This window comes from Streptomyces sp. G-G2, assembly GCF_030063135.1.
Classification (GTDB): domain Bacteria; phylum Actinomycetota; class Actinomycetes; order Streptomycetales; family Streptomycetaceae; genus Streptomyces.
On the sequence record NZ_JASISO010000050.1, the window covers coordinates 1 to 56,144 of the forward strand.

The following is a 56,144-nucleotide window of genomic DNA, read 5'->3' on the forward strand; positions in this document are numbered from 1 at the left end:
CGTCCTGTGCCGGATCCTCGCACTCACGGCGGCGATCTGGCACAACGACAAGACTGGGCAGCCGGTCAAGCGGTCACTGATCGCCTACGACCACTGACCGCAACGACACCCCTTGGACTCATTCATCAAGACGGCCCGGGTGCCGGGCGTCGTCCGCCGTGCGGGGCGACCCGGCGTACTCCCGGGGGAGTACGCCGGGTCAGGACGGTCCGGTCAGCAGCCGAAGTCGACCAGACGGAAGCTCGCGTAGTGGTCGGCGGTGTAGTAGTCCTCGCGCGCCTGCTGACCCGTGATGATCCGGCGGGCGCCACGGGTCGGCGAACCCGGGGTCACGACGGTGTACTCGTGGTAGTAGCCCGTGGTGTGGCTCGGCAGCACCTTCTCGCGGTTCTGGAAGACCACACCGTCCTGCGAGTACGGGAACGGCCCGCCCGAAGCGATCAGATCGAGGGTGTGGTGCGCCTGGGACGGCAGGGCGGAGTAACAGATCGTGCCGACGGCCTTCACGGAGACGGCTGTGGTGACCGGTGCGGCCGATGCGGCGGGCGCGGCCGTGGCGGCGGGCGCGACGAGGAGGGCGAGGGAGACGGCGGCGACGCCACCGAGGGCGGCCATGCGCGGGGGGATTCTCATACGTCCATGTGACGCGCGTAGCTCGGGCACCGTCAACGCCAACCGCGTTGATTTCCACGCCTGTTCACCACAGGTGCGGCTTCTGCGACGCGAGCGCCGCCAGAGGTTCAGCGGGACGCAACCCGGCGCAGGATCTCCGCCCGCTGGGCGGCCCGCAGTGGTCCGGGACACGAATGCGCCCCCCAGTCCTGGCCGCCCATCGCATGGGTGCCGAACCCCGGGGTGGCGGGGCTGTCCGAAAGTGCCCGCGCCCAGCCGTGTTCCGCCGCGCCCCACGTGTAGATCCGCGCTATCGCGTCGACTTGGGCCTCGGTCAGCGGCTTGGTGGCGAACCCGGAAGTCTCCACCGACGTCCAGAAGGGATTGCCGGCGGCCTGCGTCCACGCCCGGTCGAACACGGACACGTACTGCTCCGTGAAACCGTCCAGCCCGACCCAGAAGTGCGCGGAGCTGCGGAACGTGGGATCGCAGAACCGCTCGTACAGCGAGTTCTCCCCCTCCTGCACGTGCAGGACGAGCCCCCGTTGCGCGTCCCGGCCGGCGACGGTCCGGTTGACCTCCAGCGGTTTGCACTCCACCCCGGGCATCCAGCCCGAGGGCGCGCGCACGGGTGTGGCCTGCAGCGGCCCCCCGGCACGCGAGGCCGTGCCGGGGCCCGCGGCGGGCTCCGGCCCCGCCGGGTCCGATTCCGCGAGGGACCCGATGGCGGCGGCGCAGAGCGCGACCGCCCCGGCGACCAGCACGTGGCGCCTGCCGACGGCCCGGGCACGGGCTTCCGGTCCGGCCCCGCCTCCAGACTGGTTCTTGCGCGCCCTGGGCGCCATCAGGCCTCCTGCGTGATCACTGCTCGCGACAGCCAGATCGTCGCGGCGCGAGATGATGGGACCTTCATCGGACGATGACCGTTTGACGACACCGCTCGACGACACCTCGCCCGCATCCGAGGCGGCCCGTTCCGCCGAAGAACCCGAGGGGACCAGCGGTACGGCGTACGGAGGTACTCATGAGCAGTGGTGCGGACAGGCGCGGCCCCGTCATCGTGGTCGGCGCCGGCGCGGCCGGGCTGGGCTGCGCACTCGACCTGGTACGGGCCGGACTGACCGTCTCCGTGCTGGAAGCGGCCGACGAGGTCGGCGGCCGGATGCGCACGGACCACCACCAAGGGTTCCTGCTCGACCGCGGGTTCCAGGTGTTCAACACTTCCTATCCGCAGGTCAAACGCCGCCTCTCACTCGCCCGGCTGCGCCTTCGGCCCTTCACCCCCGGCGTACTCGTCCACACCGACGGCGGCGGCCGTGCCCGGTTCGCCGACCCGACCCGCAGGCCCGCCGACGCCCTGCGGTCCCTCACCGGGGGCCGGGTGCCCCCGCGCGGCCTCGCGGCGGTCGCCGCGCTCAGCGCCGCCGACACCCTCCTGCCCGCCCGCGTCCTCAAACGGCTCCCGGAGCGCACGACCCGGGCGGAACTCGCGCGCTGGGGAGTCCCGGCCGCCGTCGTCGACGGTCTGCTGCGGCCCTTCCTCGCCGGGGTCTTCCTGGAGGACGAGCTGGAGACGTCCAGCCGGATGTTCCACCTCACGTGGCGCAGCATGGTCCGGGGCACCCTCACCCTGCCCGCCGAGGGGATCGGCGCCGTCCCCCGGCAGCTCGCGGCCGCACTGCCACCGGGCCGGGTCGAACTCGGCACCCGGGTGACGGCCCTCTCGCCCACCGGGGTCACCTTGGCCGACGGAACCTTCCGCGACGCCTCGGCGGTCGTCGTCGCCACCGACACGGACACCGCGGGCGCGCTCGTCCCCGGCGCGGCGCCCGTCCCGACGCGGACGGTCACCACCTACCACCACGCCACCGCGCGGTCCCCGCTGCGCGAGCCGACCCTGCTCGTGGACGCACGGCGCCGCTTCCTCAACACCTGCGTACTGACCGAGGTCGCGTCCACCTACTCCACCGACGGCCGGGCCCTGGTCTCGACCTCGGTGCTGGGCGCGGACGGTCCCGGCCGGGAGGCCGCGCTGCGGCCGGTGCTCGCCGAGGTCTACGGAACGGACACCGCCGACTGGGAACGCGTCGGCGCCCTGACGGTCCCCGGCGCGCTGCCCGCGATGACGGCGCCCTGGACCCTCAGCCGGACCAGCCGTACCGCCACCCCCGGGGTGTACGTGTGCGGGGACCACCGGGCCACCGGGTCCCTCCAGGGCGCCCTGGCGTCGGGTGCCCGCGCCGCGCGGGAGGTCCTCGCGGACCGGAGCCGGGAGTGAACGGGGGACCGGGCGCGGGGCGGGGCGCGGGGCCGGGCGGATGGCGGGTGGCCCCGGACGCGGGGCGGGCGAGGGAGGCGAACTGCGGCCACCTCGCCGCGCTGCCCGCCGAGCCGCCCGCCGAGCCCGCAGGGGGCTGCGCGGAGTGCCTGGCCTCCGGCGGCGCCTGGGTGCACCTGCGCGCGTGCCTGCTGTGCGGGCACCTCGGCTGCTGCGACAGCTCGCCGGGCCGACACGCGTGGGCGCACGCCGACACCTCCGGCCACGCCCTGGCCCGCTCGGCCGAGCCGGGCGAGAGCTGGGCGTGGTGCTACGCGGACGAGTTGTTCCTCGTACCCGACTCCGGGGGCGTCACGGACATCGGGTGATCATCCGGAAGGGCGCGTCGCGCCGAGGCGTGCGCGGGGCCGCGCCTGCAGGAACATCAGCCCCTCGCCGGGGAGTGCGGCCCGCCGTCGGTTCCTCTCGCCCGCCGGCCTTTCCCGGCGCGGGAGGCCGCGTGCGGGACGCGGGGGAGACAGTGGGGTGCACAAGCGTTTACCGTGGGGGTGAACGCTTGGACACCCCTCTGCGGGTCCCGCACCCGCCTCCCGCGTCTGGAGCCGCATGACCGCCGCGAAGTCCGCCCCGACCCCCGCGCCGATACCCGGACCGGGCGCTGCCCGGGCGCCGCGCCCGATCGTCCCCGTCCTCGCGTTCTGCGGCGCGGTCGTCGCCGTCATGCAGACCCTGGTCGTCCCGCTCCTCCCGCACATCCCGGACCTCACCGGCGGCAGCCGGGGCGCGGCGGGCTGGCTCGTCACCATCACCCTGCTCACCGGCGCGGTCTTCACGCCCGTGCTCGGCCGGGCGGGCGACATGTACGGCAAGCGGCGCGTGCTCCTCGCCTCGCTCGGCGTGCTCACCGCGGGGTCCGTGCTGTGCGCGGTCACCTCCGACATCGGCGTCCTGATCGCGGGCCGGGCCCTGCAGGGCGCCGCGCTCGCCGTCATCCCGCTCGGCATCAGCATCATCCGGGACGAACTCCCGCCCGAGCGGATCCTGCCGTCCATCGCCCTGATGAGTTCCACCCTCGGCATCGGCGCCGCGATCGGTCTGCCCGTGGCCGCCGTGGTCGTCGAGAACTTCGACTGGCACGTCATGTTCTGGGCCTCCGCCGCCCTCGGCGTGCTCGACATCGTGCTCGTGCTGTGGATCGTCCCGGAATCCCCGCTGCGCACCCCCGGCCGCTTCGACGTCGTCGGCACCCTCGGCCTCGCCGCCACCCTGGTCGGCCTGCTGCTCGCGATCACCCAGGGCGCGGACTGGGGCTGGGGCTCGGCGTCCACCCTCGGCCTGCTCGGCGGCTCGCTCGTCATCGGTCTGCTCTGGGGCCGCTACGAGCTGCGCACCGCCTCCCCGATGGTGGACCTGCGGGTTTCGGCCCGCCCGGCCGTCCTGCTGACGAATGTCGCCGGTCTGCTCATCGGTTTCGCCTTCTACGCGAACTCCCTGGTCACCGCGCAGATGGTGCAGGAGCCGACGAGTACGGGTTACGGACTCGGCGCCTCCATCGTGGTCAGCGGCCTGTGCCTGCTGCCCGGCGGCCTGGCCATGGTGGCGCTGTCCCCGGTCTCGGCGCGGATCTCCGCGGCCTACGGGCCCCGGACGGCGCTCGCCCTCGCCGCGGCCGTCATGGCGGTGGGCTACGTCGTCCGCTTCTTCACCAGCCACAGCCTCTGGCTGATCGTGGCGGGCGCCACGGTGGTCGCCTCCGGCACCGCCATCGCCTACTCGGCGCTGCCCGCGCTCGTGATGCGGGCCGTGCCGGTCACCGAGACCGGGGCCGCGAACGGCCTGAACACCCTGATGCGTTCCGTGGGCCAAGCCTGCTGCAGCGCGGTGGTGGCCGCCGTACTCGCGAACGTCACCTTCATGGCGGGCGGGCGCAGCGTCCCCACCCTGCACGCCTACCTGCTGATCTTCCTGATCGCGGCCGGGGCGGCGCTCGCCGCCCTGGTCGTCACGCTCTTCCTGCCGTCGGTGCGGGTGCCGGTGACGAGCGGCCCGGCGGGTACCGTCGCGATGACGACGTCCGCCGCCCGGGAGAACACATGACCACCGCCGAGGACTCCGGTACGGAGACGGAACCCGAAGCCGCGATCGACCGCGACAGCGACCGCGACAGCGACAGAGGCGCCGGCGACGTCGACGGCGGCGCCGTCACCGGGGGGACCGGCAGGGACGCCATCGTGCGCGCGGCCCGCCGGGCCTTCACCCTGCGCCCGTACGCCGAGGTCACGATGCGCGGCATCGCCGCCGACGCGGGCGTCAGCCCGTCGCTGATCGTGAAACGGTTCGGCAGCAAGGAACAGCTGTTCAACACCGTCGCGGACTTCCGCCCGGCCGCCGACGCCCTCTTCGCGGCGGCGCCGGACGCCCTCGGCCGCCACCTCGTCCTGACCATGGTCCGGCTCCGGGACGAGCTGCGCGGGGACCCGCTGCTGCGGGTCGTCTTCTCCCTGGGCAACGACGACGAGCGCACCCTGCTGCGCGACCGGTTCCGTGAGCAGGTCACCGGGCGGCTGGCCGGATCCCTGACCGGCCGGGACCGGGAGCTGCGGGCCGAGCTGATCACAGGTCAGCTGCTGGGGCTGGGGGCGACCCTCAGCCTGCACCGCCCGGACGGCGCGGGCGTCCGTACGCCGCCCGAGCGGCTCGCGGACCTGTACGCTCCCGGGCTCCAGCGGCTGCTCGACGGCGACGGGTCGTAGTCAGGTCGTTCGCGTCACTCGAACCGGCTGGGGTCGCCCGCTCCGCGGCGTACGATCTCGGCCTCGCCACTGGAGAAGTCGATCACCGTGGTGGGCTGGGTCCCGCAGTCACCGGAGTCGACGACGATGTCCAGGACGTGGTCCAGCCGGTCCTTGATCTCCCAGCCCTGGGTCATCGGTTCCGGCTCGTCCGGCAGCAGCAGTGTGCTGGACAGCAGCGGTTCGCCGAGTTCCGCGAGCAGGGCCTGGGTGACGACGTGGTCGGGGATGCGGACACCGACGGTCTTCTTCTTCGGGTGCTGGAGCTGGCGCGGCACCTCCTTCGTCGCCGGGAGGATGAAGGTGTAGCTGCCGGGGGTGGCCGCCTTGATCGCGCGGAAGACGTCGTTGTCGACGTAGACGAACTGACCCAGCTGCGCGAAGTTCTGGCACACCAGGGTGAAGTGATGACGGTCGTCGAGCCCGCGGATCGAGCGGATCCGGCTGACGCCGTCCGTATTGCCCAGCTGGCAGCCCAGCGCGTAACAGGAGTCCGTGGGGTACGCGACGAGCGAGCCCCCGCGGATGCTGTCGGCGATGCTGCCGATCGTGCGCTGCTGGGGGTTCTCGGGGTGCACATCGAAATACTTCGCCATCCGCCGAGCGTACGTGATCGCGAGGCTGCTCACCCCGCCAGGGGCAGTCCCTCCCCCGTCCGGGGGAGGGACTGCCCCTGGCGGGGGATGTGGCCGGTCTCCGAGGTCCCGAGGATGGAATTCCTGCTGATGGAAGGGGAATTCGGGTGGATGGGGCGGGGCGGTGGGACCGGGTCGGGCGGAGAGCGGCTTACGGGGCGGCGTGGGTACTGCTGCCGTACTTGCTGATCAAGGTCTCGTGGGTGATCGGCTCGCTGGTGGGGGTGCTGCCGGTCGGCGCCGGGTTCGGCATGGCCGAATGGGTGGTGCTCAACACCGTCACGGTCGGGATGGCCGCGATCGGGACCGCGTTGGCGCTGGCGCTGGTGCGGCCGTGGGGGATGCGCATACCGGGGGCGCTGGTCGCGTTCTGCGCCTGGGTGGGGTCGGGGTTCCTCGTCTCGATCCTGCCGTTCGCCGGACTCGGCCTGGTCGACGTGCTCCGGGACGCGGGCGGCGGCTCGGGCGGCGGCGGTGCGGACCCGGCCATGCCGGTCTGGGAGGGCGTACTGGTCCAGTTCAGCTTCCTGGGGATGGGGCTGGGGCTGGCCCTGGCGGTCCCCGCCCACATGCGGCGGCGGTGGCCGGAAGCGTTCACCGGGAGGGTCGGCGACGGCGGCCCGCGCGCGGCGCCGCCGTGGGAGGCCGTCGTCGGGGCGGCGCTCGGGGTGGTCTGGCTCCTCTGGGGGCTCGGGGGTGCGAGGGGAATCGCGCACCCGGCCGAGCGGAACACCGACTGGTACGTGCTGGAAGCCATCTCGGGATGCTGGGCGCTCGCCGGATCCGCCGCCGTCTGGGCGGTCGCCCGGGCGCGGCCCGCCCGGCTGCCCCGCTGGCTGCCGCTGGTGTTCGGGTGGGTCGGGTCGGGCTCGCTGTTCGCGTGGAGCGGCTGGAAGCTGCCGCTCACCCTGTACCTGGCGTGGGCGCGGCCCGCGGGCATCCGCCTGCCCGAGAACCTCGCCGTCGCGTCGGCGCTGCATGTCTGCGCGGTGGTGGCGGGCGCGGCGATGCTGCGGACGCTCGTCCGGACGCGCGTCGGCGCTCCGGCCGGGCGGAGCGCCACTTAGGGAGATGCCGAGGTGGTGGCGGTAATCGAGCAGGTGTTCGGATAGCGGGGTAGGCTGGTGTGCATGCACGCCCTCCAGGGATCCCTGTTCGACCAGACCGACGAGAGCGCGCTCGGACCGCTCGTCGGGCTGCGGCGCACCTCGCTCGGCGCCGGAGCCTGGGCCGATCACCTGCCCGGCTGGCTGACCGGGGCGGACGCCCTCTTCGAGCGCCTGGCCGCCGACGTGCCGTGGCGGGCCGAGCGCCGTCAGATGTACGAGCGTGAGGTGGAGGTCCCCCGGCTGCTCGCCTTCTACCGGCCCGAGGACTCCCTGCCGGACCCCGTCCTCACCGAGGCGCGGGCCGCCCTGACCCGGCACTACGCCCCCGAACTGGGCGAACCCTTCGTCACGGCCGGGCTGTGCCTCTACCGCGACGGCCGGGACAGCGTCGCCTGGCACGGGGACCGCACGGGCCGCAGTGCCACCGAGGACACCATGGTGGCCATCCTCTCGGTCGGGGACCCGCGCGACCTCGCGATCCGCCCGCGCGCGGGCGGCCCCACGCTGCTGCGGCTTCCGCTGGGGCACGGGGACCTCGTGGTGATGGGCGGCTCCTGCCAGCGGACCATGGAGCACGCGGTTCCGAAGACCGTGCGCGCCGTCGGCCCCCGGATCAGCGTCCAGTTCCGTACCCGCGGGGTGATGTGAACGCGACGGCGCGCACGGTGGATCGGCAGCGCCCGGGGCGTCGCGACGGGGCGAACGTTGCCTGACGCGGCACTAGTTGATGAAGAAACCCGGGGACGGGCGGTCGCGGTGGAAGATCAGCCGGTCCCAGGTGGGGTAGGCCAGGTCGGTGACGGTCAGCAGCCGTCCGGCGGGGTCGTGCAGGGTGCGGCGCACGGACAGCCCGCAGGCCAGGGCCGGGGCCGACGGCTGGGTGGTGCGGGTCATGGTGATCGTCTCGGCGGTCCGGGCGGTCGCCGACACGTGCTCCAGCCACTGGTGCAGGGGCCGCAGGTCCTCGTCGCGGACCATGGTGGCCGCACGCTCGCGGTAGCCCGCCAGCTCGGGCGTCCCGTCGACCACGGCCGGGCTGAGGTAGGTCACGGCGTGCTGCTGCACCGCGCCCGTGGGGGCGAGGGCGCGGTGGTGGTGGACCAGGGTGCGGTCACCGCCGCGCAGTGAGAGCAGGGCGGCGAGGGAAGGGGCCACGGTGACGTACGTCAGCCAGTTCTGGCCGGACCCGGCCCCCGGCCCGGCCCCCGGCCCGGCGTCGGGGCCTGCCGCGGGCCCCGGCGCGGGACGCGTTCGGGGCGGGTGGGCCGCCGGGCGGGTGCCGCGGCGGCCGGTCACGACGAGGCCGTCCTCCCGCAGGTGCTGGAGGGCGGCCCGAATGGTCTGCCGGTTGACCTGGTAGCGGGCGGCCAGGGTGCGTTCGGAGGGCAGTCGGGCGCCGGGGGCGTGGGCGGTGCGCTCCAGTTCGTGCCGCAGCGCTGCCGCGATCCGCTGGTACTTGGGCGTGACGGCCGGGCCGCCACCCCGCGAAGGGGAGGACATGGCTTCTCCTCGGACGGGTGGTCAAGGACTGCGCGGTCTGCCGAGTCAACGTAGCAGTGGTCTATACCTTTCGGTGAGTGCGCGTCCGGCAACCGAACGCCTTTGGCCGATTCCCGCCCGGTCCGCCGCGGGCCGTCCCCCGCCCGTGCGGCTCGTCGGCGCCCGCCCCCGCGCCCCGTGGCGTCGCGACGGGGCGAACGTTTCCTGACGTTGGCGCCCCCCGCACGCAGTCGGCCGGGCCGCCCACTTGGGGGCGGCCGATACGCCGCCCCGGCCCAGCCCCCGGCCCCGCCCGTCGGTCCCGCACCGGCGTCGAGCGGGCGGCCCTGCCCGCCGGCCGCCCCTTCACGGTCGCCGCCCGTGCGGATGGCGTGATCCGGTCCGGATACCCGTTCCAGGGAGGCGTGTTGGCGGGTTTCGCCGCGTTCCATCGCGCGCACACCGCCCTCGGCGGACTGGAGCGGGCGGCCGCCCGGGACGCCTCGCCCGCCGAGGCACCCGAGAGGGGCCGGCCACTGCTGCCGGCCCCCGTCGGCGACGCGTCGCTGCCCGCCCGATGGCGGGCGGTCCAGGAGCGGCTGGACGGCCTGGGTGTGCGGCAACGCCGGGTGGTCGCCCTGACGATGGCCTCGCTGACCCCCGGTGAGATCGGCTACGAACTGCTCTTCCCGGCGGCCGAGGTGCGCCGGACCCTGCGCTCGGTGAGCCGCCTGCTGGACGCACCCGGCGAGGAGGCCGCGACCCGCGGGCTCGTCGACGCCGACCACGAGCTGGCCGCCGCGCTGGAGGACGTACTGGATCTCGAAGCGGGGCTGGCCGACACCCTCACCCGGCTCCCGTCGGCCGACCCCGGGCTCTGGCCGCCCGACCCCCGGCTGCGGGTCCCGCCGTACGGAGCGCCCCTGCCGCCGCCCGCCCTCCTGCCGGGACCAGCCACCGACGCGCCGTTGCGGTCCTACGCCGCCCAGCTGGCCGGGCGTGGCCCGGAGGAACGGGCGCGCGTACGCGGCGGGTTCCCCGTGGCCGAGCTGGCCGCCCTGCGCCTCGGTGCGCTGCCCGCCTTCCACACCGACGGGTTCCGGCGCGCCGCCGAGGAGTCCTGGTCGCGGCCCGCCCGGGTCGAGTTCCCGGCGGCCGACGCCCAGGCCCTCGCCGCCGCACTGGCCCGCGATACGGCCCGCGCGGGCGCCCTGTTCGGCACGGTGCGCGGACCGGGAGGACACGCCCCGCGTCTGGCGGGCCACCTCGCGTCGTGGCTGGACGACGGCGAACCCTGGTCGGTCGAGGTCTCCTACGCCGGGATCGAACTGGCCCTGTCCCTGGGCCGGTTCCGCACCGCGCTTTTCGGCCTGACGCTGCGCCGAACCGAAAGCGAGGCGAGGGACGCGGGCCTCCAAGCGGCCCTGCTCCTCTCCACGGCGCCGACGCGGTCCGGGAGGCCCTCCTCGACACCTCCCGATCAGCGGGGACCGTAGGGTGGACGCCATGGCGATCACGGTCACAGACACCCCGCCCGACACCGTCGGCACCGCCCGGCTCGTGTACGGATGCATGGCACTCGGCGGCAGCTGGGACACCGATCCCTACCGGCCCGCCGACATCGACGAGGCCGAGGCGGTGATCGAAGCGGCCCTGGACAGCGGCATCACCGTGTTCGACCACGCCGACATCTACCGGCACGGCAAGGCGGAAGCCGTCTTCGGTGAGGTGCTGAGCCGCACCCCGGGGCTGCGCGAACGCGTCACCCTGCAGACCAAGTGCGGCATCCGGCTGGCCGACGGCGACCGGCCCGGCCACTACGACCTGCGCGGTACGAGCATCCTCCAGCGGGTCGAGGAGAGCCTCGCCCGGCTGCGCACGAACGCACTGGACGTGCTGCTCCTGCACCGCCCGGACCCGCTGGCCGACCCGGCCGACACCGCCGCCGCACTCAGCACGCTCCGGGAGCGGGGCCTGGTCCGGGAGTTCGGCGTATCGAACATGAACGGCCCGCAGATCGCCCGCCTCCAGGCCCACCTGGACTTTCCCCTCGCCGTCAACCAGCTGGAGATGAGCCTGGACCGGCGGGCCTGGCTGGAGGACGGCGTACTCGTCAACACGGCCGGGGCCGCCGCGAACGGCTTCCCCGCCGGGACGGTCGAGCACTGCCTGAACCACGGCGTCCGCCTCCAGGCGTGGGGCCCGCTGGCCCAGGGCCGGTTCACCGGACGCGAGGAGACCGAGCGTCAGCGGGCGACAGCCGACCTGGTGCGGTCGCTCGCTGAGGCGAAGGGCACGACGCCGGAGACCGTCGTGCTGTGGTGGCTGCAGCGCCACCCGGCCCGGATCGCCCCCGTCGTGGGCAGCGGACGCCCGGAGCGGATCCGGGCCTGCCGCGACGCCGCGCGCCGGGAACCCGACCTCACGCACGAGGAGTGGTACGGCCTCTGGCTCACGGCGCGCGGCGAGCCCCTGCCGTAGGACCGGCGGTCCGGTGCACCGGCGGACTGTAGGACCGGCGCACCGGAGCACCGGCGGCCGCGCGCGACGGGCAGCCCTACGGGGATGTCTGGGCAGCCGTCAGGCCGGTTTCCCCGCCCCAGGTGAAGGTGAGCCCGCTGGCCCTGGCCGTGTGTTCGAGCTGGGTCTGGAGCACGCTGAGGGCGATGCTGACGGCTTGCAGCCCGTCCACGCCGTGGATCTCGTACACGGTCGAATCGTCGAGGCCCTCGATCCGGCAGGGGCAGATCCAGTCGCCGTCCGCCTCCGCGTCCGGGCGCGGGGTGCCGAGCTGGAGGGAGACGGGGAAGGAGGGGCCGCTCTCCGGGACCGCCTCGAGCGTGCGGGAGGCGATGACGGGTCCGAGGATCTCGCTGTCGGGCATGGTCGCTCCTGTGATCTTCCGGGGGAGGCATGGGCCGCCATGGCTGCCCGTGCCGTCGACCGTACTCCAGGAAACGGAATATATGGTTCCGCCTGCTGGGCCTGTCGGGCCTGTCGGCGAAGTCGCACGTCAGACGGCCCGCGTCCGGGCCCGTGCCGAAGGGCGCGGTGAGTGGGCCCCCGCTCGCGCTCCACGGCCCGCGCTCGCGCCCCGCGCCGCCCCTGCCCGCCCCGCCGGTAAAGCGGTTGCCGTGTCGGGGCGCCGCTGGCATGGTTCGCCCCATGCCTGCCTTCCCCGCCCCCGACGGCACCCTCCTGGCCTATCACGTGTCCGGCGGCGGCCCCCCGCTGGTCTGCCTGCCGGGCGGCCCCATGCAGGACTGCGGGTACCTGGGAGGCCTCGGCGGGCTGGCCGCGCACCGGCGGCTGATCTTGCTGGATCCGCGCGGCACCGGGCGCTCGGCGACCCCGGAGGACCCCTCCTCGTACCGCTGCGACCGGCTCGTCGACGACGTCGAGGCCTTGCGCGTACACCTCGGTCTGGACCGGATCGACCTGCTGGCGCACTCGGCGGGGACGAACCTCGCCGTGCGGTACACCGAGCGGCATCCGGAACGCGTCGGCAGGCTCGCGCTCATCACGCCGAGCGTCGCGGCCGTCGGGGTCGAGGTGACCGGAGCCCTCCGGCGCGACACGGCGTTGCTGCGCAAGGACGAGCCGTGGTTCCCGGAGGCCTTCGCGGCCTTGGAGGAGCTGATGGCGGGCCGGATGCCCGAAGGCGGCCCGCGGGCCGTCGCGCCCTTCTTCTACGGGCGTTGGGACGAGACGGCGCGGGCCCACCGGAAGGCGGAGGAGGGCCGGAAGAACAACGAGGCCGCCGCCGTCTTCGCGGCCGAGGGCGCATTCGCCCCGGACACGACCCGCGCGGCGCTGGCCCGGCACGCGGCGCCCGTCCTCGTGCTCGCCGGGGAGTTCGACCTCAACTCGCCGCCCGGCGCGATGGCGGCGGTGGCGGACCTCTTCCCGCACGCCCGGTACGTCGTCCAGCCCGGGGCGGGACACTTCCCGTGGCTCGACGACGCCGACGGTTTCGCCGCTGTCGTGGCGGAGTTCCTGGCGTGAGCGACGGCCTGCGCCCCCGGCACGCGGCCGGGGGCGCAGGCCGGTCCGCCTCCTGGACGTCCTGGGATCAGAAGTAGACGTTCCAAGCGACCTGCGCCACGGCCGACTTGCCCGCCGCGTCCGTCACGGTGAGGGTGCTGCCGCCGAAGCCCCAGGTGGTGGGGGAGCCGCTGACGACCCCGGTGGCGGGGTCGACGCTCAGGCCGGAGGGCAGAGCGACGGCCTTGAACACGTACGGCTTGGTCCCGCCGCTCGCCTGGAGGGCGAGGCTGACCGGCTTGCCGATGTAGGCGACCTGCTGGCCCGGGTCCCGCAGCGTCGGGCTGGACCCGGTGACCGTGGTGACCGTCCACGTGAAGGCCGCCGCACCGGTCGCGCCCGCCCGGTCGGTGGCGGTGACGGTCACGTGGGAGGTTCCGGCAGTGGTCGGCGTTCCGGTGACCGTGCCCGTCGCCGCAGCGATCGACAGCCCGGCGGGCAGCCCGGAGGCGGACCAGATGTAGGGGGCGGCGCCGCCCTCCGCGCTGTTCTTCAGTTCGACCGCGCTCCCCACGACGCCGCTCTGCGCGGAGACGGCGGCGACGGTGACGGCGCCGGGCTGCGGGTTCGAAGTGACCAGGCTCGCGCCGAACGTGGCCAGGGCCTCGTTGACCGGCTGGAAGATCGTGAACTTCTCTCCGCTGCCGGAGGTGCAGGTGGCGCTGCCCCCGCCGGAATGCAGGCCGACCGCCTTGCCGCCGGTCGCGGCGACGTAGGAGCCGCCCGAGTCGCCCCCCGCGGAACAGGTGCTGGTGTAGGACAGCCCCTCGATGACCACATTGCCGTAGTCGACGCTCTGGTTGACCTTGGTGACCTCGCCGCAGCGCATCCCCGTGGTCTGCCCGGACCGGCATACCGCGGTGCCGACGACCGCCTCGGCGGAGCCGGTGACGGTGACGTCGCCCTGCCCGTAGCCGGACACGGTCGGTACGACGTTCCACCCGGCCTGGTCCACATCGACGATGCCCATGTCCCCCTCCCGCGCGTTGACGCTGCCGACGCCGTTCCGGTTGGAGGTGCCGACCCGGCTGCCGTCCTTGCCGTAGGCGGCCTGGTCGGCGTCGTTGGTGCAGTGACCGGCGGTCAGGAAGGCCTTGGTGCCGCCGCTGGTGCGGGTGACGGGGAACCCGATGGAACAGGGGCTCTCCGTCCCCGGTATCCACTTCTCCCCGCCGACGACGTCCGACTGCTGGCGCGGGCTGTCGGCGCTCTCACTGATGTGCGCGATCGGCCCGAGGGCGGCGATCCGGGCCACGAAGGCGTCGACGTACGCCGTCGCGGAAGGGTCCGCCGCCGCGCGGTCGAGGGTGATCTCGATACGGTCGTTGCGGTCGTCCGGACCCCAGGAGACCACCCCGGGCACGCCCTTGCCCACGGTACGGGTCACCTCCCGCGCCGCGGCGTCGAGTTCGGCGCGGCCGTAGCGCACCCGGTGGGCCACCGCTCCGGCCTCGCGGACCAGCGCCGCGTCCGTGTCATTGGCGACCGCCGCGTTGAGCGTGCCGGACGCCGGGTCGAACCACAGCCCGGCGATACGGTCACCGACCCGGCCCCTGACCCGGGTGGCCGCCCGTGCGGCGGCGGCCTCGTCGGTGACCCGGTCGTACACCTGGCCCTCCGAGAGCCGGAAGTCGCGCCGCATGGCCTGAAGCACCTCGGGCGAGACGGAGGGCGCGGCCCGGGCGGGCAGCGCCCCCGGCCCCCCGAGGGCGACGGCCACGCCGACGGCGGCCGCGACGACGGCCCACAGGGGCCGGGTTGGCAGAGAGTGCATGAGGTTCCCTTCGTGGGGGGCGTACCGGTGAGGTGGACCGGTACGGAGGCCGGACCCGCGGGGGACCCGTGAATCCGATGCCTGGGGATGCCCAACAGGCTTCCGCCACGGGGTGGTTGAAGGCATCCGAGGAATCCCTCGCGTCTGAACATGCGCCTGAACATGCGCCTGAACCCGCGCTGCCCGCGCTTGAACCCGCGCCCCCCGCGCCTGACCCGGCCTTCCGTAACGCCACGGCCGCCCCGCCCGACGCGGCCGACCCGCGAGAGCGGACCACGGCCGTCCCCGCCCGCCAGGGGCGCCCGTACCGTCGGTCGCCCGCTCGCCCCACCGGGAACGCCTGCGCACCGGGGTAAACCCTGGGGTTCCGGCCTTCCTGCGCACGGGCGTTGTGGTCGGGACGCGGGGGGCCTAGCGTGCGCTCTCGTGAGGTTCGAGGCGGACAGCGGCGGCGGGCCGACGGAGCCGGACGGCGGCGTGGGCGCGGCCGCCCGGGCGCTGCGGTCCGGGGGGCGGGTCGCCCTGGCGGGGGCCTGGGGGGCGGGCAAGACCACCCTCCTCGACGGGATCCTGCCCAGGGTCCTCACCACGCCCGCCTGCGGCCTGCTGCGCATCACCACCACCGAGGGAGACCAGGACCATCCCTACGGCGCGCTCGCCCAGATGCTCTCGTCCCGCACCCCGGCCGACCTCGGCGCCCTCCCCCCGCAGCAGGCCCGTCTGGTGGACCGGCTGCTGCACCGCGGCGCCGACGGTCCTCCCACCGCCGAGGACCGGCTCCCGGTCCGCCTCGCGCTGACCGCCCTGCTCGCCGCCCGCGACCACGTGCTCGCCGTGGACGGCGTCCAGTGGCTCGACCCCGCCAGCGCGGACGCCCTCGGCTACGCCCTGCGCACCCTGCCCGCGCCCCGCCTCCTCGCGGTCGTGACCGAACGCACCCACGGCCGGGCCCACGCCGCCGCCCGGCTGCTCGGCGGACACCCGCCCCAGCTGGACATCGCCCCGTTCGACGCGGAGGAGACCGCCGCACTGCTCGACGTGCACGGCCTGCCCACCCGCTGGGCCGCGCCGCTGCACCGCCACTGCGGGGGCCACCGGCTGCTGACCGCCGTCTCCTGCGCGGCCCTCGCCCGGCTGCCCCCGTCGGCACGGCACCGCCCGGTCATGCCGCCCCAAGCCGTCGCCGCCGCCGGCGCCTGGCTCCGGGAGACCCTCACCGCGCCCGCCCGCCGCACCCTCACCCTGGCCGCCCTGACCAGCAGTCCCTCGCCCGCCCTGCTGCTGCGGGCCGGTCGCCCCGACGCGGAGGAGCACCTGGCCCAGGCCGTCGAGGCGGGGGTGCTGCGCGCCGGCCCCGTGAGCACCGGTCGCGTGAGCGCCGGACCCGTTGGCGGCGGCCCCGCCGTGCGGTTCGCCGCCGCCGCGCTCGCCGAGGCCGCCGCCCGCTGCGAGGACCGGAGCCTGCGCACGGCCGCGCACCGCACCCTGGCCCGGGCCGTGGGGGACCCCGTACACGAGGCGCGGCACCGGGCTCTGGCCCAGGACGGCCCCGACCAGGGCCTCGCGGAGGACACCGAACTCGCCGCGGCCGTGGCCCGCGACGCGGGGGAGCGGGCCCTGGCGGCCGAACTGCTCCTGCTCGCCGCCGAGATCACCCCGCTGGACCGGGCCGGACCGCGCGTGCGCAGGCTGACCGCCTCGGCCCGGGAAGCCGCGGCGGCCGGGGCCACCGACATCGCCCGGCAGGCCGCCGACGCCGTCCTCGCCGCCCGGGCGGAACCGGCGCACCAGGTCGCCGCCCTCCTCGCCCTCGTCGACGCACACGGCCAGGCCCTCGCGGGCGTCGAGCCGCTGCTGGCCCGCTGCCGCGAACTCGCCTCCGGCCACCCCGACCTGCTCGCCGCCGTCGAACTCCGGGCCGCCATCGCCGCCAACATCGCCCACGGGGCTCCCGCCCAGGCCTTGCGCGCGGCCGCCCGGGCCGCCGAACTGGCCCGCACCGGCGGTGACCGCCCGCTGGAAGCCGCCGCCCTGACCATGCGGGCCCGGATGGAACGCGTACTCGCCGTGGACGACGCTCCGCGCACCCTCGCCGAGGCCCTCGCCCTCGGGATCCCCGCCCAGCAGTCCGGCATCCGCAACAGCGCCCAGTACCTCGCCGCCCGCCACGCCGTCTTCGACGACCGCCTCCACGAGGCCCGGGAGCGGCTGACCCCGCTGCTCGCGCTCGCGGAGCACGAGGGGGAGGCCGAGGACCTGGTCGACATCTGGCGCAGCCTCGCCGAGGTCGACGTCCGCCTCGGCGCCTGCGCCCCGGCGCTCGCGTGGGCCGATCAGGCGGTACGCCGCTCCACCGCCGCGGCGCTGTCCATGGGCCCCGCCTGGTACACGGCGGCCCTGACCCAGAGCGCCGCGGGCTCGTTCGCCGCGGCCCTGCGCACCGCCGCGTGCGGGGCCCGGGCCTCGCGCGAGGAGGGCGACGGGCTCTACGTCGTACGCAACCTCTGGATCACCGGCGCGGTGCTGCTGCACACCGGGGAGATCGCCGGGGCCGCGGCGGCGCTGGCGGCCGTCGACGAAGCCGAGGGGAGCGCGCCCTCCGCGGAGCCCGGCATGTTCCGCTGGCAGCCCGACGCGGTCGAGGCCTTCGCGCACGCGGGTCTGCTGACCCGGGCCCGGTACGTACTGGACCGCACCCAGGACTTTCTCGGGCCGCCGGGGGAGCGGCACGGCACGGGAGCCGCACTGACCCGCGCCCGCGGCATCCTGCTCGCCCGCACCCGGATCCGGGCCTCCGGCACCGACGAGGCCACCGACTGCCTCCGCCGCGCGGCCACCGGGTTCGAGCGGCTGGGCCTGCCCCTCGAACGGGCCCGAACGCTGCTCGCCCTGGGCCGGGTCGAGCGGTCCCGGCGCCGCCAGGCCGCGGCCCGTACGGCCTGGGAGACGGCGCTCGCCGTGTTCGAGGAGACCGGAGCCCTGCCCTGGCAGGACCTCACCCGGGAACTCCTCGCCCGCGCCGGGACCACCGCCCGGCGGCCGTCAGCGATCCCTGCCGCCGGAGCCCCCGCTCCCGGACCGGCGCCCGCGGGCACCGGCCTCACGGAGTCCGAGGCGCGCCTGGCCGCCCTCGTGCGCCGGGGCGCCACCAACCAGGACGCGGCGCGGCACATGTTCCTCTCGGTGAAGACCGTCGAGGGCATGCTGAGCCGCATCTACCGCAAGCTCGGCGTCCGTTCGCGCACCCAGCTCGCCGCCCTCGCCGGGGACCCCGCTGCCGCGCACGCCGGTCCGGCGGGGGCCGGGGACGCGCGGGTGGCGGAGCCGACAGCCGTCACCCGCGCGGACCCACCGGGCGCGAGCGTGCGACGGGAGTGAGGACACACTCCCCGCCCGCCCGGCGGATCATCCGGCCCGCGCCACCTCGTGAGGGCGCCGGGCCGGAGGAACCCGGTCCGTCAGGACCGGTCTCAGCCGTTGACGCAGGTGTTGCCGAACGCCGGGTTCAGCAGCCCGATGACGTTGGCGGAGTTGCCGCACACGTTGACCGGGATGTGGATCGGGACCTGGATCAGGTTGCCGGACAGGACACCGGGCGAGTTGGCGGCGATGCCCTGCGCACCGGCGTCGGCCGATGCCAGGGAGGCACCGCCGACCACGACGGCGCCCGCGGCGAAGGCGAGGGCGAGGCTCTTGAGGACACGCGTCATGCGATGGCTCCCTGGGTCTTGCTCGACGGCCCGCCCGTACGACGCGCCGTGCGGCCCCGACCGGGCCCGCACTCCTCGCTTCGGCATCGCGGCCGCCGCGGATGGGCCGGGGGCCGGTGATTCCCCCCCAGGGATGAGGGCTTCCACCGGATGGCCGTACGCGGGCGGGAGCGGCCCCGCCGGGCCCCCGGCGCGCGGGTGGCGCGGCCGGGGCGCCCGTCTCAGGAGGGCGGGCCGGCCGGGACGGTGGCCTGGCCGCCGATGCCCGGCGCGCCCGCGAGCTGCTCCCGCCACCACGACGCCACATCGGCCCCGGTCATCGCGGCCCACGGCGGGGTCCGCTCGACCTGGGCCCGCCCGAGCCTGCGGGCCAGCGCGACCAGCTCCCGCCCCGCCGGGCCCCGCGCCCGCTCGTAGGCGCGCAGCAGTTCCGCCGGGGAAGCCGCCCCGCGCCAGGCGCTCTCGAACGCGTCGGCGTCCTGGAGGGCCTTGGCCGCCCCGCTGGTGTTGTGCGGCCGCACCACGGTGGCCGCGTCGCCGCCCAGAAGGAAACGCCCCGAGGCGATGCGCGGGGTCTCCAGGTCGTAGATGGGCTGGACGAGGGTGTGCTCGGGCTCCGTCAGGCGGAGCACCTCGGCCCAGTACGGCGGGAACTCCCGCTCCAGCAGGGCCTCCAGGTGGGCGGCCGACTCCCCGGCCACCTGCCCGGGCGGAAAGCTCGTCGGGTCGTCCAGGCGCGGCGCACCGGCTCCCGGCGCACCGGCCCGCGGCGGAGCGGCGTAGAGCACCCAGTTGACCCGGGGACCGTCCGGCCCGGGAATCCGGTAGATCACGCAACTGCCGCCCGGGAAGCAGACGGTGGTGACCGCGTCGCTCCAGGCCCCCGACTCCCCGGGCCGGCCCGCAGCCGCGTCGACCGCCGCCAGCCTCCCGGCGTCGAGGTGGCCGCGCCAGCAGACGTAACCGGCGTAGTGCGGACGGGACTCCGGGCACACCGCCCGGCGCACCACCGAGCGGTAGCCGTCGGCGCCGACGACCAGGCCGAACCGCTCCGCGGCGCCCTCCGCCAGCCGGACCTCGGCCCGGTCACCGGCCGCCGCGACCCCCGTGACCGTCTCGCCCTGCCGGTAGACCACGGAGGCGGGCAGCGCCTCCCGCAGCCCGCGCCACAACAGCCCCCAGTGGTAGGAGTGGAAGGGGAAGGGCTGCTCCCAGAACACCCGCCCGGCCTGGTCGGCTTCGGCTCCGGGGTCCCGGACCACCCACCTGCGCCGCACCAGCCGGTGCGCGGCGATCCCGGTGGGCAGCGCGCCGGTCGCCCGGAGTTCGACGGCCCGCTCGTCGTGGACGCACAGCCCCAGCCCCCGGTCCTCCAGGCGCCCGAGGGTCCGCTCCAGCACCACCACCTCGTCCGCGCCGGCCCGTACGGCGGCCGAGGCGAACGCGCAGCCCGCGATGGACCCCCCGATCACCGCGACCGAACCACCGTCCCGCATGAGGTCTCCTTCCGTACCGGACACGTGGCCGGATCAGGCGTGCAGGACGCCCGTGCCCAGCAGACCGAACAGCAGCACGCCGATCACGATCCGGTAAACCACGAAGGCGTTGAACGAGTGCTTGGCCACGAACTTCAACAGCCAGGCGATGGAGGCGTAGGCGACGACGAACGACACCAGGGTCCCCACCACGAGCGGGGCCGCGCTCACTCCGGCGCCGACCGCGTCCTTGAGCTCGTACAGGCCCGCGCCGGTGAGGGCCGGGATGCCGAGGAAGAACGACAGCCGGGTGGCGGCGACCCGTTCGAGATCCAGGATCAGACCCGTGGACATGGTCGCTCCGGAACGGGAGAAACCGGGGAAGAGCAGCGCGAGGATCTGCGAGGAACCGACGAGCATGGCGTCCTTGAGCGAGATGTCGTCCTCCCCGCGCTTGTGCCGGCTCATCTGGTCGGCCGCCCACATCAGGCCGCTGCCGACGATCAGCGAGCCCGCCACCACCCACAACGAGGCCAGCGGGCCATCGATCAGCGGCTTCGCCGCCAGTCCGACGACCACGATCGGGATCGTGGCGTAGATGACCCACCAGGCGAACTTGTAGTCGTGGTGGTAGCGCTCCTCCCGGTTGGCCAGGCCCCGTCCCCAGGCGGACACGATCCGCACGATGTCCTTGAAGAAGTACACGAGGACGGCGGCGATGGCCCCCACCTGGATGACGGCGGTGAACGCGACCACGCTCTTGTCGTCGACCGGAATCCCCATCAGGCCCTCGGTGATCTTCAGGTGTCCGGTCGAGGAGACGGGCAGGAACTCCGTCACGCCCTCGACCACGCCCAGGACCACGGCCTGTCCGATACTGATCGCGCTCACGTGCATCACCTTCACGGTGTCGTCGGGCAGGGGGCACCGGCCTCACGGCAGCGGCACGACCGGAAGGATACGACGGCCACCGGCCTCAGCAGCCACCGCAGTTGTAGTACAGGACGTCCCAGTGGCTGCCCTCGTCGGTGTAGACGTTGCCCGAGCCGGACCGCCACTGCGGGGCGCCGTCGCCGCGCAGGCCGATGTAGGTGAAGGTGTTCTTGATGTAGTTGCCTACGCAGGTGGCCTTGGCCACGTCGATCTTGTAGCCGTTCCAGTGCGAGTACGTGCCGTTCGCGTGCCCGGTCTCGGTCCCGCCGGTGATGTTCAGGGCGCAGCCACTTGCCCCCTTGAGGACCTGGGCGGCCTGGGCGGTCGCGAGGTTCAGCTGGTCGAAGGACGTGCAGGTGGGGTTGGAGCGGTCCGCGCAGTTGCCGGAGGACGACCAGGTGATGCCGGCCTGCCGGAACATCGAGGTCGCCGTGGCGTGGCTGATCTTGGCGACGGTGACCGGCGCCGGAGCCTGCGTCTGCGTCTGCGTCGGAGCCTGGGTCTGGGTCTGGGTCTGGGCTCGGGCTTGGGCCTGCGCCTGGGCCGGTGTGAGCAGGAGGGCCCCGGTGACGAGCACGAGCGCGCTGAGCAGGGCGGGTGTGCGCATGGTGGTGCCTCCTGTGCGTTGACGGGCGTACGAACGGCGGTACGTGCGGGCGTACGGCGTACCCGTGGGCACGGCGATGCGATGGTGCCCGACCGCGGCCGGGCCCGCCAGAGGGCGTGTCGGTCGTACCGCCGCCCCGGGGACGGCGGGCAGGGTGGCCGCAAACACGGCCGAGGAGGGTGCATGAAGGCGACAGAGGTACTGGTCGACGCGTTCGGACGGATCCGGGAGGTGGTCCAGGAGACCGTCGAAGGGCTCTCCGCGGAGCAGCTCAACGCGCGGGTCGACGACGAGGCGAACTCGATCGCCTGGCTGGTGTGGCACCTGACGCGGGTGCAGGACGACCACGTGGCGGAGGTCGCGGGGGAGGAGCAGGTGTGGACCGCCGGGGGCTGGGCTCCCCGGTTCGGCCTGAAGCTGCCGGTCGACGCGACCGGGTACGGTCACACCGCGCGCCAGGCGGGCTTGGTCCGGGTCGACTCGGGCGAGCTGCTGACGGGGTACCACGACGCGGTGCACGAGCGGACCGTCGCGTACCTGCGCACCCTGGGCGCGGCCGATCTGGACCGCGTCGTCGACGAGCGCTGGGACCCGCCGGTCACGCTCGGTGCCCGACTGGTCAGCGTCCTCGGCGACGACCTCCAGCACGCGGGCCAGGCGGCCTTCGCCCGGGGCGTACTGAGCCGCCGCTGAGGGCCCTCGGCGGCGCTGGTAGAACTGGGCCCTGACACACCGGTCCGCCGCTCGCGCCGCAGGTGGCGGGCCCGTACCGCAGAACGAACAGGGAGTTTCCGATGGATGTACAGCACTTCGAGCGGATCACCGCGTTCATCGAGGCGCGGCTGACCCCGCTGTTCGCCCCGGCGGAGGGCAGCGAGAGCGGGTTCGCGATGGACGACACCTCGCGGGCGCTGCGCGCGCTGCGCAACGCCGTCCTGGAGGCGTCCGCCGTCAAGGGGCTCCTGGAGACGCGGCCGACGGCCGAGCCCGCGGTGCGCCGGGTCATCGACCAGTCGGTGGAGCAGCACTGGGACGTGCTGCGCGGGATCGCCCGCCAGTGGGAGGACCACCCCGACTTCGTCCGGGAGTTCAAGCGCCACGCCTGGGAGCTCGACGGGACCGCCGCCGCGTCGGTCTGAGCCGGTGACCGGAGCCGGGGCGCCCCGGGGCCGGAGGTCCGGAGCGAGAGGCCCGGGCCACGGGGCGGGCGGAATGACCGGAGCCGGGCGTACCGGTCGGTAGGTAGGGTGGTGGCGATCTTCGCAAGGCCCGCCCCACCCGCCCCTTCCCCCAGACGGAGGCCGACGTGACCGACTGGCTCACCACCCCCATCGACAGCCGGCTCGTGCGCGGCGCCCTCGACCTGGAGCAGACCGAGCGGGGCGTCCTGCCGCACCGGCTGCCCGCCCGGGCCCGGCGGCAGTTCCCGGACGCGTACCTCGCCATGATGGAGGCCCAGCCCTCCGGCGTACGGCTCGCCTTCCGCACCGCGGCCACCCGCATCGAACTGGACGTACTGCCCACCAAGGTGGTCTACCAGGGCGGTCCCGCCCGGCCGGACGGGGTGTACGACCTCGTGGTCGACGGCCGCCTCGCCGGGCAGGCCAGTGTCCCCGAGGGCAATGTGCGCACCCTCGACATGACCATGCGGGCCGTGGACACCCGGCCCGGCCCGGTCGGCAGCGTCCGGTTCGCCGGGCTGGCCGCCGGTCCGAAGGACATCGAGATCTGGCTGCCGCAGACGGAGGTGACCGAACTGGTCGCCCTGCGCACCGATGCCCCGGTCGAGCCCGCCGCGGACCGCGGCCGCAAGGTGTGGCTGCACCACGGCAGTTCGATCAGCCACGGCACCTCCGCCGCCAGCCCCACCGAGACCTGGCCCGCGGTGGCCGCCGCCATCGGCGGGGCGGAACTCGTCAACCTGGGCTTCGGCGGCAACGCCCTCCTCGACCCCTTCACCGCGCGGGCCATGCGGGACACCCCGGCGGACCTGATCAGCGTCAAGATCGGGATCAACGTGGTCAATGCCGACGCGATGCGCCTGCGCGCCTTCGTCCCGGCGGTGCACGGGTTCCTCGACACCGTCCGCGAGGGCCATCCCAGCGCGCCCCTGCTCGTCGTCTCGCCCGTCCTGTGCCCCGTCCAGGAGGACACCCCCGGCCCGCTCGCGCCCGACTTCAGCGACGGTCGGCTGAGTTTCGTGGCCACCGGTGACCCGGCGGAGCGTGCGAGCGGGAAGCTGACGCTCAACGTCATCAGGGACGAACTCGCCCGGATCGTCGCCCAGCGGGCGACCGAGGACCCGAACCTGTATTACCTCGACGGCCGTGCGCTCTACGGCGAGGCGGACTTCGCCGCGCTCCCTCTGCCGGACGCGGTCCACCCGGACCCGGCGGGTCACCGGCTCATCGGCGAGCGGTTCGGCGCGGCGGCCTTCACCGCACCCGGCGCCCCGTTCGCGTCCGCGAGCGCCTGAACCGGCCACGGCCCGCCCCCGGACCGGGGGCGGGCCGTACGGCCGTCCGCACGCTCGGCCGCCCGGCCGTCAAGTGATCCGCGCCACCCGTCAGTTGTTCTGGGTGGCGTCCGCGTCGGCCTCGGCCGCCGCGCTCTCGGCGGCGTCCATCTTCTGCCGCATGTCGTCCAGTTGGGCCCGGTCGGCCGCACTCGACGGCTGGCGGGCCGCGGGCTGGGCGTGCGCGCCGGGCGAGCACCCGGTGAGCAGCAGCGCCGTGCCCGCGGCGAGGACCGCGAGCGCGGCCCCGGCGCGCCGGGGCAGGATCACTTGGTGTCCTGGGTGGCGCACCAGGTGGCGACGGCCTTGAGGTCGCCCTGCCGCTTCTGCAGGGTCGGCAGCAGCCCCTTGCGGAAGGTCAGCCGGTCGTTGAGGTAGGTGTAGACCTCGGTGTGCCCGGCGGTCTTGGCGTTCGCGACGCGCTGCTCCAGCCGGGTGACGGAACCGGCTACGGTCGCGTCACCGCCCAGCCGGGTCACCGAGGCGTCGATCCGCGCCGTGGTCTTCGGCAGCCGCTTGCAGATCTCCTTGGCGCCGTCGCCCTTGGGTGCGGACTTGGGCGCGGACTTCGCCGAGGCGGCAGGAGCCGGGGCGGTGCCGTCCGCCTGGGCGGGGGCGATGGTCAGCAGCGCGCCGGACAGGGCGAGGGCGCCGATCGCGGCAGCGGTCGTGCGGTTCGGGAGCATGGTGGTCTCTCCTAGGGTCGAACGGGGCCGGCCCGTGAGCGGGCCGGCCGTGCACGACGCTAGGGGGCGTCTTTGTGGTTTCTTTGTGAGTCCCCAGGCTGACCCGCCTCCCCCCGGGAGATCCAGTCGCGCCGTGCGGGCAGCCTCGGCGCGGGTCCGTCCGGGGCCAGCAGAGGCAGCCGCACCTCGACCCGCGTGCCCCGGCCCTCCGGCGGGTTCCCGAGGGTCACCGTGCCCCGGTGCAGCGCCACCTGCTGGGCCACCAGGGTCAGCCCGAGCCCGGACCCGGGACTGCCCGGCCGGTGGTGGAAGCGCCGGAAGGCCGCGTCCCGCTCGCCCGGCGGGATCCCGGGCCCCGCGTCGTCGACCGTGAGCACCGCGTACGGTCCCCGCGCGTCCAGCCGTACGTCGATCAGCGGCGGCCCGTCGGGCGGTGCGCCGTGCACCACGGCGTTGCCGAGGAGGTTGGCGAGCAGGATCATCAGCCCGGCCTCCCAGCCGAACACCGCCAGCTCCGCCGGGAGTTCGGCGCTCACCCGGGCGCCCGGGTGGCGTCGTACACACTCGCCGACGGCCGTGTCCACCAGCTCACAGAGGTCGAGCGGGCCGAAGGCGGACACCTCCACCAGGTCTCCCCGGGCGAGCATCCGCAGCGCCGTCAGCAGTTCGAGGAGCCGCGCGTGATCGCTCTGCAGGTCCCGCACCACCTCGGCCCGCTCGCCGGGGGAGAGGTCCGGGTGGGCGGCGAGCACGTCCAGGTCGGTCCGCATGCTCATCAGGGGGGTGCGCAGCTCGTGCGAGGCGGCGGCGGAGAACGACCGGGCGGTGTCCAGGGCCTGCGCGGTGCGGGCCGCCTGCTCCTCGTAGCGGGCCAGCAACTGGCCGATGGCGGCGGAGAGTTCGTCCACCTCGGCGATGTTCACGCGCGTCGTGGTGAAGGCGGCCGGACCCGCCCTCGGGTCCAGCTCGGCGGCGCGGCGGCTGAGCTTTCGCACCGAGGCGGTGGCGCGTCCGGCCAGGGCGTAGGCGAGCAGGCCGGAGACCGGGGCCGAGAGCAGCGCGACCAGCAGCACCCGCCCGCGCACGGCGCTCAGCTGCGGGTCGGTGGCCGAGGCCGGGGCGAACAGCCAGAGCGTCCCCGGCGCGGCCCCCGCCACCGGCACGCTCAGCACCCGCCAGGCGTGCCCCTTGGCCCGCACGGTGACCGGACCGCCCGGGGTCGACCCGGGCAGCCGGGCCGGGTCGGCGGGCTGCGGGCCGCCCTCCAGGACGTCCGTACCGTCCGCCGACCGCACCAGGATGCCCGCGTCGAGGACGGCGTCGAGCACCCGGCGGTGCTGGGTCTGCTCCACCCGGGGCCGCCCGTTGCGGTCCGCCGCGAGCAGGGTGCGTACGTCCGGCAGCGCGGCGGCGGCCAGGTCCTGGAGCCGGGTGTCCTGCTGGCGGTGCAGGTCCCGGCTGACCAGGCCCAGTACCAGCAGGCCCGCGGCGAGCACCAGCAGCGGTACGACCACGGTCACCGAGAGCGCGATCCGGGTGGCGAGCTTCATGATCCGTCCTCCTCCGGCAGCCGCAGCACGAAACCGACCCCGCGTACGGTGTGGATCAGGCGGGGCCGCCCGCCGTCCTCCAGCTTGCGGCGCAGGTAGCTGATGAAGGTGTCGACGGCGTCGGTGCGGACCTCGAAGTCGTAGCCCCAGACCCGGTCGAGCAGCTGGTCCCGGGTGAGGACGATCCGGGCGTTGCGCACCAGCTGCACCAGCAGCTCGAACTCCCGCCGGGTGAGGTGCAGTTCCACCCCGCCGTGATGGACCTGCCGGGTCGCCTGGTCGATGACCAGCGGGCCCGCGCGCAGCACCTCGGAGGCGGTCCGCTCCGGCCTGCGGCGCAGCAGGGCCAGCAGGCGCAGGACCAGCTCCTCCAGGGCGAAGGGTTTGACGAGGTAGTCGTCGGCCCCGGCCTGGAGGCCGGCGACCCGGTCGGCCAGCTCGTCGAGGGCGGACAGCATCAGGACGGGGGTCTCGTCCCCCCGGGCCCGCAGGGTCCGGCAGACCTCGGTACCGGTCAGGCCCGGCATGGACACGTCGAGGACCAGGACGTCCGGGGTCCGCCGGGCGGCCAGGTCCAGGGCGGTGGGGCCGTCCTCGGCGAGCAGCACGGTGAACCCGCTGAGCCGCAGCCCGCGCTCCAGTGATCGGCGGATGGCGGCGTCGTCGTCCGCCACCAGCACCACCCCGGCATGTGCGTTCCCGGTCACCACGGCCTCCTCGCGCGGCCTCCCTCCGAGGCCGCGCCGACCCTCTCACGGTAGTCCCGGAGCCCGTCGACCGGGTCCCGTCCGCGCACCGTCCGGGTCCTGTCCGCGCACCGTCCGCGCACACCGCCGCCCCCGGGGGAATCCCGGGGGCGGCGGGCCTGGCGGCCGGTCAGGACCGGCGGGTCACGGCTGGAGCGTGATCGAGTTGATCGGCGTCAGGTCCTTGATCATGTAGGTACCGGCGAGCAGGTAGCCCTGACAGCCCTGGCCGTCGTAGCCGGTGCAGGTGCGCATGGACGCGCCGCCGGTCTGGTTGTTGGAGACGTAGTGGTTGCCGTTCTGGTTGGACAGGTTGTGCGCGCCGTAGCTGTAGTAGACGTTGCTGGGGTGGTCGTTGTTCCACCCCGCGTCCTGCGGGTAGATGCAGACCGCGCCGGAGGGGCAGCCGTGCCAGGAGTCGGTGACCGAGGCCGTGGCGGTCGGGGCGACCGAGGCGGCCAGGCCCAGCGCCAGGGCGCCGGAAGCGGCCAGGAAGACGATCTTCTTGCGTGCGTTCATGGTGCATCCCTTGGTGGTGAACCGAGTGGTGGGTGTCGATGTCGTCGCTGTCGTGATCAGGTCACGGGCAGGTGGGGACGCCGTCCAGCCATGCCGCGCCCCGGACGTAGATGTTGGTGAGCCACGCCTTGTGGTCCGGCAGGTAGGACCAGGCGTCGTTGTGGTAGCCCTCGGCGTCCACCCACTGGGCGTGCTTCTGGCAGCTGATCCGGACCCGGGTGGGGCCGGCGAACCTCACGACCCGGGCGCTGGTCGTCGACGGCTCGGCATGCGTCCAGACGTCGGTGCCCCAGGTGGAGAAGGTGCCCGGCTGCCCCGGCTCGGCGGCGATGCGCACCGCTCCGTTGTAGTCGCCGCCGAAGGAGACATCGCTGACCATCACCCGGGTGCCGGACTGCCGGGCCTGGACCATCTTTCCCGCGCCCAGGTAGATCGCGATGTGGTGGATCGAGTTGTCGCCGCCCCAGGCCAGGAGGTCCCCCGGGAGGAGCGCCCCGAGGCCCTGTGAGGCGCCGATGCGGGCGGTGACACGCGGCGAGTGGTACTGGCTGTTGGCGGTCCCGGCCAGGACGTCCTGCCCGGTGGCCTGGGCGTAGGCGTAGCGGACCAGGCCCGAGCAGTCGAACCCGATCCGCTCCGGGTCGTGTTCACTGGCCGGGTCGGTGGGGTCGACCTGACCGTAGGTGGCGCCCGGCTGCGGCCCGTGGCCCCCGCCCCAGCTGTACCAGACGCCGATCTGCGTACAGGCCGCCCGGACCGCGGCCTCCGCCGTCGCCCCGGCCCCCGTGGCCAGTACCCCGCAATCGGTGTCGGCCGCCGCCGGGGCGGCCACCGCGGCCCGGGCCGCCGGAGCGGCGGCGGCGGGCGCGGCGGTGATCCCGGTGGCGCAGAGCGCCAGGATCCCCGCGAGGACCGCGGACCGCCCCGCTCTCGTCAGGATGGCGTGCATGACTGGTTCCCCCCGTTTCGTCGTACTGCCGCGGCGCCGGCCGCGGTGGTTCGAGACTGGGCCCCGGCCGGGCCGGGTGTCGAGGAGCGACGCGTCTCCCGTGCGGGTGGGCAACGGGAAACCCCCGGGAAACACCTCGGCGTTGGGCCGGGAGGGCCGGGACCCGGTGAGCCGCTCAGCGGCCGCCCGGGCACACCCGCCGGTACGGCTCGTCGGGCAGCAGCTGCGCCCAGCGCCGGGGTCCGGAGTCACCGACCAGGCGGCACAGGGCGGCCTCGCGCTCCGCCACGTCCGTGTTCCACAGCCGTACGGTCCCGTCGTTGCTGCTGCTCGCCAGCGTGCCCGGGAGCACCGGGTCGAAAGCGACCCCCCACACCGCCCCCGTGTGCCCGCTGAGCGTGGCGATCTGCCGCTCCCGCCGGGGGTCCCACAGCCTCACGCTCTGGTCGCTGCCGCTGCTCGCCAGCACCGCGCCGTCCGGGCTGAACGCCACCGCCCGTACGGAACCGCTGTGCCCGGCGAGGATCCCGGCCGCCGCCCCGCGCGCGGTGTCCCACAGCCGTACGGTCCCGTCGTTGCCCCCGCTGGCCAGGGTCCGCCCGTCCGGCGCGAAGGCCACCCCGCGCACCGACCCCGTGTGCCCGCGCAGCACGGCGCGTTCCGGGTGCCCGGGGTCCCCCGGCGCCCACAGCCGTACCGTCAGGTCGTCGCTGCCGGAGGCGAGGGTGCGCCCGTCGGGGCTGAACGCGACGGCGTTGACGAAGTCCTGGTGGCCCTCCAGCGTGGCCTCCCGCTGCCCCGAGCCCACGCTCCAGAGGGCCACCGTCCGGTCGGCGCTGGCCGACGCCAGGGTCCGGCCGTCCGGGGCGAAAGCGAGGGAGAAGACCGACCCGGTGTGGCCGGTGAGGGTCGCGTGCGCGGTTCCGGCGGCCACGTCCCAGAGTCCGACCGTGCGATCGGCGCCCGCCGAGGCGAGCAGCCGTCCGTCGGGGGAGAAGGCGACGGCGAACACCGAACCGCCGTGCCCGGTCAGGGTGGAGACCAGCCGGTGACGGGCGGTGTCCCAGACCCGCACGGTGCCGTCCGCCTCCGCCGCCGCGATCAGCCGCCCGTCCGGGGAGAACGCCGACTGCCAGGACTCGGCGAACGGCCGGGCGGTGAGGGCCGAGCGCCCCGGGTCCCACAGCACCACGGACTGGTCGAAGCCGCCCGTGGCGAGCTGCTCGCCGGGCCCGGCGGCGACCGCCTGCACGTAGTCGGTGTGGCCCGACAACGTCGTGATCACCTTGCAAGTGCCCGGGTCCCACAGCTTCACCGTGCCGTCACCGCTCGCGCTGATGATGGTGTCCCCGGTGTGCGTGAACGCCACCGCGTTCACATCGTCGCTGTGCCCCGTGAGCACGGCCCGTGCCGACCCCTCGGGCAGGTTCCACAGCCGTACGGTCCGGTCCGCGCTCCCCGAGGCCAGCGTGCGGCCGTCCGGGCTGAAGGCGACCCCGAGCACCTGGTCGGCGTGGTCCGTGAGGACGGTCACCGGCCGGTCGCCACCTGTGTCCCACAGCCGTACGGTGTGATCGGCGCCCGCGGAGGCGACGGTCCGGCCGTCCGGGCTGAACGCCACGCCCATCACCGCGTCACCGTGCCCGCGCAGGACCGCCCGCTCCCGCCCGCCGGGCAGGTCCCAGAGCCGCACGGTGTGGTCCACCCCGCCGCTGGCCAGCCAGGCGCCGTCCGGGCTGAACGCCACCGACCGCACCGCTCCGACGTGCCCCGTCAGCGTGCTGAGGAGCCGGTACGCCCTCGCGTCCCACAGCCGCACCGTGCCGTCCTTGCTCGCCGTCGCCAGCCGCAGTCCGTCGGGGCTGAAGGCGACCGAGGTCACCGCGGCCGTGTGCCCGCGCAGGGTGGCGGCCACCCGGCGGCTCGCGACCTCCCACAGCCGCACGGTGGTGTCCGAACTCGCCGAGGCGATCACCGTCCCGTCGGGGCTGAACGCCACGCCGTTGACCGGCCCGGCGTGCCCGCGCAGCCGCCCCGCGAAGTACTGCGCCTGTGTGCTCAGCAGGGCGCCCCGGGCCTGCGGGGTCCGTGCCGTCGCGTAGGCGCCCGCCGCGAGCAGCATCGAGGCCTCGGGCTGCCCGGCCGCCAACGGGCCGGACCGCACCGCCATCGCCTGGGACTCGGCGGTCCGGCGCTGGTCCACGGCGTCGGACCGCTGCTGCAGGGCGAGCGCCCCGGCGGTCAGGGCCACCGCGAGCAGCCCGGCCAGGGTCACCACCATGGCCCGGCGGACCCGGCTCTGCCGCAGCGCGGCCCGCTCCCGCCGCTCCTCCTCCGCCTCGCACGCCTCGATGAACTCCCGCTCCTCGGGCCCCAGCCGCGAACGGTCCGCCGAACGGTCCAGCCATTCCCGTACGCCCGCCAGCCGCGTCCCGCGGTAGAGGAGGCTCGGATCGCGCCCGCCCGCCGCCCATTCGGCCCCCGCCTCGGAGAGCTGCTGGCGCATCCGCAGCGAGGCCCGGTCCCGCTCGGTCCACTCGCGCAGCCGGGGCCAGGCGTGCAGCAGCGCCTCATGGGTGATCTCCACGGTCTCCCCGCCCGCGGTCACCAGCCGGGCCTCGATGAACGCGTCGAGGGCCCGCCCACCGGCCTCCGGCTCCGGCAGCTGGCGCAGCAGTCTGCCCCGCTCCACCGGTCTGCGGGTCTGCGCGGTCCGGTCGTTGATGTGGACGAGCCGGACCAGCAGTTCGCGGGTCATCCGCCGCTCCGCCGGGTCCAGCAGGCCGAAAACCGACTCGGCGGTGCGCGCGACCGCCCCGTGGATGCCGCCCGTCATCTCGTAGCCCGCCACCGTCAGGGTGGTCCCCGTGCGCTGCTGCCAGGTGATCAGCAGGGTGTGCGCCAGTAGGGGAAGGGAGCCGGCGTGCGCCGCCGATCCGTCGCCGAGGTCCCGCAGGAGCAGCTCGACCAGGCCGCCCTCCAGCGTGAGCCCGGCGTGCGCGGCGGGCCCCGAGATGGCCTGGCGCAGCTGGGCGCCGGACATCGGGCCGAGGGCGAACAGGCCCTGGGTGAAGACCTCGACCAGCTCCGGATGGTCGAGGCAGTGGCCGCAGAAGTCCGCGCGGATCCCGATCACCACGGCGGTGGTGGCGGCCGGGGCAGGGGCGGCCGAGGCCAGCGCGTGCAGCGCGCCCACGAAGGCGCGGCGCTCCCGCTCGTCCTCGCAGAGCGTGAACACCTCCTCGAACTGGTCGACCACGAGCACCAGTCCGGGCCGCCCCCGGGCGGCCTCCGCCGCCTCCAGCAGCCGTCGCGGATGCTCCGCCAGCTCCTCGGGTGCGATCCGCGCGGCCGCCGCGCCCAGCACCTCGCCCGCGCAGCGCAGCAGTTCCTTGAGGGGATGCGGGCCGGGCGTGCACACCACCACCGGCCAGTCCTGCGACCCGGGCACCGGCAGCACCCCGCGCCGCAGCGCCGGGACCAGCCCCGCCCGCAGCAGCGAGGACTTCCCCGCCCCCGACGGGGCCACCACGGCCAGTGCGCCGCGCCCGATCCGCCCGGCGAGGCGGTCCGCCAGCCCGGCCGTGTCCCCGTCGCGCCCGAAGAACCACTGGGCGTCCTGGGGACCGTACGAGGCCAGCCCCCGGTAGGGGCAGACCGCGCCGGAACCCCGCGCGTCCCCGCCCGGACCCGGCCGCGGACCGCCCCCGCCGTCCGCGCGGTCCGCGCCGCCCCCGCCGGAGCCGGGTCGCGGGGCCGAGCCGGGCTCCTGGCGCTGCGCGGGGACGAGCCGGGCCAGCTCGCCCCCGGCGTCGAGCGCTTCGTCGCAGCGCCGGGCGAGGTCGGGGGTGGGCGGTTTGCCACCGTTCTCGATCTTGCTCAGGTACCCCTTGCTGTAGTGGATCGTGCGGGCAAGACCCGAGAGGGACATCTTGCGGAGCTGCCGCATGCGCCGCAGCTCCGCCGCGAATCCACCGGTCGTCTCATCGTCCGTCGGCACGGGGCCTACCTTCCCGCAGGGGCGGGACGTACGCATAAAAGGAGAGGAGTTCCTCCGGTTGTCCGCACCCGGCCGGGCGGGACCTCTGCAAATCGTCCTAGCCGTAGGGGTTGAAGGGGACCGGGGGCTTGGCCGCGTTGAGGGCGTCGTTGAAACGGCCGTCAGTGATCTTGATGGTGGCCGAACCGAAGTCGGCGTTCATCAGCTTGTCCCGCAGTCCCGACGGATAGCCGTTCCAGCCCACCAGACGCGGGAAGAACCAGCCGCCCGTGTGGTTCTCCGGCGGCTCGTCGTTGCCGTTGGCGAGCCGGAAGAAGTGGGTCGAGGGGCCGTCCTTGTGGTAGACGGCCTTGGCGTGGGTCCCGTCGAACCGCACCTGCGAGGCGGGGTACCACTTCCAGCCGCTGTGCTGCGAAGTCGACACGTACTGCACCTGGTTGTCCTTGATCCAGACCACCACGTGCTCGAAGTCGTGCCGGTGCCCGATGGCCGCGGGACCCAGCGTGGCCTGGTCCTTCTCGAAGTAACTGGCGTACATGACCGCGCACCAGCCGTTGTTGCACTTCTCCCGGGAGTACGTGTTGGAGTTCTGCAGCTGCACGAGGTCCCGGCAATGGCCGTTGACGTCACCGCCGAGCCCCAGCCCGGGGTTCAGCGTGCCGTCGCCGCTGATGGCGGCGGTCGCGTAACAACCGTCCTTGTCGTAGTCGTAGGCGGGGGAGAAGGTCTGCTCCAGACCGTCGGCGTTCTGGGGCAGCGGCGGGATCACCTTGGCACTGGCGACGCCGGGCAGCGCCAGCACGAGCGCGGCCGCTCCCAGGCCCGCGGTGGTCACCGCCCGCCCGATCCGGCTCGGCGACCCGTTCGACGTAGACGACAGCAGAGTGCGCACATCAGCTCCTTGACCTCGGTGGGGTAGCGCGCATTCTGCTGTGCCGGGCGTGGGAACACGAGTCCTTCAGCCGAGCGTTCGCGAGATCCTCGACATCCGCGATATGCCCGTCGCCCCGCGTCCGTTGGGTGTTAACTTCCAACGCGTCGACGCGAGCGTCGCGACCAGCTGGGGGGCGGGTTAAAAATGGTGAACGCAACGACGGATCCGGGCCACGCGGAGGGTACCGACGCCTTCCTGCGGCACATGATCTGGCGGTACCCGAACCAGCGGCAGCCCGTCGTGGCCCTGCTCGGACCGCGCCACGCGGGCAAGTCCACCCTGCTCCGCTCCCTCTCCCAGGGCTGCGGATCGACCGTGGTCCACGCCCACCTCGACTTCCACGAGAACCCGCTGGATCCCGTCTCCGCCGCCGCCCTGGTCGCCTTCCAGATGATGCGCGGCTGGGACACCCTGCGCCGCAGCCCCGTCTTCCACCGCTTCGCCCTCGGCCTGCTCGCCCTCAACGAGACCCTCGAAACCGACCGTACGGGCGCCACCGACCAGATCCGCGGCCTGATCCAGCAGTACACCCGGGGCACCCGCCAGGGCCGTTTCGCCACCCGGCTGGAGGAGGCCGCGGTCACCACCATGGACGTGGTGGCCACCGGCGCGCTCAGCCCCCTGGTGTCCGGCACCGGCCGCCAAGTCGTCGCCGCCGTACGGGACCAGGCCCGCCCCGTCATCGGATCGCTGCTGCAGAGCGCCGCCCGCTGGGGACTGCGCGACGCCCTGCGCTGGCACGTCAGCATCCCGGAGGCGGAGGCCGCCGGTTCCGTCGACGCCCTGATCAGACTCAGCTCCGCCTCGCGCTCGGCCGCCGTCGGCCCCCTGCTCGCCGCCTTCCTCGCCGACGCCCAGGACCAGGCGGAACGCCACCCCGCGCTGCGCTCGTCCTGCTCCTGCGAGCTGCCCGAGGGCGCGGCCGGACGGGGCCGTCACGACCACGCCTGGGTCCTCCTCGTCGACGGCGCCCAGACCCCGGCGGGCCGCCGCTTCCTGAGCGCCCTCATCGCCGCCCGCGTCCGCAACCGGCAGGGCAACGCAGGAGCCTCGGCCGGGACCGACCCGATCGTCGTCCTCGCCGCCTGCGACCAGTGGCAGCCGGAGTGGACCACCCGCTGGTGCGAACCCTGGCGCACGACCCCGCTGACCGGCACCTCGCAGCGCCGCGTCCCCCTCCTCTCGCGGGCCGCACGCGCCCAGTGGGCGCGCGAGGACGCGAGCGGCGCCGCGGACCCCGACTCGGTGGCGGGCTACTGGTACCCGGTCTGGCTCGACCCGATGTCCGAGGAGCAGGTCGGCCACGCCGTCGACGACCCCGGCTCCCTGGCGCCACCGCTGCCCGCCTCCGTCGCCCACCGGCTCACCGGCGGCCACTGGGGCGCCGTCACCGCCGTACGGGAACAGCGCGAGGCCGCGCCGCCCGACGAACACGCCACCCCGGTGGACAGACCGCTGCCCACCGCCCTCGACGCGGGCGGCAGACCCCTGTGGGCCCGGGCCCTGGAAGCGGGCCTGCCCGAAGGGCTCGCCACCCCCGCGGGCCGCTGGACACCCCCGCCGCCCGTCGTCCTCGCCGCCGCCTACCTGGCCGACGCGCGCACCGCGGACGACCCCTGGGTCCCGGCCGAACTCACCGACCTCCCGCACAGCCTGGAACTCCTGCGCCGCAACCTCTGGGTCAGCACCCACGCCCGCGCCCCCTCCCGGATCCGGGAGATCGGCTGGGGGCCGGCCGACCGGCCCCCGGCCCTGCACCCGTGGCTGAGCCGGTCCGCGCTGACCGCCCTGTCCGCCGCGTCCCCCCTCGCGGGCGCGGAACCGGGGGGGTCCGACGACGCGCCCGGCGATCCCTGGCACCAGGTGTTCAGCCGCCAGGCCACCGCCCTCGCCGCGATGGCCGCCGCCCGCGGCGGGCCGCTCGAAGCCGCCGAGGAACAACGACTCTTCTACGATCTGTGCCTCGGCCGCTTCGCCCCGGTCGCCGAGGCGCTCGCCGCCCGGTTCGACCAGGACCACCGCGCCTGGGTCCGGCTCCTGGACTACCTCGCCTCGGCGCCCTGCCGCCTCGTCCACGAGCGGCCCGCCCCCCAGGTGTACGCCCACCTGCTCGCCGGGATCGAACGGACGGGCCGCGACGTCGTCGCGGTGGCCACGGCGAAACTGCTGGCCCTGCTGTGGCTCTACGACGACCCGCTCACCGAACACCACCGGAACTGGGACGCCCAGATAGAAGAAGGCTTCGAACGTCTCTCGCACAACTCCCGTCTGCTGGACGTCAGCGCACTCCAGCAAGCGGGCGCGCTCTTCGCCTGACCCTTCCGGGCCGCGCCGCAGGCGGGCCCGGACGCACCGCTAGGAGAGTCCATGTCCGCAGGTGTCCACAACCCCCGGCTCGGCCGACTGCGCCGCCACCCCGTGCTGTCCCTGGCCGCCGTCCTCGTCGTCCTCGCCGGGGCCGTCCTGGGCGGCAGCTGGGGCTACGGCCGTCTGTTCCCGCCCGAACTGACCTGCGGGGCCGGGATGACCGCGACCGGTTCACCGCTGGCCTGCATCGGGGTGAACCTGGACAGCACCCCCTTCACCAAGGGCGACCCGGCGCGCATGCGCGCCCTGGAGGAGGCGATCAAGGGGGCCAACGCGGCGGTCAAGGGGCCCTCCACCAGCGTGGTCCTCATGCTCGACCTCTCGCCCGTCGCGGACGTGGACACCCTCACCTACGACTCCCTGTACCCCAACATCGAAGGGGCCATAGCCGCCGTCTGGCGGGCCAACAACACGGCCGCGTACGGCAGTACGCCCGGCGTGAAGCTGTACCTCGGCAACTTCGGCAGCCAGTACGGATCCTGGAAGGAGGCCGTCGCCAGCGTCGAGAAGCACGCGGAGCCGCAGCACATCTCCGCCGTCGTCGGCCTCGGCCAGAGCACCGAGCAGACCCGGCAGGCCGCCGCGGCCCTCTCCAACCGGCTGCACATCCCGGTCATCGGCTCCACCCTCACCGGCAACTCGATGAACATCGACCCCGCGGACCCGGCGGGCAAACGGCTGATCCCCGACATGTTCCGGGTCTCGCCCACCAACTCCGACTCGGTCGTCGCCGCCAACCAGTACGTGTCCGGGCTGCGGCCGGCCGTCACCGCCCTCGCCGTGGTCGCCGACGGCGTCGCCGGTGACGACTACACGGCCTCCCTCGCCGCCGAGGCCAAGGTCCGCTTCCAGGCCCCGAACCGGACCGTCACTGTGCTCCCGTACACCTCGCCCGTGAGTCTGCCGAGCGGATCCGGCCGCCAGGACTACCTGGTGCAGCAGTTCAACCTGATGCACGCCAACCTCTGCCAGGCCGCACCCGCCGTGGTCTACTTCGCCGGGCGCGGCCGTGACCTCGGCGCGTTCGTGCAGAACTGGGTCCAGGGCGCGCCCTGCGGCATCGCCAAGCTGCACATCCTCGCCGGGGACGACGCCTCCGAGGCCATCCGCGACGAAGCCGTCCTCCAGGGCGTCGCCTCCGGCCGGGTCACCGTGGCCTACACCGCGCTGGCCAGCCCCGACGAATGGGGCACCGAATGCCCCGGCTCGGACGCGAAGCACAACTACGACCAGTTCTGGGCGGCGTACACCGGCAGGCCCGACCCGTGCACCGGCCAGCGCCTGACCACCCAGGGCGACGCGGCGGCCCTCGCGTTCAACCCGGACGACCTCGCCAACGGCCAGGCGATGCTCAGCCACGACGCGACCGTCGCCGCGATCAGCGCGGCCCGCCACGACAGCGCGGGCCTGAAGAACCCGGGCCTGGAGACGGGGATACTGCACCAGTTCTACTGCGCCCAGATGCTCCCGGGAGCCAGTGGCTGGCTGTCCTTCGGCGCCGACGGGAACCCGGTCGGCAAACCGGCCCCCGTGGTCGAGATCCAGCCCGACGGCAAGACCAGGACGGTCACCCTCACCTGGCCGAACTCCGCCCCCAACCTCAGCCTCCCCCAACGCGGCGGCACCGGAGCCCCCGGCTGCTGACCCCCGCGCCCCGCCGCTCCCGGCCCTCCTCGCCGCCGCCCTCGCCCCGCTCCGGCCGCTCCATCACCGACGGCGAACGCACGTACCGCCCGGTGTTCCACGCCGACCTGGCCGAAAGTGCGGGCTGGCCCGGCCCGCCGGCCGGCACGAGGATGCTGCCCGGCCGCAGGGGCCCATCAGGAGGGCGGGGAGCACATGGAGTTACGCCGCAACAGGTCGCGGGACAAACGGGCCGGAGCAGTGCTGCGCGGAGCCGTCGCGCTGGCACTGACCTGCGCGGGGATCGCGGCCCTCCCGGCCGCGGCGCAGGCCGCGTCCACCGGATCGGGCGCCTCCGCGTGCCGGGCCGCCGCCGACGGGGCCGGGGGCTCCCCGGTGGGGCCGCCGGTCCCCGACAGTCGGGTGGCCGTGGACCGTACGGACGGCCGGACAGCCCAGTTCCAGCTCTTCCGCGACACCGCCGCCCCCGGGAGCCCGGCCGCCGTCTGGCACCGCGAACAGAGCGCCCCGGACAGCGTGTACGCCGGCTGGCACCGGATCGGTGCGACGGGCCCGAGCCCCGACGGCACCCGCGTCTCCGCGATCGAGAACGCGGGGGGACGGCTGGAGCTGCTCTTCCCGGCCTCCGGCTCGCTCTGCCACACCGTGCAGGACGGCAGCCCGGCGGGCTGGAGCGTCCCGGACCGCTTCGGCCCCGCACCGTCGCCCGACCGGCTCGGCGCGCGCACGCCTTCCCCGCGGCGCGGCGGCAGCGCCGACGGCTTCGCCGCGGGCACCACCCCGGAAGGGCCGCGCCGGTCCGCCGACACCCCGGGCGCCGCGGCCGCCCCCCTGCTCAAGGTGCACGACACCACCGGCCTGCTGGACGGCGACATCGTCACCTTCGGGATCACCGGCGGGCCGCCCAAGGCGTACGTGTGGGTGAAGCAGTGCGGCCCCTCGGCCTCCGCGACCACCTGCGACGACGACACCGGCCGCCAGTTCCGCGTCTATCCGGACGGCACCTACCAGCTCTCCCCGAAGAAGCTGTACGCCCGCCTCGCCACCGCCGCCGGGACCGTCGACTGCCGCACCACGCCCGCCGACGACCCGTGCACCCTGGCGCTCACCGACAACGACGGCGCCCTGCTGACCACCGTCCCGCTGCGCTTCCGCCCGAAGGGCCCGCTCGAAGCGCCCCCCACCCTGCACGTCGACCCGGACAAGGGCCTGGTGGACGGCCAGTCGGTCCGCGCGACCGGCAAGGGCTACGAACCGCGCTGCCACGTACTGGTCATGGAGTGCGCCACCGGTTCCGCCGACACCCTCGGCTGCCGGCCCCGCAGCAGGCCCCCGGCCACCAGTGACACCGGCCGGATCGACGAGACCGTCACCCTCTCGGCGACCTTCACCGCCATCGACGGCCGCGGCGTCGACTGCCGTACCGGCGGAGCCTGCGAACTGGTGGTCTTCGGCAGCCGCGTCCGCGGCCCGGACTCGGTCCACCACCCCCTCACCTTCACCCCGCCCCCGCCGGGACCCCGGCCCGAGGGAAACGTTGCGGCCAACGAAAACCAGGTGGCTTCATTCCGACCGCATCCGTTTCATCCGAGGGCACGATGAACCCGCACATGTCATGAACCATGGGGGGAACATCACGTGAAGCGAAACATGTCCTTGAGCCTGTCCCTCGGTACCTCGGCCGTGCTGCTCACCGGGATGGTCGCGGCGGCCGGGCCCGCCGACGCCGCCGCGGTCTGCGCACCGAAGATCCAGGTACTGGGATCGCTCACGGCCCACCCGCAGACGACCTGGCCCGCCGAGGGCGTACGCGCCCCCGGCAAGGGCACCCTGTCCGTCGGCTCCTCGGGGGCCAAGCCCGCCTACTGGACCGGCACGACGGTGCACCAGGTGCCGCTGCCCGGCGCCCTGGACACCGGCGAGCTGCTCGGCGTGTCCGCCGACGGCCTGATGACGGGCAGCTCGCCGGGACTGGGCCGACTCGACCTCGGCGTACCTGTTCACCTACCACTCCTGGGTGGAGGGCATCGCCTCGGACGGGAAGGTCATCGGCTCCGACTGGTACGGCCCCGGCTACGAGTGGACGCCGTGGGTCTGGAACGCGCCCTACACCGCCCTGGGTTCGTCGCCCGGCCTGCTGCGGACCCACCCGTACGCCTCGTTCGAGGGCATCAGCCCGAACACGAACGTGACGGTGGGCACCGCGCGCTTCCACCCCGACAGCCCGACCTTGCCCGACCAGGCCTTGTTCTGGAAGGGTTCCGGGGACGTCCTGGCCCTGCCGCGGGTCGCGGCGGGCAAGGAGACCTCGGCCGTCACCGCCTCCGACGACGACCGGGCCGGCGGCTCCGGGGTGAACGCGAAGGGCGTCAGGAAGGCAGTGGTGTGGATCTGCGCGAGCAAGCAGGCGTACCTGCCGAAGTAATCGGCGAGCGCCCGGCCCGCTGCCCGGCCCGGCCGCTCCGGCGGCCGCCGGGCCCACGGTGATCGCCGAAGTCGCGGCGGGCGCGGCGTGGTTGCTGGTGCTCGCCGCGGCCGCCGTACGCTCCGGGGCGGGCCGGGGGCCGTCCCCGACCGCCCTTCCGCTCCTGTCACCGGTCGAGGTGGGCCTGCTGCGCGCAGGCCACCGGGGCGCCGCGCAGACCGCGCTGGTCGAGCTGTACCTCGCGGGCTCGGTCGAGGCGGCCTCGCGGCAGACGGTCCGGCGTGACGACACCCGAGCGCCGAAGGGGCTCTCCGGGCCGGCCAGGGCGCAGTACGCGGTGCTGTACGGGCGCCTGCACCCGCGGCGGCTCCAGGGCCTCGACCGGGTCCGGCGGGCCGTCGCGGACGTCTCCCGGGACCTGGAGACGTCCCGGCTGGTGCTCCCCACGCGGCGCCTGTACGCCGTACGGGCCTTGTCGCTGGCGGCCCTCTGCGCCGTGCCCGTCGGGGCGATCGCGGGCCGGGCGGCGGCGCCGTGGCTGTTCCTCGCCCTGCTCGCGGACGCCGTCGCCGTATGGCTGTGCGCTCTGCCCCGGCGCACCCGACGCGGCGCGGCCCTGCTCGCGCGGCTGCGCCGCGAACGCGCCGACGTACGGCGGGCGTCCGAGCGGGAACCGGAGGAACTCCTGCTGAGCATCGCTCTGTTCGGGGCGAGCGCGCTCAGGGCGCAGCTCCCCGGGTTCACCGCGGCGAGCGGCCTGCTGACCCGGCCGCCGCGGGAGCCGATGGACCGCGGCGGCGGCTCGGCGGAGACGGTCGCCAGCTGCGGCGGATAGGGCGTCTCTTTCGGACTTTCCGTGGCCGAAAGGGACGGCCTGGCGAGCATCGGCCGGGACGGCGCAGGGGGGGCGTCGGATCCACTCCGTAGCCGGGTGGCCACGTACGGCGTTCATCTCGCCCGTCTCCCGGGCGCGACGGCGGCTACTCGCCCGTGATGCCGGTGATCACCGGATCCCCCAGCGGCGCGGCCTCGGGGCCCAGCCCCGCCTTCCGCAGGGCCGCCGAGGCCAGGTCCCGCGCCGCCCGCTCGGCGGAGCCCGTATCGGCGGCCTCGACCTCCAGGTGCAGGCTGAACGCCGGGGAGTCGGCGTAGAAGGAAAGGATGTCCAGTTCCTCGGCGGCGCCCAGGCCCGTGGTGCGCGGATCGGCCGGCCGCAGCGCCCCGATCAGCTCCGAGCGCGCCGCGGGGGTGAGCTCGGTGAGGAGGGTGCCGGGAATGGTGACGACGTAAACGGTCATGTGAGAGCGCCTACCCGGCCTGCCGGGATTCAATCGAGCGCAGGAGGCCGGCCGCGTACGGGGCTACCGTGAGGAGTGGAGCGAGCCCACGACCAGGGACGGGAGGTGCGGACGCCGTGACGGAGCACAAGGACGGGCCGTCGGCGCGGATGCTGGACGACGGCCGGTTGCTCAAGGAACTGGAGGTCGTCCACCGCACGCGGCACGAGACCCTGCTGTACGGGTCGGACGACGCGCTGGCCACCCACACGGCCCGGACGAAGGAACTGGAAGCTGAGTACGTACGCCGCCATCCGGGCCGCGCCCAGACGTCGGGCCGCACCCGCGAGGGCGCCCGTGCGCGGACCCCGGAAGCCCAACATGGCGAATAGCGCGGCGGAGATGCGGGAGAGATGGAGTAAAGCACCCGCGCGCGACTAAGCTGCTCGCGAGAGCCCGGATACCGTACCCCCGTCGGTATCCGGGCTCTCGTCGTGCCCATTTCCGTCGCCCCGGCCCCAGTTGGGCCCGCGACGCCGCTCCGGCCGCCTGCTCGCCGGATGATCCGCCCCACGGCGCCCCGCTGTCCGAACCAGGGCTTCCATCCTGCGGTCATCAACTATAGTTTAGAGCGGTCGAGAGGAAGCAGCGCACCGTGGCCCCACCAGAAGAGCGACCGGACACCGGGACCTCGGACTTGTCCCCCGCGCCCGTACCGGGTCCAGGGGCACCGTTCAATGAGCGGCTGAACTACCTGTTCGACCGTGTACGTCCGCCCGGCGCGAAGGAGTTCAGCAACGCCCACGTGGCACGGACCATCTCGGCGTACGGCAAGGAGAGTTGCACCGGCGCCTACATCGGGATGCTGCGCAAGGGCGAACGGACCCCGACCATCACGCTCGTACCCCTCTTCGCCCGGTTCTTCGGCGTGGAAGCGGGCTACTTCGTCGAGGACGCGGTGACGCGCAAGGTCACCGACCAGTTCGAACTCCTGCGCAAACTCAGCCAGGCGGGCGTGCGGGAGATCGCCCTGCGGGCGATCGGCCTGTCGCCCAAGAGCCTGGGCAAGGTGCTGGAGGCGATCGACATCGTGCGGGAGCAGGAAGGCCTCCCTGACAACGACGGGAAGAGCCTGCCGTGACGCGCCCCGAGAGCTGTGCCACGGGCGGTTCCCCCGCGGCTCGAACTCCCCGCATGTCCCGTACCCCCACCTGTACGCCGATACCGAGAGGAAGTCGCATGTGGCGACGCCGTCGTGACCGACGAGCCGTCGACGAGGCCGTCGAGGCCGAACGCCGCGGCCGCGCGTTCCTGGAGGAGTTGCGGCTCCCCCCGGTCGACAGCGTGCTGGATCTGGTCCCGTTCATGGAGGAGCGGCTCGACCGCTCGATCCGGCTGATGCCGTTCACACCCGACGCGTCGGACCCGGACGCGCTGGACGCGGCCGCCCCGTGCGGCCTGTGGCTGGCCACCGAGTCCACCGACTACGTCTTCTACGACACCGGCATCAGCAAGCCGCACGCCGAGATCATCGTCGGCCACGAGTTCGCCCACATGCTCAGGCAGCACCGGGGCAAGGCCTCCGTCACCACCGGCACCCTCGGCGGCCTGATCACGGACATCGACCCGGGCACCGTCCAGCTGGTCCTCGGCCGGACCCGCTACAACAACCCGGAAGAATTCGAAGCCGAAATGCTGGGATCCCTCCTGCAGGAGCACGTGAGCGCCTCCCACCACGGCCCGCGCCACACCGACCCCGCAGACCCCATAGCCCGTACGCTGCTGCGCTGACCCGAATACGAGCCCGTGAAAGACATACTCCACCCACTGTGCCTGGTGATCGCCGGGATGGGATCCCTCTTCCTCCTGCGCGACCTCGGCAAGAGCCGGCGTGACCCGGCGCTCATCGCGCTGGCCTTCACCTACGGTTTCTCTGCCCTCAGCTACGTCATCTCCCTCACCTGGGTGTGGGTACGCATCGACGGCACGCTCGGCGTCCCCAACATCGCCGTCCCCCTCGCCCAGAGCTGTGTGGTGTTCGTCCTCGCGCTCCAGGCGACGGTGCTGGCCCACTGGTCCAAGCCGATGGCCGAGGCCCGGCGCCGCGGCCGCCTCCTGCTCACCGCGGCCGCCGCCGTCATCGTGGCCATGGCCGTCCTGTTCGTCTTCCTCACGCCCGCCGCCCAGCGGCCCACCGACTTCTCCCTCTACTACGCCCACGACCCCTTCTTCCAGGCGTACTTGACGCTCTACATCGCCACCTACACCGTCGCCGAGGTCTACCTGGCCCGGTCCTGCTGGAAGTACGCCCGTACCGCGTCCAACCCCTCGATCGCCCGCGGCCTGCGCCTCATCGCCGTCGGCGCCGTCATCACCCTCGGCTACAGCGTCATCCGGATCGGCGCCGTCCTCGGGGCGGTCTTCGGATTCAGCGTGCAGAGCCTGGACCCGTACGCCTGGCTGTGCGGCGACATCGGGGCCGCGCTCACCCAGGTCGGGTACTTTCTGCCCACCCTGGGCAGCCGGAGCACCGCCGTCCGCGACTGGACCACCGCGCACCTGCGCTACCGGCGGCTGCGCCCCCTGTGGGCCGCGATGGACCAGGCCGACCCGGGCATCGCCCTGCGCCGCCCGGCCCGCCAGCGCGAGGACATCCTGCGCGGCCGCAGCGCCGACTTCCCGCTGCTGCGCCGCCGCGTGGAGATCCGCGGCGGCCAGAAGGTACTGCGCCGCTACCTCGACCCCGCCGTACGGGCCGAGGCGGAAACCCGGCGCGCGACCGAAGGCCTGACCGGGGAGACGTTCGCCGCGGCCGTCACCGCCGACCAGATCACCGACGCCCTCGCCCGCCACCGCGCCGGCGATCCGGTCGAGGGTCCGGCCGACTACGCGGACGCCGAACTCCCCCTGACCACCCCGGACGACGAACTGCTGCACCTCGAACGGGTCGCCGCGTTCTTCACCCCGCCCGGTACGGAGCCCCCCGCGGCCTCCGGCACCCGCAGCGCCTCATCAGGAGCCCGCACGTGATCATCCGTCGCACCCTCCTCGTCGCCTCCACCGTCGTCGCCGCGGCCGCCGCCATGACCTCGGTCGCGGGCGCCCGCCCGCGCCCCGGCAAGCCGCCGCACCCCGCCCTGCACCTGGCGCCCGCCCATGAGCAGCTCGCCGCACTCCAGCGGGGCGACATCTCCAGCCGCGACCTGCTGGAGCGCTACCTGGCGCACCACGACAAGGTGAACCCGGGCCTGCGCGCGGTCGTCACCCTCGACGCCGACGCGGCGCGCGCCGCCGCCGACCGGGCCGACCGCCACCTCGCCCGCACCGGCAAGACCCTCGGCGCCCTGCACGGCCTGCCCATGACCGTGAAGGACGCCCTGGAGACCAAGGGGCTGCGCACGACCTGCGGTTCACCGGATCTCGCCGACCACGTGCCCGCCCGGGACGCCGACGCGGTGGAGCTGCTGCGCGCCGCGGGCGCCGTCGTCTTCGGCAAGACCAACGTGCCCGTCCTGTGCCAGGACATCCAGACGAGCAACCCCCTCTTCGGGACGACCGCGAACCCCTTCGCCGCCGACCGCACCGCGGGCGGTTCCTCCGGCGGACCGGCCGCCGCGGTCGCCGCGGGCCTGTCCGCCCTGGAGGTCGGCTCCGACCTGGCGGGCTCGCTCCGGCTCCCCGCCGCGTACTGCGGGGTCTACGCCCTGCGCACCTCACGCGGCGCGAGCCCCGTCGTGCCCACCCGCGGTCACATCCCGCGCCCGCCGGACTGGGCCAGCAGCAGCGACATGCTCACCCTGGGGCCGGTGGCCCGTACGCCCGAGGACCTCGACGTGCTCCTCGGCGTGCTCGCCGCGCCGGCCCCTGCCGACGGCCCCGCCTGGAAACTCAGCCTCCCGGCCCCCACGAAGTCCCGGCTCTCCCAGTACCGGGTGGGCGTCTGGGCCGACGACCCGTACTGCCGGGTCGACACGGCGACCCGCGCGCTCCTCGACCGGGTCACCGCCCTGGTGCGCGACAGCGGCGCCCGGATCGACGGGACGGCGCGGCCGGTCGGCTTCGCGGAGAGCGACCTGCTGTTCCAGCGGCTGCTCTACGCCACCTCGGCCGCGAGCGCGACGGACGCCGCGTACGCCGCCGAGGTCGAGGCCGCCGACCAGATCCCGGCCGGTGACCCCAGCGGCCTGTACCTGCACTCCCGCACCATGCGGCACCGGGACTGGTCGGTCGCCGACGAGGCCCGCCAGCGCCTGCGCGGGAAGTGGGCCGAGTACTTCACCCGGCACGACGTACTGATCACCCCGGCCGCCCCGACCGCCGCGGTCCCCGACCAGAGCGCCGTACCGGTGCCGCAGCGGTTCATCACGGTCGACGGCGTGCAGCGCCCGTACTTCGACCAGACGGCCTGGGTCAACCTCGCGGGCCCGGTGGGCCTGCCCGCGCTCGTCCTGCCCGCGGGCACGACCGAGGACGGACGCCCCATGTCGGTGCAGCTCATCGGCCCCTACCTGGCCGACCGGACCCTCATCGCCGTCGCGAAGCACCTCGCCCGGCTCCTGCCCGCACCGTCCAGGGCCTCGGCCCTGGACGTCTGACGGGCCCCAAGAACCGGGGCCGTCTCGCCTGACACGGGGGTGCAGACGGGACGGCCTCGCACAGTGAAGAGGGCCCCAGGACCACCTGGGGCCCTCTTCGCCGCTACCCTGCCTGACCGCACAGGCCGCTCCGGCCGCTGCCCCCCACGAAAGGCTTCCCCGCATGAGAATCCTGACAGTCGGCGCGGGCGCCGCGGGTGGCTACTTCGGCGCCCTCCTCGCCCGGACCGGGCAGGACGTCACCTTCCTCGTACGTCCCGCACGCGCCGCCGCCCTGCGGGAACGGGGACTGCGCGTCACCGGACCCGACGAGGAGTTCACCCTGGAACCGAAGACCGTCACGGCGGACGCGCTGCCGGGGCCCTACGACCTGGTCCTGCTCTCGGTCAAGTCGACGGGACTCGAACAGGCGGTGCGCGACCTCGCTCCGGCGGTCGGTCCCGGGACCGCGATCGTGCCGCTGCTCAACGGCATGGCACATCTCGGCTCCCTCGGCGCGGCGTTCGGCGACCACGCCGTGCTCGGCGGCGTCGCGAAGGTCGTGACCACCCTGAACGAGCACGGGGACATCGCCCGCATGGCCCCGCCCCGCGTGCTGCTCGTCGGCGAGGTCGCGCCCGCCGGGGCCGCAGGAAGCGGCGGGAAGCCCTCGGCCCGCGTCGAAGCCGTACGCGAGGCACTGGGCGGCGCCGGTATCGGGACCCCCGCGGTGGGCGACATCGTCGCCGCCATGTGGCACAAGTGGGTCTTCATCAGCACCCTCGCCGCCGTCACCTGCCTGATGCGCGGCGCCGTCGGCGAGGTGTCCGCCGCCCCCGGCGGCGACGCGCTGGGCCGGGCCGTCCTCGCGGAGGCCGCCGCCGTCTCCGCGGCCGCCGGGTACCCGGTCCCCGACGAGGAGCTCGCCACCACCACCGCGACCGTCACCGCCGCCGGGTCCCCGCTCACCCCGTCGATCTACCGCGACCTGCTCGCCGGACACCCCACCGAGGTCGAGCACGTCTTCGGCGACCTCGTCGCACGCGCCCGCGCCCTGGCCGTACCCACCCCCCTGCTGGACCTCGCCACCCTGCACCTGCGGGTGCACCAGCGGCGGGTGACGACCGGGTAAGCCCCGCGCGCCCCACCGGACCACTACGGCCCGCGCGCCAGGCGCTTACTCGGTGTAGCGCATGGGTAGCAAGCGGTCCGAGAGGGAGGGGTGAGGGACCATGGGGAACCGCACGCGTACACGAGGTGACCGGTGGGGCACCGCGGTCGTGGTGGGGGGAGGGCACGCCGGTCTGGTGACGGCCCGCGTGCTCGCCGACCACTTCCGCGAGGTGGTGGTCCTGGAACGGGACCCGGTGGACGCCGACACGGGCGTCCACCCGCACGCACCGCAGGGCTACCACGCGCACGCCGTACTGGCCAAGGGATCGCAGGTCCTGGAAGCGCTCTTCCCGGGCCTGCGCGCCGAACTGGAGGAGATCGGGGCGCCCGTCTTCGACTACGGGGAACGCATCGACTTCCTGCTGCCCGCGGGGTTGGCCCCGCGCGGCCCCACGGGAGTCCGGGTCCAGTCCTTCACCCGGGACGCACTCGAACGCAGGCTGCGGCGCCGGGTGATGGCCCTGCCCGAGGTGCGGATCCTGTCCGGCGCGCACTGCGAGGGCCTGGCCCCGGGCCGTCCCGGCAGCGTCGGCCTCGTCCGGTACCGGGTCTCCGGCGGCGACGGCGCCGCCGAGGGTGTCACCGGGGAGGTCACCGAACTCGCGGCGGACCTGGTGGTCGACGCCTCGGGCCGGGCGGGCGGACTGGACGGCCGCCTCGCCGGACTGGGCGTACCCGCACCGGGCAAACGCGTCGTCAAGGCGAAGATCACGTACACCTCGATGAGCTTCGACCGGCCGGAGAAGAACCCGGCGGACTTCGACGTCGCCTACCAGATGACGTTCGCGCCCGGCATCGCCCGGGGCGGGGTCATCCTGGCCGTCGAGCACGGGCGCTGGATGTGCTCCCTCTTCGGATACGGCGACCAGGTGCCGCCCACCGACGACGCCGGGTACCTCGACTTCGCCCGCGGCCTGGGCAACCCCCACCTCGCCGGGCAGATCGAGCAGCGCGACCGCCCGGAAACCGTCCACCGGTATGTCAACACCAACAACCAGTGGAACCTCTACCACCAGAGCAAGCGATGGCCCGAGCGGTTGCTCGCCGTGGGCGACTCCGTCTGCGTGTTCAACCCGGTCTACGGGCAGGGGCTCACCGTCGCCGCGATGGAGGCCGAACTCCTCCAGGGCATGCTGGCCGCACTGCGCGCCGAGGGCGGCGGGCTCGACGGACTGAGCCGGACCTTCCAGAACCGGGTGGCGCGGCTACTGATCGCCCCGTGGACCCTGTCGAGCAACTCCGACCTCATGTGGAACCCCGACGACCGGCCGCTCCCGGCCAGGATCGCCCACTGGTACAACACCCACCTCTTCGCGGTGTCCGTCCGCGACCCCGAGGTCTGGGCCCGCTTCGTGGGCGTCGTCAACATGGTCGCTCCGCCCACCGCGCTCTTCCACCCCTCCGTCCTCCGCAAGGTCCTCGTCCAGGCCCTGTCCAAGCGCCGCACCCGCCCACCCGCGCACCGCGCCCCCTGACGGCCTCAGTCGGACCCCTCGGGGTCCGGCACCGGCTGCTCCGACCACAGGACCTTGCCCTCGGGCGTGTACCGGGCGCCCCAGCGGCGGCTGATCTGGGCGACCAGGAAGAGGCCGCGACCGCCCTCGTCCGTGGTGGCGGCGTAGTGCAGCCGGGGAGAACTGCTGCTGCTGTCGAAGACCTCGCAGGTCAGCACCCGGTCGAACAGCAGCCGGACGCGGACCGGCGCGGCGCCGTGCCGGATCGCGTTGGTGATGAGTTCGCTCAGCACCAGTTCCGTGCCGAAGGCGAGCTCGGACAGGCCCCACTTCTCCAGCTGCGCCACGGCCCGGCTCCGCATGGCGGCGACCGCGCTCGCGTGGAACGGGACCTCCCACTCGGCGATCCGGTCCGCCGCCAGCGCCGAGGTCCGTACGACCAGCAGCGCCACGTCGTCGCGCGGCCGCTCCGGCAGCAGCACGTCGAGGATCGCCCGGCAGGTCTCCTGCGGCCGCGGACCCGCGCCCGCCAGGGCCGACCGGAGCAGATCGAGGCCCTCGTCGATGTCCCGGGTCCGGTCCTCGACCAGCCCGTCGGTGTAGAGCACCAGCTGGGTGCCCTCGGTCAGCTGGAGTTCCGTCGACTCGAAGGGCAGCCCGCCCAGCCCCAGCGGCGCCCCCGCGGGCAGCTCCGGGATCTCCACGGTGCCGTCCGCCCGCACCAGCGCCGGCGGCATGTGCCCGGCCCGCGCCACGGTGCAGCGCATGGTCACCGCGTCGTACACGGCGTACAGGCAGGTGGCCCCGACCAGGCCGCCGTCGGCGCCGCCCTCGTCGCCCTGGTCGATGTACTGGACGAGGTCGTCGAGACGGGCGAGCAGCTCGTCGGGGGGCAGGTCCAGGGAGGAGAAGTTGAGTACGGCCGTCCGCAGGCGGCCCATGGCCGCCGCCGCGTGCAGCCCGTGCCCCACGACATCGCCCACGACGAGCGCGACCCGGCTGCCGGGGAGCGGGATCACGTCGAACCAGTCGCCGCCCACCCCGGACTGCGCGGGCAGGTAGAAGTGCGCCACCTCCACCCCGCTCTGCTCGGGCAGGTCACGCGGCAGCAGGCTCCGCTGGAGGGTCACGGCCAGGGCGTGCTCGCGGGTGAAGCGGCGCGCGTTGTCGACGGAGACCCCGGCCCGTGCCACCAGCTCCTCCGCCAGCGACAGGTCCTCCTCGTCGAAGGGGTCCGGCCGGTGCGAGCGCCAGAAGTTGACCAGGCCGAGGACCACCCCCCGGGCCTTGAGCGGGGCCGTGATCAGCGAGTGGACGCCGTAGTCGAGGATGGCCTGCGCCCGTTCCGGTTCCTGGGCGTACCAGCCGGGGGCGTCGGTCAGGTCGGAGATCAGCTCGGCCCGGCCGCTGCTGAGCCCGCGGGCCTGGGGCGTGGAGGGCACGAAGCCGATCAGCTTGCCGCGCGGGTAGAGCGGGACGTCGTCCCGGATGCCGCTGAACCCGGTGCGCAGCAGGTGGGGCGCGGCGTCGCCGGGCTCGTCGCCGTGGAGCACGGCCTCCGCCAGTTCGACGGTGGCGAAGTCCGCGAACCGGGGTACGGCGACGTCCGCCAGCTCCTGGGCCGTCCGCTCCACGTCGAGGGTGGTGCCGACGCCTACGCCGGCGTCGTAGAGCAGCTTCAGCCGTTTGCGGGCCGCCTCGGCGCGGGTGCTCAGGACCCGCATCTCGGTGGAGTCCCGGATGGTGACCGCGGTCCCCTCGGGGCCGCCGCCGGGGCGGGTCGGCCGCTGGTTGATCACCAGTAGGCGTTCCCCGGCCTCGTGCACCTCGTCGGTGGCCACCCGGCGGGACAGCAGCAGGTCGGCGAGGTGGCGGTCGAGGCCCGACAGCTGCCCGACGTGCTGGCCCTCGGCGTCGGGCGGCAGGCCGAGCAGCCGTTTCGCCTCGTCGTTCGCGAGCAGGAGCCGCCCGCCGCCGTCGGTGATCAGCACTCCCTCGCGTACGGAGTGCAGCACCGCGTCGTGGTGCTCGTACATGCGGGTCATCTCGAGGGGGCCGAGCCCGTGGGTCTGGCGTCGCAGCCGTCGGCTGATCAGTGCCGCACCGGCGGTGGCCAGGGCCAGGCCCGCCGCGCTGGCGCCGAGGATGACCGGGAGCTGCCGGTCGAAGACTCCGGTGACGTTGTTCACCGTGAGGCCCGCCGAGACCAGTGCCACCACGGGGCCGCCGTCCCGGTCGGCGAAGACCGGCACCACGGCCTGGATCTCCTTGCCCAGCGGCCCCTGGACGCTCTCGGTGTGCACCCGGCCCGCCAGTGAGGGCCCGATCGTGCCCACGAAGCGCTTGCCGATGCGGTCGGGGAGGGGGTGGGTGTACCGGATGCCCCGGGTGTCCATGACGACGATGAAGTCGACTCCGGCGTCCTTGCGCGTCACCTCTGTGAGCGGCTGGAGCACCTTCGAGGGGTCGGGGGAGCGCAGTGCCTCGCGCAGACCCGGGGAGTGGGCGAACGTCTGGGCGACGGCGACCGAGCGGTTGCGGGCCTCGCGGTCGACGTCGTGGCGCGACTGGAGGAGCAGTGCCAGCACCGCCCCGGCGGCGAGCAGCACCACGACCGCCACCTGAAGGACGAAAACCTGTCGGGCGACGCTGCGCGGGCGATTCCGGCTCAGTGACCGCACCGACGTCCCCGGCACGGGTTGCAAGGATGGGTCACCAACCATTTGTAGCACTGCCGGGCGCGCGGGGGGCGGTGTACGCCGATTCCCGTGCGCCCGGTGAGTCCTGGGGCCGACGGGCGCCGCGCCCCGAAAGCTGCGCCCGACGCGCCCCCAAACCTGTGCCCGCAAACATAGAAATCAAGGAAGGGTGCGGTAAGAATTTCTGGCCCCGCCGTTCGGGGCCCGGCTATTCCCCGCGCTGCCCCGTTTCGGCGTGCTACTGTGATTCCAGTTGCAGTTGTGGTTCCCAAAAATTTTGAGCACCTTCACCGGCTTTAGGGCGGGTGGGAGTGTTTATGTTTTCCGGTGTTCTCCGGGCGGGAAGATCATCGCGGCGACTCGAGATCCGCACAGTGCGGATCTCTGGGCTGTGCCCCGAAGGAGATTTAACATGGCTAATGGCACCGTGAAGTGGTTCAACGCGGAAAAGGGCTTCGGCTTCATCGAGCAGGAGGGTGGCGGTCCTGACGTGTTCGCCCACTACTCGAACATCGCCTCCCAGGGCTTCCGCGAGCTGCAGGAAGGTCAGAAGGTCAGCTTCGACATCGCGCAGGGCCAGAAGGGCCCGACCGCTGAGAACATCGTCACCGCCTGACGCTGACGCGTACTGAGCAGCTGGGGCCCGCACCTTGGGGTGCGGGCCCCAGCTCGCTGCTTTTCCCCCGCTCCGCCGACCGTGACGGTCCGCGTGAGCCCACGACAGTTCATCTGTCGCACCTCGCCGGCTGGTTCTCTTCCCCGGCATTTCCGCCCGCACACCAAGCCCGTGTCCCACGGCGCGCAGTGCGGTGCTCATTTCAAGGCAAGCCGTCCGCTTTCACGTCGGCTCCGCCCTTTATGCTTTTTGCTTCGGCTCGTTCTTGTGAATCCTTGTGCGGCTTGATTTCCGCTGCCGGGAATTCCTCGATGCGTGCCGTATCGAGGAAGGTTTCGCATGAACCGCACATCTCGTAATAACGACTACTCGTCGCGCACCCGGTCCGGTGGCTCCGCCGGTTCCAGCCGCGGCAGCCGCTTCGGCTCCGCCGCGCCGAGCCGCTCCGGCGGCCCGTCCCGTTCCGGTGGACAGGCCCGTTCGGGTGGTTATGGCGGCCGCCGCTCGTCCTCCGTCCAGGGAGAGTTCGCCCTCCCGGTCACCCTGACCCCCGCACTGCCCGCCGTCGAGTCGTTCGCGGACCTCGACATGCCCGCCCCGCTGCTCGCCGCCCTGGGCGCCGAGGGCGTCAGCGCGCCGTTCCCGATCCAGGCCGCGACCCTGCCCAACACCCTCGCGGGCCGCGACGTCCTGGGCCGTGGCCGCACCGGCTCCGGCAAGACCCTCGCCTTCGGACTGGCCCTGCTGGCCCGTACGGCGGGTCAGCGCGCCGAGCCCGGTCAGCCGCTCGCGCTGATCCTCGTACCGACGCGTGAGCTCGCCCAGCAGGTGACCGCGGCCCTCACCCCGTACGCCCGGGCGATGAAGCTGCGGCTGGCCACGGTCGTGGGCGGCATGCCCATCCACCGCCAGGCGGGCGCGCTGCGCGGCGGGGCCGAGGTCGTCGTCGCGACCCCGGGACGGCTCAAGGACCTCATCCAGCGCGGTGACTGCCGGCTGAACCAGGTCGCGATCACCGTCCTGGACGAGGCCGACCAGATGGCGGACATGGGCTTCATGCCGCAGGTCACCGCCCTGCTCGACCAGGTGCGTCCCGAGGGCCAGCGGATGCTGTTCTCCGCCACCCTGGACCGCAACGTCGACCTGCTGGTCCGCCGCTACCTCACCGACCCGGTCGTCCACTCCGTCGACCCCTCGGCCGGCGCCGTCACGACGATGGAGCACCACGTCCTGCACGTCCACGGCGCCGACAAGCACGAGACCACCACGCAGATCGCCGCCCGTGACGGCCGGGTGATCATGTTCCTGGACACCAAGCACGCGGTGGACCGGCTGACCGAGCACCTGCTGCACAGCGGTGTGCGCGCCGCCGCCCTGCACGGCGGCAAGTCGCAGCCGCAGCGCACCCGGACCCTGGCCCGCTTCAAGTCCGGGCACGTGACGGTCCTGGTGGCGACGAACGTCGCGGCCCGCGGCATCCACGTCGACAACCTCGACCTGGTCGTCAACGTGGACCCGCCGACCGACCACAAGGACTACCTGCACCGCGGCGGCCGCACCGCCCGCGCGGGCGAGTCCGGCAGCGTCGTCACCCTGGTCACCCCCAACCAGCGCCGCGAGATGACCCGCCTGATGACCGCGGCCGGGATCACCCCGAACACCGCGGTGGTCCGCCCGGGCGATGCCGAGCTGAACCGGATCACCGGTGCTCAGGCCCCCTCCGGCGTGCCGGTCGTCATCACCTCGCCGGTCGTGGAGCGCCCCCGGCGCACCGCGGGCAGCGCCTCCCGGGGCAGGCGCAGCCGTCCGGCCCAGGAGCGGCGCGGCACCGGCCGACCGGGTACGGTTTCCACAGGAAGCCAGCGGCCGTCCTCCGCCGCTGCCTGATCCTTCGCTCCGGCGATCTGCACCTCCCGGTTCCGTCCGGCCCTCCCGGACACCTGCCGTCCCGCCCGACCCTCCCGTCTGTGAGGCACCATGCGCTGTGTCATCGCCCGCTTCCCGTTCGACCTGACCAAGAGCGGGGTGCTGGCCACGATGAAGGGCGTCAAGCCCGAACCGGTCACGGGTGAGTCCGTGATCATCGGGCGCCGTACCTACCCGGTCAAGCAGGCGGGCGCCGTGATCACCCGCCAGGACCGTCGGGACTTCAGCGCCGCCGAGGTGACCAGGGCGCTGAGCGCGCTGGGCTTCACCTGCCGGTCCGCAGTGGTCTCCCCGGCCGTCGCACCGCCGGTCAGGGGCCTGACCCCGGTGCAGCGCGCGTCCGTGCTGCTGGGTTCGCCCGTCGGCGCGTAGTCGTACGGGGGACACCCCGGTGTCACGTTCAGGGCCCCGGAGGCAGTAGCCTCCGGGGCCCTGACGCGTCCGCGGCCCGCCCGGTCCTCCCGGGGCGGGAGGATCAGTGGTCGGAGTAGTCGAAGTCGCCCACGGTCCACGCGCTCACGTCGGCGATGGACACGCGGTACATCCCGCCCGTTTCGGGGATCCCGGTGTTGCCCTGCAGGATGCGGGCGACGTGGAAGTGCAGGTGGGTCGGTGGGTCCTCCGGCTGCGACCGGAGTTCCGTACGGGCGGCGGTGAAGAGGCCCGAGAAGGGGCCGAGACGGGCCGAATCGTTGAGGACCTCGGCGACGCGCTGGCGCCACACGGCTTCGGGAGCCAGGCGGCCGGTGATGACGGCGCCACCGGCGACCACCGTCAGGGACATCTGATTGCTTTGCTCCGACTCGACCTTCGTGGCGATGGCGACGAGCAGTTCGTCAGGGTTCGACATGAGCGCTGATTCTAGTGCCGCGTCGGGCGATGTCTGCCCGTTGAGGAGCGGCGTCCGGTGCGTGCGTCCGGTGCGGCGAGAGTGGGTGGCGGGTCGCGACGGGGCGAACGGTGCCTGACGCGGCACTCGTCACGATGGTCGACTCCCCCGCGGAGGGGGCGTTCCGCTTGCCGAGGCCGGTTACCGCCGTCGGCCGGACCGGGATCGGGGCGTGTTACTGTCCCGCCATGTTCATGCCCGAGGCCGTGCCCGAGTCCAAGGCCGAGATCGACGCGATGACCGCCGACTTCTTCGGTGCCTTCGACAACCGGGGCCCCGGCGCCGCCGATGTCGCACGGATCCGTCGCCTGGTCCTGCCCGGCGCTGTGATCGTCAACACCGGTCCCCAGTACGCGGTCTACAGTGTGGACGAGTTCGTCGAGCCCCGTGAGCGACTGCTCGCGGACGGACGGCTCGTCGGGTTCTCCGAGTGGGAGACGTCCGAACGCACCGACATCGCGGGCGACATCGCCTCCCGGTTCGGCGAGTACCGCAAGTCCGGGGTGCTGGACGGTGAGCCGTTCGAGGGCGGCGGGACCAAGACCATCCAGTTCGTCCGGACCCCGCAGGGCTGGCGGATCTCCGCATTCGCCTGGTACGACCGGCCCTGACGGCGGGCGGGTTCAGCAGTCGAGGACCAGGTCGGTGGCCGGGACCGACTGGCAGGTCGGCGCCTCTGTTCCGGACACGTCGTCCGAGGGCGTCACCAGGTGCGCCACCTCGCCCTGGAGCACGGTGCACACACAGCTCTCGCACTGGCCCAGCCGGCAGCCGCTGGCCATCCGCACTCGGGCGGCCGTGCCCAGGTCGAGCAGGGTGCCGTCGGCGCGGCGCCACGTGACCTCACGGCCGGAGCGGGCGAACCGGACGGTGAACTCGGCGTCCTCGGCCATCGCGACGTCCCGCCGTACGGCCTGGAACCGTTCGCTGAAGATCTCGAAGCGCGGTACGCCGAGGTCCAGCAGTCCCTCGGTGAGCGCGGCCGTCATCGGTTCGGGGCCGCAGAGGCAGAACCGGGCCCGCCGAGCGACGAGTTCCGGGTCCAGGTCGTGGACGCCGAGGAAACCGCGGCGGCGCCGGGCGCCGTCGACCGGGTCGCCCGCCCCGGGCTCGGCGTAGTGGTCGACCACGGTCAAGGCCGGTATCAGGGAGTCGAGTTCCGCGATCCGCTCGCGGAAGGGGTGGTCGGCGCCGGAGCGGTTGCCGTGGTGCAGGACGACACGGGGCACGCTCCCGCCGGTCACGGCCAGCGTTTCGAGATAGCTGAGGAACGGGGTGATCCCGATGCCCCCGGCCAGCAGGACGACGGGCCGGTCCGTGTCGGTGGGGAGGGCGAACGTACCGCCCGGGGACGTGAGGTGGAGCCGGTCCCCGGTCCGGAGGCGCTCGTGCACGTATCCCGAGAACACCCCGTCCGGCACCTGCCGGACGGCCAGCCGGTACGCCCGGCGGCCGCTCTCGACGGCCGGGCCGGTCAGGGAGTAGCTCCGCCCGTGCTCCGCGTCCTGCGGTGCGCCGTCGGGGCCCTCGCGGCGGAGCGTCACGTGCTGGCCGGGCCGGTAGTCGGGGAGCGGGCCGCCGTCGGCCGGTTCCAGGGCCACGGTGCGTACGCCGGCCCCCGCGTCCTCGGTCCCGATGGCCGTGACGGTGAAGGCGCGCGGCCCGTTCCATTCGGCCCGGTCGGTGGCGCGGCGGACCTCGCACACCGAGGAACGCAGTGGGACGGAACCGCTGAGGGGGTCGTGGACGCTGC

Annotated in this window: 52 protein-coding genes and 1 pseudogene (1 of these 53 running past the window's edge); 30 read left to right on the top strand and 23 right to left on the bottom strand. The window is 74.1% G+C overall.

Annotation, left to right across the window (positions count from 1 at the left end; translation table 11 throughout):
* Positions 1-97, top strand: a pseudogene (locus tag QMF80_RS30800) (IS982 family transposase); the annotation flags it as partial.
* 116 nt (positions 98-213) lie between these two features.
* Here QMF80_RS30800 and QMF80_RS30805 read toward each other — a convergent pair.
* The gene (locus QMF80_RS30805; protein WP_283459219.1) at positions 214-633 is read right to left on the bottom strand and encodes a ribonuclease domain-containing protein; all 420 of its coding nucleotides are present in this window, start codon (positions 631-633) and stop codon (positions 214-216) included.
* Positions 634-740: 107 nt separating this feature from the next.
* Positions 741-1,457, bottom strand: coding sequence for a peptidoglycan recognition protein family protein (locus QMF80_RS30810; RefSeq protein ID WP_283459221.1), 717 nt, complete (start codon positions 1,455-1,457; stop codon positions 741-743).
* Between the two features lie 179 nt (positions 1,458-1,636).
* Between QMF80_RS30810 and QMF80_RS30815 the strand changes: the two genes are divergently transcribed.
* The 4 genes from QMF80_RS30815 to QMF80_RS30830 all read left to right on the top strand — a co-directional run bounded on the left by QMF80_RS30815 (position 1,637) and on the right by QMF80_RS30830 (position 5,643).
* The gene (locus QMF80_RS30815; RefSeq protein ID WP_283459223.1) at positions 1,637-2,890 is read left to right on the top strand and encodes an NAD(P)/FAD-dependent oxidoreductase; all 1,254 of its coding nucleotides are present in this window, start codon (positions 1,637-1,639) and stop codon (positions 2,888-2,890) included.
* Positions 2,887-3,258 (top strand): UBP-type zinc finger domain-containing protein, encoded by a 372-nt coding sequence (locus tag QMF80_RS30820; RefSeq protein WP_502962955.1) that lies wholly within the window; start codon positions 2,887-2,889, stop codon positions 3,256-3,258. The genes QMF80_RS30815 and QMF80_RS30820 overlap by 4 nt, the downstream gene beginning before the upstream one ends.
* A gap of 238 nt (positions 3,259-3,496) precedes the next feature.
* Positions 3,497-4,987, top strand: a complete 1,491-nt coding sequence (locus tag QMF80_RS30825; RefSeq protein WP_283459225.1) for an MFS transporter — start codon at positions 3,497-3,499, stop codon at positions 4,985-4,987.
* Complete coding sequence (locus QMF80_RS30830) at positions 4,984-5,643, top strand: TetR/AcrR family transcriptional regulator (RefSeq protein ID WP_283459227.1); 660 nt, start codon at positions 4,984-4,986, stop codon at positions 5,641-5,643. The genes QMF80_RS30825 and QMF80_RS30830 overlap by 4 nt, the downstream gene beginning before the upstream one ends.
* Before the next feature lie 14 nt (positions 5,644-5,657).
* Here QMF80_RS30830 and QMF80_RS30835 read toward each other — a convergent pair whose 3' ends face one another.
* Positions 5,658-6,278: an L-threonylcarbamoyladenylate synthase gene (locus QMF80_RS30835; RefSeq protein ID WP_283459229.1), complete on the bottom strand. Its 621-nt coding sequence runs from the start codon at positions 6,276-6,278 to the stop codon at positions 5,658-5,660.
* A 221-nt stretch (positions 6,279-6,499) separates the two neighbouring features.
* Between QMF80_RS30835 and QMF80_RS30840 the strand changes: the two genes are divergently transcribed.
* Both QMF80_RS30840 and QMF80_RS30845 read left to right on the top strand, forming a co-directional pair.
* A complete protein-coding gene (locus QMF80_RS30840; RefSeq protein ID WP_349372253.1) occupies positions 6,500-7,384 on the top strand; it encodes a hypothetical protein in 885 nt (294 codons plus the stop codon).
* A gap of 63 nt (positions 7,385-7,447) precedes the next feature.
* Positions 7,448-8,074, top strand: a complete 627-nt coding sequence (locus tag QMF80_RS30845; protein ID WP_502962956.1) for an alpha-ketoglutarate-dependent dioxygenase AlkB — start codon at positions 7,448-7,450, stop codon at positions 8,072-8,074.
* 72 nt (positions 8,075-8,146) lie between these two features.
* On the opposite strand, the gene QMF80_RS30850 is transcribed toward QMF80_RS30845, so the two are convergent.
* Positions 8,147-8,926: a GntR family transcriptional regulator gene (locus QMF80_RS30850; protein WP_283459233.1), complete on the bottom strand. Its 780-nt coding sequence runs from the start codon at positions 8,924-8,926 to the stop codon at positions 8,147-8,149.
* 407 nt (positions 8,927-9,333) lie between these two features.
* Between QMF80_RS30850 and QMF80_RS30855 the strand changes: the two genes are divergently transcribed.
* Both QMF80_RS30855 and QMF80_RS30860 read left to right on the top strand, forming a co-directional pair.
* Positions 9,334-10,401, top strand: a complete 1,068-nt coding sequence (locus tag QMF80_RS30855) for a hypothetical protein (protein ID WP_283459235.1) — start codon at positions 9,334-9,336, stop codon at positions 10,399-10,401.
* A 10-nt stretch (positions 10,402-10,411) separates the two neighbouring features.
* On the top strand, positions 10,412-11,386 hold the full coding sequence (locus QMF80_RS30860) for an aldo/keto reductase (protein ID WP_283459238.1): 975 nt from the start codon (positions 10,412-10,414) through the stop codon (positions 11,384-11,386).
* A gap of 76 nt (positions 11,387-11,462) precedes the next feature.
* Here the strand turns inward: QMF80_RS30860 and QMF80_RS30865 are convergent, their stop codons facing one another.
* Positions 11,463-11,789 carry a DUF6968 family protein gene (locus QMF80_RS30865; protein ID WP_283459239.1) on the bottom strand — a complete coding sequence of 109 codons (327 nt, stop codon included), beginning with the start codon at positions 11,787-11,789 and terminating at the stop codon, positions 11,463-11,465.
* A gap of 281 nt (positions 11,790-12,070) precedes the next feature.
* On the opposite strand from QMF80_RS30865, the gene QMF80_RS30870 reads away from it, so the two are divergent.
* Complete coding sequence (locus QMF80_RS30870; RefSeq protein WP_283459241.1) at positions 12,071-12,910, top strand: alpha/beta fold hydrolase; 840 nt, start codon at positions 12,071-12,073, stop codon at positions 12,908-12,910.
* A gap of 67 nt (positions 12,911-12,977) precedes the next feature.
* Here the strand turns inward: QMF80_RS30870 and QMF80_RS30875 are convergent, their stop codons facing one another.
* Positions 12,978-14,723, bottom strand: a complete 1,746-nt coding sequence (locus tag QMF80_RS30875; RefSeq protein WP_283459243.1) for a putative Ig domain-containing protein — start codon at positions 14,721-14,723, stop codon at positions 12,978-12,980.
* 426 nt (positions 14,724-15,149) lie between these two features.
* Between QMF80_RS30875 and QMF80_RS30880 the strand changes: the two genes are divergently transcribed.
* A complete protein-coding gene (locus tag QMF80_RS30880; protein ID WP_283459246.1) occupies positions 15,150-18,101 on the top strand; it encodes a helix-turn-helix transcriptional regulator in 2,952 nt (983 codons plus the stop codon).
* Positions 18,102-18,193: 92 nt separating this feature from the next.
* Here the strand turns inward: QMF80_RS30880 and QMF80_RS30885 are convergent, their stop codons facing one another.
* The 4 genes from QMF80_RS30885 to QMF80_RS30900 all read right to left on the bottom strand — a co-directional run bounded on the left by QMF80_RS30885 (position 18,194) and on the right by QMF80_RS30900 (position 21,448).
* Positions 18,194-18,433, bottom strand: a complete 240-nt coding sequence (locus tag QMF80_RS30885) for a chaplin (protein WP_283459248.1) — start codon at positions 18,431-18,433, stop codon at positions 18,194-18,196.
* A 221-nt stretch (positions 18,434-18,654) separates the two neighbouring features.
* Positions 18,655-19,929, bottom strand: coding sequence for a Rossmann-fold NAD(P)-binding domain-containing protein (locus QMF80_RS30890; protein ID WP_283459250.1), 1,275 nt, complete (start codon positions 19,927-19,929; stop codon positions 18,655-18,657).
* A 33-nt stretch (positions 19,930-19,962) separates the two neighbouring features.
* Entirely contained in the window at positions 19,963-20,799 is an 837-nt protein-coding gene (locus tag QMF80_RS30895) for an undecaprenyl-diphosphate phosphatase (protein ID WP_283459252.1), read from the bottom strand.
* Positions 20,800-20,884: 85 nt separating this feature from the next.
* On the bottom strand, positions 20,885-21,448 hold the full coding sequence (locus QMF80_RS30900; protein WP_283459254.1) for a hypothetical protein: 564 nt from the start codon (positions 21,446-21,448) through the stop codon (positions 20,885-20,887).
* A 183-nt stretch (positions 21,449-21,631) separates the two neighbouring features.
* On the opposite strand from QMF80_RS30900, the gene QMF80_RS30905 reads away from it, so the two are divergent.
* From QMF80_RS30905 to QMF80_RS30915, 3 genes are all read left to right on the top strand, one after another.
* On the top strand, positions 21,632-22,141 hold the full coding sequence (locus tag QMF80_RS30905; RefSeq protein ID WP_283459256.1) for a mycothiol transferase: 510 nt from the start codon (positions 21,632-21,634) through the stop codon (positions 22,139-22,141).
* Between the two features lie 101 nt (positions 22,142-22,242).
* Positions 22,243-22,587, top strand: coding sequence for a hypothetical protein (locus QMF80_RS30910; protein WP_283459258.1), 345 nt, complete (start codon positions 22,243-22,245; stop codon positions 22,585-22,587).
* 167 nt (positions 22,588-22,754) lie between these two features.
* Positions 22,755-23,924 (top strand): GDSL-type esterase/lipase family protein, encoded by a 1,170-nt coding sequence (locus QMF80_RS30915; protein WP_283459261.1) that lies wholly within the window; start codon positions 22,755-22,757, stop codon positions 23,922-23,924.
* Positions 23,925-24,014: 90 nt separating this feature from the next.
* Here the strand turns inward: QMF80_RS30915 and QMF80_RS30920 are convergent, their stop codons facing one another.
* From QMF80_RS30920 to QMF80_RS30955, 8 genes are all read right to left on the bottom strand, one after another.
* Positions 24,015-24,233 (bottom strand): hypothetical protein, encoded by a 219-nt coding sequence (locus QMF80_RS30920; RefSeq protein WP_283459264.1) that lies wholly within the window; start codon positions 24,231-24,233, stop codon positions 24,015-24,017.
* Positions 24,230-24,649, bottom strand: a complete 420-nt coding sequence (locus QMF80_RS30925) for a hypothetical protein (RefSeq protein WP_283459266.1) — start codon at positions 24,647-24,649, stop codon at positions 24,230-24,232. Before QMF80_RS30925 ends, QMF80_RS30920 begins: the two co-directional genes overlap by 4 nt.
* A gap of 59 nt (positions 24,650-24,708) precedes the next feature.
* On the bottom strand, positions 24,709-26,199 hold the full coding sequence (locus QMF80_RS30930) for a sensor histidine kinase (RefSeq protein WP_283459268.1): 1,491 nt from the start codon (positions 26,197-26,199) through the stop codon (positions 24,709-24,711).
* The gene (locus QMF80_RS30935; RefSeq protein ID WP_283459270.1) at positions 26,196-26,906 is read right to left on the bottom strand and encodes a response regulator transcription factor; all 711 of its coding nucleotides are present in this window, start codon (positions 26,904-26,906) and stop codon (positions 26,196-26,198) included. The genes QMF80_RS30930 and QMF80_RS30935 overlap by 4 nt, the downstream gene beginning before the upstream one ends.
* 183 nt (positions 26,907-27,089) lie before the next feature.
* Positions 27,090-27,464, bottom strand: a complete 375-nt coding sequence (locus tag QMF80_RS30940; RefSeq protein WP_283459272.1) for a hypothetical protein — start codon at positions 27,462-27,464, stop codon at positions 27,090-27,092.
* Between the two features lie 61 nt (positions 27,465-27,525).
* Positions 27,526-28,413: a C40 family peptidase gene (locus QMF80_RS30945; protein ID WP_283459273.1), complete on the bottom strand. Its 888-nt coding sequence runs from the start codon at positions 28,411-28,413 to the stop codon at positions 27,526-27,528.
* A gap of 175 nt (positions 28,414-28,588) precedes the next feature.
* Positions 28,589-32,413: an nSTAND1 domain-containing NTPase gene (locus QMF80_RS30950; protein ID WP_283459275.1), complete on the bottom strand. Its 3,825-nt coding sequence runs from the start codon at positions 32,411-32,413 to the stop codon at positions 28,589-28,591.
* Positions 32,414-32,510: 97 nt separating this feature from the next.
* Complete coding sequence (locus QMF80_RS30955; RefSeq protein WP_502962959.1) at positions 32,511-33,248, bottom strand: NPP1 family protein; 738 nt, start codon at positions 33,246-33,248, stop codon at positions 32,511-32,513.
* Positions 33,249-33,491: 243 nt separating this feature from the next.
* On the opposite strand from QMF80_RS30955, the gene QMF80_RS30960 reads away from it, so the two are divergent.
* The 3 genes from QMF80_RS30960 (at position 33,492) to QMF80_RS30970 (ending at position 38,960) form a co-directional block, all read left to right on the top strand.
* Complete coding sequence (locus QMF80_RS30960) at positions 33,492-35,663, top strand: hypothetical protein (protein ID WP_283459277.1); 2,172 nt, start codon at positions 33,492-33,494, stop codon at positions 35,661-35,663.
* A 51-nt stretch (positions 35,664-35,714) separates the two neighbouring features.
* A complete protein-coding gene (locus QMF80_RS30965) occupies positions 35,715-37,358 on the top strand; it encodes a type 1 periplasmic-binding domain-containing protein (protein ID WP_283459279.1) in 1,644 nt (547 codons plus the stop codon).
* Positions 37,359-37,553: 195 nt separating this feature from the next.
* Positions 37,554-38,960 (top strand): neocarzinostatin apoprotein domain-containing protein, encoded by a 1,407-nt coding sequence (locus QMF80_RS30970; protein WP_283459281.1) that lies wholly within the window; start codon positions 37,554-37,556, stop codon positions 38,958-38,960.
* A 32-nt stretch (positions 38,961-38,992) separates the two neighbouring features.
* Here the strand turns inward: QMF80_RS30970 and QMF80_RS30975 are convergent, their stop codons facing one another.
* Positions 38,993-39,130: a hypothetical protein gene (locus tag QMF80_RS30975; protein WP_283459283.1), complete on the bottom strand. Its 138-nt coding sequence runs from the start codon at positions 39,128-39,130 to the stop codon at positions 38,993-38,995.
* A gap of 245 nt (positions 39,131-39,375) precedes the next feature.
* Here QMF80_RS30975 and QMF80_RS30980 point away from each other — a divergent pair, with 245 nt between their 5' ends.
* On the top strand, positions 39,376-39,783 hold the full coding sequence (locus QMF80_RS30980; protein WP_283459285.1) for a hypothetical protein: 408 nt from the start codon (positions 39,376-39,378) through the stop codon (positions 39,781-39,783).
* A 58-nt stretch (positions 39,784-39,841) separates the two neighbouring features.
* A complete protein-coding gene (locus QMF80_RS30985; RefSeq protein WP_283459287.1) occupies positions 39,842-40,618 on the top strand; it encodes a TIGR04222 domain-containing membrane protein in 777 nt (258 codons plus the stop codon).
* Positions 40,619-40,763: 145 nt separating this feature from the next.
* Here the strand turns inward: QMF80_RS30985 and QMF80_RS30990 are convergent, their stop codons facing one another.
* Complete coding sequence (locus tag QMF80_RS30990; protein ID WP_283459289.1) at positions 40,764-41,081, bottom strand: hypothetical protein; 318 nt, start codon at positions 41,079-41,081, stop codon at positions 40,764-40,766.
* A 116-nt stretch (positions 41,082-41,197) separates the two neighbouring features.
* Between QMF80_RS30990 and QMF80_RS30995 the strand changes: the two genes are divergently transcribed.
* The 7 genes from QMF80_RS30995 (at position 41,198) to QMF80_RS31025 (ending at position 48,282) form a co-directional block, all read left to right on the top strand.
* Complete coding sequence (locus QMF80_RS30995) at positions 41,198-41,452, top strand: DUF6158 family protein (protein ID WP_502962957.1); 255 nt, start codon at positions 41,198-41,200, stop codon at positions 41,450-41,452.
* A gap of 263 nt (positions 41,453-41,715) precedes the next feature.
* Entirely contained in the window at positions 41,716-42,201 is a 486-nt protein-coding gene (locus tag QMF80_RS31000; RefSeq protein ID WP_283459290.1) for a hypothetical protein, read from the top strand.
* A 98-nt stretch (positions 42,202-42,299) separates the two neighbouring features.
* Positions 42,300-42,851 carry a hypothetical protein gene (locus tag QMF80_RS31005; RefSeq protein WP_283459292.1) on the top strand — a complete coding sequence of 184 codons (552 nt, stop codon included), beginning with the start codon at positions 42,300-42,302 and terminating at the stop codon, positions 42,849-42,851.
* A 15-nt stretch (positions 42,852-42,866) separates the two neighbouring features.
* Entirely contained in the window at positions 42,867-44,090 is a 1,224-nt protein-coding gene (locus QMF80_RS31010) for an MAB_1171c family putative transporter (RefSeq protein WP_283459294.1), read from the top strand.
* Positions 44,087-45,655 (top strand): amidase family protein, encoded by a 1,569-nt coding sequence (locus tag QMF80_RS31015; protein WP_283459297.1) that lies wholly within the window; start codon positions 44,087-44,089, stop codon positions 45,653-45,655. Before QMF80_RS31010 ends, QMF80_RS31015 begins: the two co-directional genes overlap by 4 nt.
* 163 nt (positions 45,656-45,818) lie before the next feature.
* Entirely contained in the window at positions 45,819-46,766 is a 948-nt protein-coding gene (locus tag QMF80_RS31020) for a 2-dehydropantoate 2-reductase (RefSeq protein WP_283459299.1), read from the top strand.
* A gap of 100 nt (positions 46,767-46,866) precedes the next feature.
* Complete coding sequence (locus QMF80_RS31025; protein ID WP_283459301.1) at positions 46,867-48,282, top strand: NAD(P)/FAD-dependent oxidoreductase; 1,416 nt, start codon at positions 46,867-46,869, stop codon at positions 48,280-48,282.
* Between the two features lie 5 nt (positions 48,283-48,287).
* On the opposite strand, the gene QMF80_RS31030 is transcribed toward QMF80_RS31025, so the two are convergent.
* On the bottom strand, positions 48,288-50,984 hold the full coding sequence (locus QMF80_RS31030) for a SpoIIE family protein phosphatase/ATP-binding protein (RefSeq protein WP_283459303.1): 2,697 nt from the start codon (positions 50,982-50,984) through the stop codon (positions 48,288-48,290).
* 388 nt (positions 50,985-51,372) lie between these two features.
* On the opposite strand from QMF80_RS31030, the gene QMF80_RS31035 reads away from it, so the two are divergent.
* The 3 genes from QMF80_RS31035 to QMF80_RS31045 all read left to right on the top strand — a co-directional run bounded on the left by QMF80_RS31035 (position 51,373) and on the right by QMF80_RS31045 (position 53,874).
* Complete coding sequence (locus tag QMF80_RS31035) at positions 51,373-51,576, top strand: cold-shock protein (protein WP_053678014.1); 204 nt, start codon at positions 51,373-51,375, stop codon at positions 51,574-51,576.
* Between the two features lie 339 nt (positions 51,577-51,915).
* A complete protein-coding gene (locus tag QMF80_RS31040; protein WP_283459309.1) occupies positions 51,916-53,463 on the top strand; it encodes a DEAD/DEAH box helicase in 1,548 nt (515 codons plus the stop codon).
* 90 nt (positions 53,464-53,553) lie between these two features.
* Positions 53,554-53,874 (top strand): SCO5918 family protein, encoded by a 321-nt coding sequence (locus QMF80_RS31045; protein ID WP_283459311.1) that lies wholly within the window; start codon positions 53,554-53,556, stop codon positions 53,872-53,874.
* Between the two features lie 103 nt (positions 53,875-53,977).
* Here QMF80_RS31045 and QMF80_RS31050 read toward each other — a convergent pair whose 3' ends face one another.
* The gene (locus QMF80_RS31050) at positions 53,978-54,352 is read right to left on the bottom strand and encodes a GvpU-like protein (RefSeq protein ID WP_283459313.1); all 375 of its coding nucleotides are present in this window, start codon (positions 54,350-54,352) and stop codon (positions 53,978-53,980) included.
* 227 nt (positions 54,353-54,579) lie between these two features.
* On the opposite strand from QMF80_RS31050, the gene QMF80_RS31055 reads away from it, so the two are divergent.
* On the top strand, positions 54,580-55,002 hold the full coding sequence (locus QMF80_RS31055; RefSeq protein ID WP_502962958.1) for a Cif family virulence factor: 423 nt from the start codon (positions 54,580-54,582) through the stop codon (positions 55,000-55,002).
* 12 nt (positions 55,003-55,014) lie between these two features.
* Here the strand turns inward: QMF80_RS31055 and QMF80_RS31060 are convergent, their stop codons facing one another.
* Positions 55,015-56,144: the final stretch of a molybdopterin-dependent oxidoreductase gene (locus QMF80_RS31060; RefSeq protein WP_283459315.1), read on the bottom strand. Its footprint extends 2,314 nt past the window's final position; the window shows 1,130 of its 3,444 coding nt (coding positions 2,315-3,444); its start codon lies off the right edge, out of view; it ends in the stop codon at positions 55,015-55,017.

What these genes read in the sequence shown, in the direction of transcription:
- QMF80_RS30815 (WP_283459223.1), top strand. Translation starts at nt 1,637, where the DNA reads ATGAGCAGTGGTGCGGACAGGCGCGGCCCCGTCATCGTGGTCGGCGCC.
- QMF80_RS30910 (WP_283459258.1), top strand. Translation starts at nt 22,243, where the DNA reads ATGGATGTACAGCACTTCGAGCGGATCACCGCGTTCATCGAGGCGCGG.
- QMF80_RS31050 (WP_283459313.1), bottom strand. Translation starts at nt 54,352, where the DNA reads ATGTCGAACCCTGACGAACTGCTCGTCGCCATCGCCACGAAGGTCGAG.
- QMF80_RS30970 (WP_283459281.1), top strand. Translation starts at nt 37,554, where the DNA reads ATGGAGTTACGCCGCAACAGGTCGCGGGACAAACGGGCCGGAGCAGTG.
- QMF80_RS30905 (WP_283459256.1), top strand. Translation starts at nt 21,632, where the DNA reads ATGAAGGCGACAGAGGTACTGGTCGACGCGTTCGGACGGATCCGGGAG.
- QMF80_RS30865 (WP_283459239.1), bottom strand. Translation starts at nt 11,789, where the DNA reads ATGCCCGACAGCGAGATCCTCGGACCCGTCATCGCCTCCCGCACGCTC.
- QMF80_RS31035 (WP_053678014.1), top strand. Translation starts at nt 51,373, where the DNA reads ATGGCTAATGGCACCGTGAAGTGGTTCAACGCGGAAAAGGGCTTCGGC.
- QMF80_RS31030 (WP_283459303.1), bottom strand. Translation starts at nt 50,984, where the DNA reads ATGGTTGGTGACCCATCCTTGCAACCCGTGCCGGGGACGTCGGTGCGG.
- QMF80_RS30835 (WP_283459229.1), bottom strand. Translation starts at nt 6,278, where the DNA reads ATGGCGAAGTATTTCGATGTGCACCCCGAGAACCCCCAGCAGCGCACG.
- QMF80_RS30965 (WP_283459279.1), top strand. Translation starts at nt 35,715, where the DNA reads ATGTCCGCAGGTGTCCACAACCCCCGGCTCGGCCGACTGCGCCGCCAC.
- QMF80_RS30825 (WP_283459225.1), top strand. Translation starts at nt 3,497, where the DNA reads ATGACCGCCGCGAAGTCCGCCCCGACCCCCGCGCCGATACCCGGACCG.
- QMF80_RS30850 (WP_283459233.1), bottom strand. Translation starts at nt 8,926, where the DNA reads ATGTCCTCCCCTTCGCGGGGTGGCGGCCCGGCCGTCACGCCCAAGTAC.
- QMF80_RS30845 (WP_502962956.1), top strand. Translation starts at nt 7,448, where the DNA reads ATGCACGCCCTCCAGGGATCCCTGTTCGACCAGACCGACGAGAGCGCG.
- QMF80_RS30960 (WP_283459277.1), top strand. Translation starts at nt 33,492, where the DNA reads ATGGTGAACGCAACGACGGATCCGGGCCACGCGGAGGGTACCGACGCC.
- QMF80_RS31020 (WP_283459299.1), top strand. Translation starts at nt 45,819, where the DNA reads ATGAGAATCCTGACAGTCGGCGCGGGCGCCGCGGGTGGCTACTTCGGC.
- QMF80_RS31045 (WP_283459311.1), top strand. Translation starts at nt 53,554, where the DNA reads ATGCGCTGTGTCATCGCCCGCTTCCCGTTCGACCTGACCAAGAGCGGG.
- QMF80_RS30900 (WP_283459254.1), bottom strand. Translation starts at nt 21,448, where the DNA reads ATGCGCACACCCGCCCTGCTCAGCGCGCTCGTGCTCGTCACCGGGGCC.
- QMF80_RS30870 (WP_283459241.1), top strand. Translation starts at nt 12,071, where the DNA reads ATGCCTGCCTTCCCCGCCCCCGACGGCACCCTCCTGGCCTATCACGTG.
- QMF80_RS30990 (WP_283459289.1), bottom strand. Translation starts at nt 41,081, where the DNA reads ATGACCGTTTACGTCGTCACCATTCCCGGCACCCTCCTCACCGAGCTC.
- QMF80_RS31025 (WP_283459301.1), top strand. Translation starts at nt 46,867, where the DNA reads ATGGGGAACCGCACGCGTACACGAGGTGACCGGTGGGGCACCGCGGTC.
- QMF80_RS30940 (WP_283459272.1), bottom strand. Translation starts at nt 27,464, where the DNA reads ATGAACGCACGCAAGAAGATCGTCTTCCTGGCCGCTTCCGGCGCCCTG.
- QMF80_RS31040 (WP_283459309.1), top strand. Translation starts at nt 51,916, where the DNA reads ATGAACCGCACATCTCGTAATAACGACTACTCGTCGCGCACCCGGTCC.
- QMF80_RS30925 (WP_283459266.1), bottom strand. Translation starts at nt 24,649, where the DNA reads ATGCTCCCGAACCGCACGACCGCTGCCGCGATCGGCGCCCTCGCCCTG.
- QMF80_RS30890 (WP_283459250.1), bottom strand. Translation starts at nt 19,929, where the DNA reads ATGCGGGACGGTGGTTCGGTCGCGGTGATCGGGGGGTCCATCGCGGGC.
- QMF80_RS30875 (WP_283459243.1), bottom strand. Translation starts at nt 14,723, where the DNA reads ATGCACTCTCTGCCAACCCGGCCCCTGTGGGCCGTCGTCGCGGCCGCC.
- QMF80_RS30930 (WP_283459268.1), bottom strand. Translation starts at nt 26,199, where the DNA reads ATGAAGCTCGCCACCCGGATCGCGCTCTCGGTGACCGTGGTCGTACCG.
- QMF80_RS30810 (WP_283459221.1), bottom strand. Translation starts at nt 1,457, where the DNA reads ATGGCGCCCAGGGCGCGCAAGAACCAGTCTGGAGGCGGGGCCGGACCG.
- QMF80_RS30885 (WP_283459248.1), bottom strand. Translation starts at nt 18,433, where the DNA reads ATGACGCGTGTCCTCAAGAGCCTCGCCCTCGCCTTCGCCGCGGGCGCC.
- QMF80_RS31005 (WP_283459292.1), top strand. Translation starts at nt 42,300, where the DNA reads ATGTGGCGACGCCGTCGTGACCGACGAGCCGTCGACGAGGCCGTCGAG.
- QMF80_RS30945 (WP_283459273.1), bottom strand. Translation starts at nt 28,413, where the DNA reads ATGCACGCCATCCTGACGAGAGCGGGGCGGTCCGCGGTCCTCGCGGGG.
- QMF80_RS30860 (WP_283459238.1), top strand. Translation starts at nt 10,412, where the DNA reads ATGGCGATCACGGTCACAGACACCCCGCCCGACACCGTCGGCACCGCC.
- QMF80_RS30830 (WP_283459227.1), top strand. Translation starts at nt 4,984, where the DNA reads ATGACCACCGCCGAGGACTCCGGTACGGAGACGGAACCCGAAGCCGCG.
- QMF80_RS31055 (WP_502962958.1), top strand. Translation starts at nt 54,580, where the DNA reads ATGTTCATGCCCGAGGCCGTGCCCGAGTCCAAGGCCGAGATCGACGCG.
- QMF80_RS30805 (WP_283459219.1), bottom strand. Translation starts at nt 633, where the DNA reads ATGAGAATCCCCCCGCGCATGGCCGCCCTCGGTGGCGTCGCCGCCGTC.